Here is a 57,671-nt window from a genome sequence, read left to right on the forward strand (position 1 = left end):
ATCTTACTGCTGTTTTTCTGACATTTATGTCCCAGCATCTTTTTGTCTTACTACTAAGCTAATATTAATTTAAAAAATATGCTTCCACTTCTTTCCAACCATTTACACGTGTAAAGCGTGTTTCGTTTACATTATGCGCTGCAGTGTATATAATGGGTTCGCCTTCAAAAATAGCTAATTGACGTGGGTTATCATCAATTAAATAATCAGCTTTCACGATATTTTTTCGTCCACAAAACACAAAGTGTTGAGGATCTAAAAATGGAAAGTGTTGTAATAACCATTCATATTTATCATGAAATGATGTTGGAACATCCATCGCAGCCGTAGCAATATATACATCGTACTGTGCCGCTAATTTTTCGACAACTTCTTGTGCAGCTGGTAATACTGGTAACTGTCTAAAGAAGCCAGGCGCATTTAAAATCTCCCTAACTAAGCCATCATGTTCAGGTATCATGTGCTTTAATTTTTTCCCATTTAAGCCTTCCATCGTTATTCCCAAATTCGTTTGTTTATTCACCGCTTCAATAATAGCTCCCAAAGTATCGGCTAATACTTCATCCATATCTATCGCAATTTTTTGTCGGGTCATTCCTTTGATCGCTCCGTTTCTATTTGTTTGTGTAGTTATACAGTATGAGTATAGCAAAATTTTGTTATACTTTCAGACTGTAGCCAAATGCTTTTTCATTTCATTATCATGCGTTTGTCTTGCTCATTTGCACTTGGTACAAATCTGTTTATTTGTAAATTAAAAAGTCATACTCTTACTTAAAAAGTAAATAGCATGACTTTGCTTATATATTTATTATGTCTTATCGTTTCAATTTTAATAATCAAATTGTTGTAAGACTTCAATCATTTTATCGTTTTGTTCTGGAAAACCAATAGTGATACGCACACCTGTTGGGAATGGTCTTGTAATGCATCCTACCTGTAGTAATTGTTGATATAATTCCTGAACTTTATCTGTCACTACAAAAATAAAATTCGTTTGACTAGGTAAGAAGTGCTTACTTTGTGGAATCGCATAAAATTTTTGGCGCTCTTGTGCATTTTTTTGTGTAATATCATGTAAATAATCTTGATCTTCCAATGCTGCGATTGCTGCATATTCTGAAATACGCGTCACATTAAATGGCGGACGAATAATATTCCATTTATCAATTGCTTCATTCGTTGCAATAACATAACCAACACGTAAACCAGCCAAACCATATGCTTTAGAAAACGTACGCAGTAAAAATGCATTATCAAATTCTTCTTGTAACTTCAAAGTATCTGGATAATCTTCAGCTGTCACAAATTCAAAATACGCCTCATCAATTAATACTGGGACGTGACTTGGAACACGCGATAAAAAGTCATGCAATTTTTCATGTGTAAAATACGTCCCTGTTGGATTATTAGGATTACACAACCATACTAATGCCGTTTGTTCATCAACTTCATTTAAAATACCTTCTAAATCAAAGCCGCCATTTTTAAGTGGTACTTGAACCACATCTGCAGATTCAACGATCGCATTATGATAATATTGTCCAAAGGTTGCTTCACTTGTAACAATCTTATCGCCAGGCGTTAATACCGCCCTAGAAATCATTAAAATGACTTCATCAAGACCAGCACCAAATAAGATGCGTGACTCATCTATATGTAGGTGAGCACTAATCGCTTTTCTTAATGAAGGTGAACCAGTTTCTGGATAATAATACAATTCATCTAAATGATCTGTTATGGCTTGTTTGACTTTCGGAGAGGGCCCATACAAGTTTTCATTAGATGCTAACTTATATAGTTCTCCCTCAATACCAAACTGCTGTTTCAATGCTCTAGGGGATAATCCAGGTTGGTATGCAGATAATTGATCTAGTTGCTTTTTCAAAGTTAACCACTCCTCCGATAATTGTCTGAAATTTTAAAAAACTTAATACTAATTATAACGTGTTTCCTAGTTACATATCAAGTTCATTATATGACAATCAGCATCGAAAATCAGGCTTCCTATTAATGTACACCACGCATTGCTCGAATCACTATAGGTGAAATTAAAAATAATAATACACCAATAATTAAGGTAAACAACCCTGAATACATGAAGAATTGTTGTTCTGAAATGCGTTTGAAAAATACGACTGTTTGGCTATTAATACTTTGTGCTGTGGCATTGCTTAGCATCCATAGCGCCATCATTTGTGCAGATAAATGTTTAGGTGCTAATTTAGATGTTACGGATAAACCTACTGGAGAAATACAAAGTTCTCCGACAGTAATAAATAAAAAGCTAAGTGCTAACCACAACGGGTGTGTTAATTCTGTAGAACTCATCAAAGGAATCATCATCACTAAATAGGATAGTCCGGCAAAGATTGCACCAAGTGCAAATTTGTGCACTGTGCTTGGATTATGTTTACCCAGCCTTGTCCATAAGTTAGCAAATACCGGAGCCAACACAACAATAAATATTGGATTAAGTGATTGGGCCCAAGCTGCTGGTATTTGAAAATCAATCAGTCCATTTGTCAGCTTGCTCATACTGAGTTGAGTGTTTTGATCTGCAAAATTAGCTAACACGGTTGATCCTTGTTCTTGAATCATCCAAAATGCGACTGATGTTATAAATAAAGGAATATAACTATAAATGCGCTTACGTTCAACTTCATTTGTTTTTTTATTCGTAATCATATAAATAAAAATATATATAGGTAAAACGATACCAATAATAGTTACTATTAAGGTAAAACTTTCAAGACTAAGTAACCCGGTAAATTGTAAGACAATTAAGATAATTGCAAACATAATAATTGCACTACCCACCATTAAACTTAATCGTTTAATTTCTTCTTTTTTTAATGGATTGGGAACACTGAGTCCAGCTAACCCTAAAAATCTTTTATTGGTAACCACATAGACCACAAGACCAAGGAACATACCTACAGCTGCTGCCGCAAAACCAACATGGAAACCAAGACGTGTTTGTAAATATCCAGTTATAAATGGCGCAAGTAAGCTTCCAAGGTTAATACCCATATAAAATATTGTAAAGGCACCGTCCAAACGTACATCATCATGTGAATATAAATCGCCTACAGTGGTAGATATATTAGGCTTTAATAATCCGGTACCGGTAATTAATAATAATAATGCAATAAGCACTAATGTAAAGTTACCTGGTATTGCCAACAGGATATGCCCAAACATGATTAAAATACCACCATAAAACAGCGCGTGTCTTGTACCTATAATCCTGTCTGCAATCCAGCCACCTATAGATCCTGACATGTAGATTAACGCACCATATATTGAGACAATTTGTAAGCCTGTTGCTTGGCTTAACCCAAAACCGCCATCCGTTACAGCGTAATATAAATAATACGCTAAAATAGCTTTCATCCCGTAATAACTAAAACGTTCCCAAAATTCAGTAAAAAACAGTGTGCTTAATCCTTTTGGATGCCCAAAGAAACCTTTTTGTGGCACACTACTAACGATTTCTTGACGTGTATAATTCTTGTTATTCATTTCCCCACCTCATTCGTAATACCCTCAATTTTATACTTCATATGAATTAATCACAAGTAAAATCAAAAGAAACACAATTAAATTTAGTTACAATATGCTACTAAAGTTTTATTATTACAATTTATCATTTGAATATATTTCTTCTTATATTCCTTTATCATACGCCTATATATTCATGCTTCTCACGCTAAAAAAGACGCAGAGAACAACTTGATTTAATCGTTGTTTTCCGCGTCTTCAGTTCAATATGGAGGTATTTTATCTTATGAAGTATACAGTGCTATTTTATAAGCCCTTCTTTTTTGAGAAACGCTTTAGCAACTTGATATGGATCTTCATTTTTCACAGTCACTTTATAATTCATTTCTTGCATTTCTTCATCTGAAATTTTACCTGCTAATCGATTCAATGGTGCTTTAATTTCCTTATGTTCATTTAAGAATTTTTCTTTAAACATTGGCGCACCTTGATATGGTGGAAAGACATGTTTATTATCTTTGAGCACAACCATGTCATATTGTTTCAGTTCTGCGTCAGTTGAGTAGGCATCAATTAAGTTGATATCTCCCTTTTCTATAGCAGAATAACGCAATTTGGGTTCCATCGTTTTTACATTATTAATATTTAAGTTGTAAGACTTTTTGACTGCTTTAAAACCATCTGGACGATCGTTAAATTCTAATGTAAATCCTGGTTTCAATTGGTCAGTAACCTTGGCTAAATCATCAATTGTTTTAAGATGATGCTTTTGAGCAAAATCCCGTTTAACTGCTAAAGCATAAGTATTATTATACTTCATTGGCTTAAGCATCGTCATATCATATTTTGATTGTAAGCTATCTTTAGCTTGTTGATAAACTGCTGCCTCTTTTTTAGATTTTAAATCTTCTTTTGTCAATTCTCCTAACACTGTACCAGTAAATTCTAAATAGCCATCTATATCATCGGATTTTAAGGCGTTGAATAGAAATGCTGTCTTACCCATACCATCTTTCACTTCGACTGTATCATCCGTTTCTTCTTCTATTAAAATCTTATACATATTCGTAATAATAGATGGTTCTGATCCTAATTTCCCTGCAAGCGTAATCGTATCCCCTTTATGACTAAGCAATGGTGCAACAATCGCGATAATGATAACTAATAAGATGGCACCCGTTGCCAGCATTAATTTTTTATAAGATAATTTTGCCATTAATCTTAAAATAACATCAAAAATAATAGCCAGTAACGCAGCAGGAATGGCACCAATTAAGATAAGCGATGGATTGTTACGGTCAATACCCAAGAGAATCAGATCTCCTAAGCCACCTGCACCAATGAGCGCAGCAAGTGTAGCTGTACCAATAATTAGAACCATTGCTGTACGAATACCTGCCATAATCACCGGCATGGCAATCGGTAATTCAACTTTCGTTAAGCGACGAAATGGTTTCATCCCAATCCCTTTTGCTGCTTCAATTAACGATGGATCTACTTCTTTAATTCCGGTATATGTATTGCGTAATATTGGTAATAATGCATAGACCACTAAAGCAATAATGGCAGGCACACGGCCTATACCAAACAATGGAATCATTAAACCTAGTAATGCTAGAGATGGAATAGTTTGTAGGACAGCAGCGATATTCATCACGATTTCAGAAATACGTTTTGCTTTTGTTAATACAATGCCTAACGGTACAGCAATCAAAATAGCAATAAGTAACGCAATAAAAGAAATTTGGATATGCTCTATTAAAGTAGCCAATAATTCTTCTTTACGCGCGTTTAATGTAGTAATAAACTCATTCATGCTGTTTCACCTCTTTGCCCTTGTGCTAAATATTCAAAGACATCTTCTCTTGTAAGAAGTGACTGAACATGAGTGTCATGATTTTCTACTAACAATGCTTCATGTTTGCTTAACATATCAAATAAGTCATCAATATACTGGTCTGCGCTCACGACTGGGTAATCTGTTGACGCAGCCATTTCATTTAACGGTGTTGTGATATCTAATTCTTTCAACTTAATATGTTGTGATACAGATGTTTGTTGTAAATAATTACCCATAAATTCTTGGACAAACTTACTTTGTGGGTGTGTTTTAAATCCTAATGGTGTATCGATTTGTTCAATATGGCCTTGATTCATGACACAAATACGATCACCAAGTTTCATGGCTTCTTGAATATCATGTGTTACAAAGACAATTGTTTTGTTAATTTTAGTTTGGAGTGCAAGTAAATCGTCTTGCAACTTTTCTCGACTGATAGGGTCAAGTGCACTGAAAGGTTCATCCATTAAGATGACTGGAGGATCTGCTGCCAGTGCACGCACTACACCCACTCTTTGTCGCTGTCCACCAGATAGTTCATCAGGCTTGCGATTTTTATATTTATCTGGTTCTAAACCAACCATTTCTAATAGTTCGTCTACGCGCTGGTCAATCTCTTTCTCTTTCCATTTTTTCATTTGTGGAACTTGTGCAATGTTTTCTTTTATTGTCATATGGGGGAATAGCGCGATTTGCTGTAGTACATAGCCAATGTCCCATCTCATTTCATATACTGGAAAATCACTTACTGGTTTATCTTTAAAATAAATATAGCCTTCAGTTAATGGGATAAGTCGATTAATCATTTTTAACGTTGTCGTCTTCCCACAACCTGAAGGACCAATGAGCACAAAAAATTCGCCTTCATTGATTTTAAAACTAAGGTCATGAACTGCAATATTTTGGCCATAACGTTTCGTTACATTTTTAAATTCAATCACATTTACACCTCTATTACGCAAATTAATAATATTTTGTCTATTATTTATAAAAGATTGACATCAATACAACGCGTACATTTTTCTTTGTTATTCCCTTTTATCATAAAGTTAATGATAATACTAGAAAATTTTACTTTTATATATTAAAAAGATGAGTTTGAATGCCATTGCCATTCAAAAACTCATCTTACTTATTTTAAGTGTATGCTATTACTTTTATGATATGTTTGCTTTGTAAGATTGAATGCATTCTAAAAAGTTAGGACAATAATGTTTTAATTTATAACTACCTACACCTTCTATAGCAATCATTTCTTGTTTCGACGCTGGTTTACGTTTAGCAAATTCTTCTAACGTATAATCCGAAAAGATACTTACTGGTGCAATGCCTAACTTATTACTTAATTGTTTACGTACATCAACAAGTTCATTGTATAGCGCGCGATCAACGCCTTCGACAGTATTGATATAAACCTTTTCTTTAGATTTTTGTCTGAATGGCGTTGTAAATATCGTTACGTCTTCCTTTAATAAACTTTGCACACTTTGGTCACAAATCAATATTTCGTTATGTTCATTTAAAAATCCTTTGAATCTTAACTCATCAATAAGATGACTTAATTCTGACGTTGTATATGCTTTCATAATGCCATAAGTAGATAGCTGATCATAGTGATTGTATTTAATATAATCGCTTTGCTCTCCTCTTAATACTTGAATAATGACACTATAATTTTCTTGCTGTCGCATTCGCGCCACACAACTTACTATCATTTTGGCTTCTTTGGTCATATCATATGTTTTATTTTCTTGAACACAATTGCTACATTGTTGACATTCTTCTAACTTTTCATTGGGTTCAAAATAATGCACAATTGTGGCTTCGAGACATTTTTTAGTCTTGGTATATTGCAACATTTTAGTTAATTTTTCACCCATTTTATCTTTGTAGTCATCATCAGCTTGAGACACAGAAATAAAATATTCATGTAAATCTTTATCGCGCTCACTGTATAATAAAATACATTCACTTTTTAACCCATCTCGACCAGCACGTCCTGCCTCTTGATAGTATGATTCTAAATCACCAGGCATATTATAATGAATCACATATCTCACATTAGACTTATCAATACCCATACCAAATGCATTTGTTGCTACAACAACTTTAATACGATCATAAACAAAATCATTTTGTGCTTGTTCTCGTTCTTTGTTTGACAATCCTGCATGATATATCGCTGCTTCAAGATCAATGCTTTGAATGGCCTCTTGCAGTTCTTCAACTTGTTTGCGCGTCGAACAATATATGATACCTGCTTCATCTCGATGCGCTTGCACATAATCAAGGACAAATTTTTGACGCTGATACGTAGGATTAACTTTGAAGATAAGATTACGACGTTTAGTACTTGTCTTAACCCGATTATCTGCAGAAATATAAAGTTTATCCATAATATCTCGTTGCACTTCAGTTGTTGCGGTAGCGGTAAGCGCAATAACAACAAAATCTTGAGGTAGTGTCATTACTTTTTGAATGACATTCTGATAACTCGGTCTAAAATCATGTCCCCATTTAGAAATACAATGCGCCTCATCAAATGCAATTAAATGAATTTCCAGCTTACGCAATATACTTAAAAAATATTGGTTTTCAAAGCGCTCAGGTGCCACGTAAAGAAATTGAATTTTACCAGAAGCCAACTCCTGTTCAATCTGCTTTTGTTGCTTTTGACTTAGACTACTGTTTAAGTACGCTGCATGAATTCCCATTGCTTTAAGTTGATCTACTTGATCTTTCATCAATGAAATAAGCGGACTAATAACAACAGTTGTACCACCTAACTTCAGCCCGGGAATTTGATAACAAATCGATTTTCCCCCGCCTGTTGGTAATACACCTAATACATTATGATGAGCTAAAATTTTAGTTATAATTTCTTTTTGACCTGGTCGAAAAGATTGATAACCAAAATAATGCGATAATATTGCTTCCATTTCTGCATTCCCCTTATACCTCTTTTAATTCTTCTAACTCGCTCCATCTCGTTATATCTTCATCATATGTCTGTTCTAGTTGTTGTTGTTCAATAGTTAAATCTTTGATTTTAGCGTAATCCGCACTTGCCTCAATCATTTCTTGTTCAATTTCTGACAAGCGTATTTCGGTCTCTTCTATACGCGACATCAATGACTCGTATTCACGCTTTTCTTTATACGATAGTCCTGTTTTTTTACGTTCTTTTATCTGAGTTTTTGATGTGTTGGTTGCTTGCTTTTCTATTGCTAGCTGTTTATCCTTTTCTTTTTTATATGTTTCGTAGTCTTCAAAACTACCAACAATACGTTCCATCATGCCATCATGAATAAACCAATATTCCTGAGCAACCTTATTCAGAAAGTAACGGTCATGGCTAACTGTTATTACTGAACCGCCAAACGAAGCAATATAATCTTCAAGTATCGTCAATGTCTCAGTATCTAAATCATTTGTTGGCTCATCTAGTAATAACACGTTTGGCTGATGCACAAGCAAGCGCAATAAGTATAATCGCTTTTGCTCACCGCCAGATAACTTATAAATCTTTTTACCATGTGTTGAACTTGGAAATAGAAATCGCTCAAGTAGTTGAGTGATTGACACCGTCGTTCCATCTTTTTCTTTGGCAACTTCACTCTCTTCCCTTAAGTAATCAATCATGCGGATATCACGATTTAACGTTTCTTCAGTTTGTTTAAAATAAGCCACCTTAACAGTCTGACCTATCTTTAACGTTCCCTCAAATTGTTGATCTTCGCCGCTAAGTATATTGAGCATTGTTGTCTTTCCTGCACCATTAGGTCCAACGATACCAATACGTTGCCCACTCTGTATAATTTGAGTTATATCTTGAAATAGCGTTCTGCCATTAATTGTTTTTGTTAGACTATCAAGCTCATATACTTGTTTGCCTAAACGAGAATAAGCTAAATTTAACTCACCTTTATCTTGTGTCTGTTGCTGCTTTACATCTGCCTCTAAATCGTTGAAGCGATGAATACGTGCTTGTTGCTTCGTAGAACGTGCTTTTGCTCCTGCACGCATCCAAGCTAACTCTTGTTTATAAAGCGCACGTTGTTTATCATTTTGCTTTTGTTCAATTACTTCTTTTTCGGCACGCATCGCTATATAGTCTTCATAATTTCCAGGGTATGTCGTTAATTTTCCACGGTCAAGTTCAACAATGCGTGTTGACACTTCATTTAAAAAATATCTATCATGCGTTACAAATAATACGGTATAAGGATATTGTTTAACATAATTAATCAACCAATTAATCGATTCGAAATCCAAATGGTTCGTTGGTTCATCTAACAATAATAAATCAGGTTGTTCAATCAACGTTTTAGCTAACACGACGCGTTTTTGTTGTCCACCTGATAAAGAACTGACTTGTTTTGTCGTGTCATGAATACCTAATTTAGATAAAATCGTTTTTATCTCCGCATTATAATCCCATGCTTCATGTCGATCCATAGCTTCTTGTGCAGCCATCATTGCTTGAAAATTTCGGTCGGTCTGTTCAACTGTATATTGTTGTACCGCTTGTTCATAGTGTTTAATGATTTGTAATGTGCTTGTCTCTGAACTGAGCACGGCTTCAAACACCGATAAATTACCATCTAAATCTTGTTTTTGAGAAGAATACCGAATACGATATTGATTAGGATGTGTGATATCGCCAGTAAAATCATCATCTATACCACCCATCACTTTGAGTAGCGTGCTTTTACCTGTACCATTGATACCAACTAATCCAATTTTTTCATGATTTGAAATCGCTAAACTCAAGTCATCGAAAATAACTTTATCTGCATATGACTTATTAAGATGTTCTATTTTATATGCTTCCATGACGTGATTTCCTCTTTTACTATCGAAATTTCAAAATGATTTTGATAAGCTTAATTCAGTTCTATATATTATACACCTTTTTACAGGTAAATGATACAAGGAGTCACGTTTATGGAAGAATTATTTGGAAGCTTACCATCCTATTTCCAAGCACTAATCGCTGGAATAATTACCTGGCTTCTTACAGCATTAGGTGCAGCTGGTGTGTTTATTTTTAATAAAGTAAACGGGAAAGTTCTTGCTTCCATGCAAGGATTTGCAGCTGGTATCATGATTGCTGCCAGTTTCTGGTCATTATTACAACCTTCGATTGAGTTTAAAGAAGGTACTACATTACCTTGGTTACCTGCTGCAATTGGCTTTTTACTAGGTGGCTTATTTATTCGGTTGCTAGATGCTATTATTCCTCATATACATCAACGTATTGGTGATAAAAGTCATTATCGTGAAGGTGTAAAAACGTCATTAAATAAGAATACTTTGCTCGTTTTAGCAATCACATTGCACAACATCCCAGAAGGTCTATCAATTGGCGTTGCCTTCGGAGGTATTGCCTCTAGTAATGAACATGCGACCTTTCTAGGTGCACTGGGCTTAGCTATAGGCATTGGCATTCAAAACATTCCAGAAGGTGCTGCTTTATCAATGCCTATTCGTGCTGCTGGAGCTTCAAAATGGAAAGCCTTTAATTATGGGCAAGCATCTGCACTGGTTGAACCCATATTTGCTATACTTGGTGCTGCACTTATAGTAGTTATGACACCCGTTCTTCCCTATGCATTAGCATTTGCTGCTGGGGCAATGATATTCGTTGTCGTGGAAGAACTCATTCCAGACTCACAGTCAGGTAATAACACAGATTTAGCAACATTGAGTTTAATGATTGGCTTTACAATCATGATGATATTAGATGTTGCTTTGAGTTAATATTATATGAATTAAAATACAATAAAAAAGGCAGTCTGACTTCATTCGTTCAGACTGCCTTTTGTTTGGTCACTAATAAATATAGAGTTAATTGCGCTATTTTTATATTCAAAATTTAAAAATCGGACTAGTGATTTAAATCACCAGTCCGATTTATTATAGAACCAATTATTTTTGGTTGCCTTTTGGTCCCGTTTTATATTCATATTTAGCTGGATTGACTTTTTTGAAATCTGGATTGTTGTAAAATCTGAATAAATCACCATTCAGAATACTATCGCTCATTTCAAGGTCTTTTTCAACTTGTTGTTTATTCTTATCAAAGTCTTTTGGTTTCTTTTCTAATAGTTTGTTGTCTTTATTAGAATATATTTTACCATTAACATATTTATAATTTTGGGTAATGAAATCACCATTTCTAAATGGTATCACATCTTTATGCTCTTTTGATAACAAGTCGGTACCCATCATAATATAGTTCTTCGTATCAATACCAACTAAATGTAAAATCGTAGGCATAACGTCCATTTGGCCAGCGTATGTTTTGTCAACTGTACCTTCTTTGCCTGGTATTTTTAACCAGAATCCCGTACGGTTTAAGTCTGTAAACTTGGCTGGTGTAATTTGTTCACCTAATAATTTTTCCATTGCATTATTATGATTTTCAGAAATACCATAATGGTCACCATAAATCATAATAACAGAGTCGTCATATAAACCTTCTTTTTTCAAGTCATTAACATACTGTTCTAACGCTTGGTCTAAATAATGTGCCGTTTGAATATAGCCATCTACTGTAGAATCTCCCGTATTTGGTTTATCTATATCAGCATCTTTATCATCTAAAGTAAACGGATAGTGGTTCGTTAATGTGATTAGATGTGAATAGAATGGTTTTTTCATTTTCTTTTGATAACCTGCTGATTCTTTAAAGAACTCTTTATCTTTTAAACCTAAGTTCACGACATTATCTTCAGACATATCATAGTATGTTGCATCGTAAAATTTATCAATACCAAAGTGTCGATAGATTTGATCACGATTCCAGAATGTTTTATAATCACCGTGCATCACGTTAGACGTATATCCTTGCTTTTGATCTAAAATCGCTGGCAATGATTGATACGTATTGTCTCCTTTTAATGAAAAGGCTGAACCTTGTGGTAAACCATATAAACTGTTATCCATCATAAATTCAGAATCAGATGTTTTACCTTGTCCTGTTTGATGGAAAAAGTTTGGATAATATCTGAAATCCTGTTTACCTGAAGATAGTTTATTTAAAAATGGTGTTACTTCTTTACCATTTACCTTTTTATTGATTAAAAACGTTTGGAAACTTTCTAAATGAATTTTAATTATATTTTTCTTTTTTGCTACCCCGAAATACTCAGGATTTGCTTTAGTTCTTTTTTGCTTCGTATAGTTTAAAACTTTAGTTAAATCATCTTCGGATGCTAAAGCTTTCTGTTGATTATTTTGAATTGTTTTAACGCCGTCATAAACCGTAAAATTATATGGTCCTAAATATTTCACCAAATATTTATGGTCAAATGTACGCGTTAATAATTCAGGTCTGTCTGTTTCAGCAAATGCTAAGTTTAAGAAAAATAAAGCGACTGAAGCAGCCATCACAACAGGTACAAACTTCTTACTAAATACGCGTTTATCTAGCCAATTGTTTTTGAAAATCAAGATAAATAAATAGATGAAAGTATCAATAAAGTATACAAAATCATACCATTTAAACGATGCGGTTACTGCGCCCCCCATAGATTCCACATTACTAGCTTGATTCAACGTACTAAATGTTAAAAAGTCAGTAAAGAATCGGAAGTAAACCACATTGGCATAAAGTAAAAAAGTTAATAAAAAACCAGCGATAAAAATAAACCAATATGCTTTTTTTCCTTTAAAGAATAGGAAGACACTTAAAATAAGTGCTACTAAACTATATGGATTCATTAATAATATTAAATTCTGAACTAATCCCTTAACACCCAAGGAAAAATCAACATAGTATGAAAAATACGTTTTCAGGGTTACTGTTAACACAGTTAAGATAAAAAACGTAAAAAGACTTATTTTCTTTTTGCGTATGCTCATGTGTGTTTCCTCCGTTTATAATTATTCCAACTTTAAAAGACCTGTACATATTACTTGCGATAGGCGCTTTATCTTTCGTTCGCCTTCACTATCCCATGCTAAAAAAGTTAGGAAAAAGATGAAACGATGTGCTATCACAGACGCATCGTGCTTGTTTCAACTTTCAATATTTCTTTAAAATTGCGTTGTGTTCCTCTGGTTTCAGTGCCCACGTTAATCAATGATGCGTTTAACCCCATTATATGTAAAACGTATCATAACGATTGTAAATGGACCGTTCAAATCTATAGTAGTATCGCTGTTGTTTACTGTAGTTATGAATAAGCGAAAAATCCCCTACTTAAAACATTAACTTTGTTAATATTTTATTAAGAAATTTCATTCATTGTAATTGAATTGTAACAAAAGTGCATAGTTCAATATATAAATATATAGTATATTTGACCATCTTTCAAGTAAAAAGAAAATAATATCACTGCATAAACTACAAGACAATACCATATTATAACTTTTTTTCTTTTAATTTTAATCAGTCTAAAGGCTGACCTCTGTTATTTTAACATTTCTAATTTCATGCGATACTCAATCGCATGAAAGATTTGATTAACCCAATGACTATATTTGACAACATTCTTTTCTGCGGTTTCAACATCGATAAATTGAAATTTTAGTCTTGCGCCTTGTGGTTTTTGTGCTAATTTAGATAAATGATAACTTGCAATTGTGCCAATTTGAGGATAACTTCCTAGCGTATAATGATCATTAAGTAAAATAATAGGCGTACCGTCACGTTTAACTTGAATGGTTCCCCGCTTCACACTTTGATGTGCCGGCATGTCCTCGTAATAGGCTTTGATACTTTCTCCTTGTAAATACATTCCCATGCGATTAGCTTTACTAGTAACTTTATAATCTCCTAATGTAAAGCGCTGTACAGTAGCTTCATCAAAATCTTCTGTCCCTTTATTTTTAATTACATGAAAGACATCTGAAATATAGTTAAATGATAATGCGTATCCGTCTATTCCCCAATCGGTTTGATTGCTTTCGGCTAAATTTTCAAATAACTTGGTGTGTCGATGTGAGTAGTTATTTTTTAATTGTATCGTATCACCAGCTTGAAGTGTTCTTCCTTTAAAACCACCAATATGCGTATTAAAGTCGGTAGAACTAGAGCCCAACCATTCATCTAATTGAAAGCCTCCACCTACTGCAAGATACACACGAGAAGTACGGCTTGTTTCATTGAATGTTAATGTGTCGCCCGCTTGAATTAAATATAATTTATAAGGTGTGATGGTAAGGTGCTCTGTCTGTGCTTTAAAATTACTACCAGTTAATGCAATTAAAGTCGGTTCAGTAAACTGAAGTGTTGGCAATTTATGTGTCATTTCTAGTGTCGCTTCATTCTTATCATTAGCGACAAGTCGATTGGCAATTTCATGGGCAAGCTCATCTAAAGCACCGCCTGGAATAACGCCATCATGCTCGTATCCGCGACGTCCAAAATCTTGAAAACTACTAAATAGTCCTTCTTTTATAACTTTAATCGACATGGTTCATATGCTCCTAATTCTATCTCATCTTCAGCAATCGCTTTAAAGGTTACTGAATCTCCTAATTTGATTAATGTGAAATCGGCTTGGTCAGGATAAAATAATTGTAGAGGAGTATACCCTATCACCAACCAATCATTGTATGTGTCTGTAGTCACAATGCCACACTTTTTACCTTCTAAAATTACTGACCCAGCAGGTACTTTTTTCTTGTTTGCACTCGTATGATTTACATATAAGCTTTCATTTAATCCACTTAAATAAGGAAAACCTGGTGAATACCCCATCATTGATACAAAATACGCTTCAGATGTATGTAAATTCACAAACGTCTCAAAATCAAGCCCATATTCTTGTAATAATGGTTCTAAATCTGGACCATAAGTACCACCATACACAACAGGTATGTCACAAATTTGTTTCGTTTGTGTGGCAGCTGTTTGTTCTAAATCAGCTTGACTTATCTGTTCTATTAAATGTTTCATGTGCTGATAGGGGGATTCAATATGATGATGTTTAATCATATCGCGGGCATCATAAACAATCATCATATCAGATTCAGTTGGCACAATCTCAACAATAAATGGTAAGTCTTGCTTAACTAGATAATCTCTCAGTAATAACAATTGTTGTGTTACATCTTTAGACACATCTTTTTGGATAGCCACTATAATAGCTTGGTCTCCTTGGCTATATATTTTCATAAACACACCTCTAATATTTTTAGACTTGTAAATTTCGGACAATTATTGTGCAGGCACACTGACTACAAAACTATTTGATTAATGATAAAAAACATCCATAATGCGCACTACATATGGAATAAGCGACTGACAGAAATAGTATACACATACACATTGACAACAAATTGACACGGTCGCTATTACTTTTGCTCGTATCAAGCGTTCTGTTTTATAATAATGATTAAATATGAATTTACTTATTATCCCAATCACCACTATACTTATCAACCATACTACCAACATTGTTATCCCACTTTTTTAAAATATATTTTTAATACTTTATTCCTTTATATTTTATAGATAAATTGATACATCGGCAACCTCACGCAAGCTGTTTATTAAATATATTTTGATTTCTTGCTTTTGAAGACCTTCTTTTAACATATCCACGGTGTAGTCCTTTTCGAAAAGCTTCCCCTGATCAATCATCTCTTGTCTTTTACATCCTGGTAAAAAATCATGCTGATAGCTTGGCGTATAATATTTTCCTTGTTCTTCAATCATGATATTACCAATATCAAACTCTAATATTTTATATTCGTTATATAATAAGATTAAATCGGTCGTATGATTATGTGTTAGATGTTGTCGTTGTGATGTTTTATTAATAAGTAACGACGTCTCTGTCGCATTGTCAATCGACTGTAATTTAGCTGTGAAATAGGGTTTGTACATTAATGGTTCAACTTTAATTTCAAATGTGCCATCTTTACTTAGCTCTATTTTGAGTCTATAGATACCTTGATTATAAGTGGCTTGAATGCTGTTAAGTTTCGACTCCCATGCTGTTTCGTTAAATAAAAATCCTAAAGCTGCACTAGAAGAACGTATACGTTTTGTATGATAATAAACACGAGGGATTACGCCTTGCTCTATCCGCATAGTCTCAAATATTTTCATTTATAGCATCTCCAAAATTTTAGCTTTATCACGAAATTCTTGCACTTCATTTTCAGGATCAGAATCAATAGTAATACCCGCGCCGACACCATATATCGCTTTATTATCACGATATTCAATTGTGCGAATAGGCACATTAAAAATCATCTTGTCATCTGGCATCAATATGCCAAGCGTACCACAGTAAATATAACGCGGTTGGTCTTCTAATTTGTGAATATATGACATCGTGTTTAATTTAGGTGCACCTGTTATGGAACCACAAGGAAATAGCGCATGAAATAACGTTGCTAATGGTAATGTAGCATTTGAGAGTTGACCTGCAACCATACTTGTCATTTGATATACAGTGGCATAAGTTTCAATAAAAAACGAACGATACACATGTACCGTACCTTTTCGTGCAATTCTAGCAATATCATTTCTCAATAAATCAACAATCATGACATTTTCTGCTCTATCCTTTAATGATTGTTGTAAATATTTATAGTTATATTGATCTTGCTGTTTGACATCTGACCTTGGCATGGTGCCTTTCATAGGCTTACTCACAACTACATTATCTTGACCATCAAATGGCCCTTTCTGAAAGAATAATTCGGGTGAAATAGAAGCGACTTGTACGTCTTCAGTATCCATTAACATGGTGTAATTGCCATTTTTAGTTTGCGTTAATTTATCATACAGGTCTTTAATTGGCATTTGTACTGGCGAACTCACTCTTGTTGTATAGTTTACCTGGTAAGTTTCGCCATCAATAATTGCTGCTTGTACTGCTTTGATATGTTGAATCATAGTTGCCTCTTTTACTTGAAAGGCAAACTGGTGTTGTGGCTTATTATTATAATGCTTTATTGACGTCTCTTGTTGTATGGGCTGTGCCGATTGATAACTATAAGCCGCTGCTAATATTGCATCGTCTGCAGTTGGATGCACAGCCATGTCAGGATTAAAGTATTGTGCCGCTTCATACGTCATATAAAGCGCCACATATTTCCCTTCTTTCTGCTGTTGTTCTGCAAAATTGATAACGTCTCCCACATCTTTCATCTCATATGCTAGATATTGCCCTAACCTTTCTGTGAGTTTAAGTTGGTGCGTTTCGTAGCGTGAATCGTCTAAATAATATCTATAATTAAATTGTATTGTCACACTGATTCACCCCCAAAGTTTTAATAAACAGCTCAATTTGTGCATGACCATGTTCACTGAGAATTGATTCAGGATGATATTGCACCGCATAAATAGGCCATTGTCGATGCTGAACTGCCATAATAATACCTTCATCATTTTCAGCACTAATTTCAAGTTGTGCCGGCAGTGATTGACGCTCTGCAATCAAAGAATGGTAACGCATCACTTCAAAATGTTGTGGCAGTTGAGCAAAAATCCCCTTATTATTATGATTAAGCTTTGTTGTGTGGCCGTGTACAGGTCGTTTACCATGAATAATACGGCCCCCAAAATAATCGTAAATGCATTGAAATCCTAAGCAAACACCTAATATGGGAATACGCTTTTTAAATGCTGCAATAATCTGTGCGATTATCGGATAATCACTAGGCTTACCCGGGCCTGGGGAAATAACTAGCGCTGACGGATTAAGCTGTTGTAATGATTGTATTGTGACTTGATTAATACGATAAACAATGATTTCTATATCAGTAACTGTTTTAAAGTAATCTATCAAGTTATATGTAAATGAGTCGTTATTATCTATGACTAATATCATTTTATGCTTACCTTCTTTAGTTTCATTCGTAAAAATTACCACTTTATTATAATATATATGTAAGGGGTTACGTTTCTATTATCCCAAAATATTTCTTGATTTACATAGTTTCTGTATTATTCTAGCTAGCGTATTCAAAATAAATAATCAGAGGTTCCTAGCCGAAACCCTCTATAAAAAACTAGACACCGAATGTTTCAATCAATATTTAAAGTAACTTATCATCATATGCATTTACTTATTCTGTGGTCTATCTTTTTTATAGAGATAGCTTTTTTTATGTCTAAAAATAGGTTGCATTACCCTCAACGCACTTAAATTGGAGAGATGGACAATGACTGAAACAACTTTAAACAATAACAAAGCCATAGTCGTATTTAGCGGTGGTCAAGATAGTACTACATGCTTATTTTATGCTAAAAAGCACTTTGACGAAGTCGAACTTGTTACGTTCAATTATGGACAGCGTCATAATACTGAAATTGAAGTAGCCAAAAGCATAGCGCATGAACAAGGACTAGCACATCACATTCTTGATATGTCGCTATTATCACAATTAACGCCAAACGCATTAACGCAACACGATATGAAAATCGAAACCAACGATGACGGTATGCCTAATACATTCGTACCTGCACGTAATCTATTGTTTTTATCATTTGCAGGTGCCCTTGCTTACCAACTCAACGCCAAACATATTATCACTGGTGTATGTGAAACAGATTTCTCTGGCTACCCAGATTGCAGAGATAACTTTATTAAATCAATGAATGTGACACTAAGTTTAGCTATGGATAAAGATTTTGTTATTCATACACCTCTCATGTGGCTAAACAAAGCTCAAACATGGGCGCTAAGTGATGAACTTGGTGTCTTAGACTATATCCGTCATCAAACATTAACATGCTATAACGGCATCATTGGTGATGGCTGCGGAGAATGTCCAGCTTGTCACTTAAGAGCACGTGGTTTACAACAATATCTTAATTCTAAAGGAGCGAAATAATATGTTACAACAAATTTACCCGTCTGTCTCACATCCTTACCAATTCGAACTCAATAAAGACTTTAATTTTTCTGCAGCACATTTTATACCATGTAAAGATGCTGGAAAATGCGTACGCACTCATGGACATACGTATTTCGTAAATTTAACAATTGCGGGTGACACGCTTGATCATAATGGTTTCCTTATCAATTTCCAAGAGTTAAAAGCATTGATTCACGATCAATTTGATCATTATTTATTGAATGATTTGCCACACTTTAAAGATCAAAGTCCCTCTACTGAAATTGTGGCACAGACAATATATAACATGATTGAAAATCATCTGATGCAATATACAAATCGTCCACATTGTGTTCAAGTCTACTTAAGAGAAACACCAACAAGTTATGTTGTTTATCGTCCGAAGGTGCAACATTAATGGCTGCTAAAATACCTGTATTAGAAATTTTTGGCCCCACAATTCAAGGTGAAGGCCGTGTCATTGGACGTAAAACGATGTTTGTTCGAACTGCTGGATGTGATTATCGCTGTAGTTGGTGCGATTCCGCATTTACCTGGGATGGCAGTGCAAAAGATCAAATTCAATTAATGAGCGCAACAGAAATTTATGAAAAATTAATTGAAATTGGTGGCGATTGTTTTGATCATGTAACGATATCAGGAGGTAATCCTGCATTAATTAAAGGTATACAAGATCTTGTCGATTTATTTGAAACTGAGCATATCGCAACTGCTTTAGAAACACAAGGTAGTAAATTCCAACCTTGGATGACACAGATTAATGATTTGACGATAAGTCCTAAACCACCTAGCTCTTCAATGACACCTAATTTAGAAGTTTTAGATCAAGTCATTGCACAATGTGTGCCACAATCCTTAAATTTGAAAGTGGTTGTTTTTGATGATGAAGATTATGCTTTTGCCAAAATGATTCATCATCGTTATCCAGACATACCTTTCTATTTGCAAGTAGGCAACCCATACTTAGCAGATGACGTAGCAAATCACACTGAAAAACTATTGTCACGATATGAACAATTGGTTGAAAAAGTAATGCATAGCAATGATATGAATCGCGCTTATGTCTTACCACAACTTCATACATTATTATGGAGCAACAAAAAAGGTGTTTAAATTTATCGCTATAAAATGTTTTGTAAGTGTTATGAAATGATTAAGTTGTGTTAAATTGCTATAATATGGCAATGAAGTATTTGCGATAGGAGTTCATCATGATTATATACGTACTATTAAACATTGCTGTAGTTTTGGCTATCGTTGGGTTTGATTTATATAGGCAGCAATATAAACAACTTAAATTTAGTTCTCTACTATTAGCGATTGTCATTAACACAACAATAAATATGTTTATTATTCAAAAGTATAATTTTATTTCAACTTATACCACTGCATTACTAATCATATGGTTATTACTGCAACTGTATGTTAATTATAAGGTACATCCTTTTGTAATTAATAACCAAAAATTTCTTGCCAGCATATTTGCGATTATTTTAAGCTTATCAGCATTTATTATGGATATTTCGAGCGACCAATCTGTCTATATGTCCATTCCTTATCTGTCACCAGCTATTTTTCTAATTGGGGCAATCATTTTATTTACGGGTACATTTAAATCAACCGAACGCAATCGCTTGCCATTATTCAAACGAATACAAGCCCCTATCATGATAGGAACAATTATTATTGCATTATCATTTGTTGTTATGATGATGTTAACACCATTCTGGTACATATTTTTAGGAATCTATGTATTATTTATAGCATTTATTATTTGGCAAAAAGTATTTCAACATTATTAAAATAACCGGAACACACTTGTCGGCGTGTTTCGGTTATTTATTATATATGCTCTTTTTCTTTATCTTTCACGGTATGCTCATGGTTTATATTACATTGATATGCATTGGGACTATGACCATTTTCATAGGTTAAATTCGAAGCTTGTACAATGTACTTAGGTCTTTGCTTCACTTCATAATAAATCCGTCCGATATATTCTCCGACAACACCTATAGAGATAAGCTGAATACCACCAAGTAACAAAATAGCAGCTATCGTCGTGAAATAACCTGGATTACTAATGCCATTTACGATAATGCCTATAGACAAATAAATAATATAGATAAGGCTAATTGCAAAAATAAATAATCCAAAATAAATCATTGTCCGTAATGGCTTACTATTAAATGAAATTAAACCATCAATACCATAATTAAATAACTTTCTAAAATTCCACTTTGATTGTCCCGCTTCACGTTCTACATTTTTATATGAAAAGACTTTTGTATTATAACCAATCCAAGCAAATAATCCTTTTGAAAAACGATTGTTCTCTTGCAACTCAGCAATTGCACACACAGCTCGTTGACTCAACAATCTAAAATCTCCTACCCCATCGACAAACTGGACATCTTCAACAAATGCATTAATCAATTTATAATACATCTTTGTCACTATTTTACGTGATAGCTGTTCGCCTTCTCTATCACGTTGGGCAATGACTTGATCATAACCCTCTAGATAACCATCAATCATATTGGGTATAAATTCAGGAGGATGCTGTAAATCACCATCTATCATAATGACAGCGTCTACATCAACACTATGGTGAAAACCTGCAATCATCGCTGATTCTTTACCAAAATTCCTACTAAATGAAATAAACTTTACGTGTTTATCTTCTAACGACAATTGCTGTATGTGTTGAATCGTACTATCTTTGCTACCATCATCAATAAATAATAAATCATAGTCATAATTTTTTTCGTTACTGTCTTTCAACATAATTTCAGTCAATCGCTCATATGTTTTTAATACGACTTCTCCTTCGTTATAACAGGGTACAATGACTCTGATTTTCATCCGATTACTTCCTTTACTTATTTCTTAATACTATTTTATCAATTTATTCATAAAACGCGCTAGTATTGTTCTTTAATTTTACAAAAAATTAATAAAGTTGCAAGCGAACTAGTTTTTAAAGCTATTTTATTTTTTTAAGTAGGCTTATCATTTGTACTATTTTAAATCGCCAATGCTAACATCATCAGGATCTTTCCCTTGTCTTGCATTGCGATTCAAACTATCAATTTCTGCAATTTCAGCTAATTCCAAATTAAAATTAAATAAATCGAAATTTTCTTTAATTCGTGAAGGTGTCTGAGACTTAGGTATAATGATACGATTATGTGCTAAGTGCCAACGCAACACGATTTGAGCCGGTGTCTTGTCGTGTTGTTGGGCAATATGTTGAATTGTTGAATCATCTAATAATCCGCGATTGCGCATTAATGGCATCCATGCCGTTACAGTAATATCGTGTTTATCGCAAAAGTCTTGAACATCCTGTTGATTAAAGTAAGGATGCAATTCAATTTGGTTAATTTGTGGAACGATATTTGTTTCTTGCATTAATTTTTCCAAGTGATGCATTTTAAAATTACATACGCCAATCGCTTTTACTTTACCTTCATGATATAAATCCTCTAGTGCTTTATATGTTTCAATATATCGTCCATTCTGTTCACATGGCCAATGAATCAAGAATAAATCAAAATAATCAAGACCCATGTTATCTAAAGAACGTTGGAAATAGGCTTTCGTCTGTTCATAACCTTGATGATCATTCCATACCTTAGACGTGATAAACAATTCTTCACGTGGCACACCACTGTTCTTTAAAGCCTGTCCTAATGATGCCTCATTGCCATAAAAATATGCAGTATCAAATGCACGATAGCCGGTTTCTATAGCTTGTTGAATGACTTTCGGCATATCTTCATCAGTAATTTTATAAACACCAAAACCTACTTTGGGCATAGGATAGCCATTATTTAATAATTGCGTATCATTCATCTAAAGTCTCCCCTTTTAAGTTGCCTATTGTTGAGTTAAGCTTATCGTAAGTACAGATTATAATACAAATAAAACATACTCAATTTAACAGTGAAAAATTTTCTTAACATCGTTAACTTAACCATCATGCCATATAAAAAAGAGCAGGAATCAAAGTCAATTATGACTGTGCTTTCCCACTCCAATAAATAAGTCACCCCATATGCTATGCTTTAATCTTTTGCATGAGACTCATCTTCATCTTCTTCGCTAATGGTTGGTCTGTTTTCAAGATATTCATATTTTAAAATAACCCAAATAATTTGATGATTTTCAACTTCAGAAATATACCAACGATCATAAGTTGTATCAACATAATCATCTTTCTGAAGGTTAGTGTTTTGAGCTTGTAGCCAACCACCTATCGTATCAATATCTTCTGAGTCAGCAAATTGAATATCAAACTTTTCATTTAAATCATCTAATAATACTCGACCATTAATTTGATACGTATGGTCATCTAATTTAATAATATCGTTAACTTCATCATCATCAAATTCATCACGAATTTCTCCAACGATTTCTTCTAAGATATCTTCCATTGTTAAAATACCAGCTGTACCACCATATTCATCAATGATTAAACTGATATGCACATGCTCACGTTGCATGCGAATTAATGCATCACTAATTCTTGTTGTTTCAGAAATCATTGGCAATTCATGAATATAGTTTGCAATTTTAATAGGTTTACCAGAGGCATATTCAGTTAAGAATTCTTTAACGTTAATAAATCCTTTGATATGGTCTTTGTCACCATCTTCTGTTATAGGATAACGTGTGAATTGATATTCCTTTATGGTGTCCAAGAGTTCATCAACATTAAATGGTTCATTTAACGTTACCATTTGAGTTCGTGGAACCATGATATCTTTAGCATTTCGTTCGTCAAAAGAAAAAATATTCTGCATATAATTTAATTCTGTTTGATTAATTTCTCCACCATTATAACTATTGTTAATAATAATTTTAATTTCCTCTTCAGACATCGCATCGCTATGTGCATCAGGATCTACACCGAAAATGCGGATAATCACTCTAGCGGAGCCATTCATCAACCAAATCAATGGTTTCATGACGTTACCAAAGTAATATAACGGTCTAGAGTATACTAGCGCTAGTTTTTCGGTATGTTGAATAGCCAGCGATTTAGGTGCCAATTCACCTAAAACAACGTGTAAATAAGTAACAATGATAAACGCGATAACAAAGGAAATTGTTGTTGTTAAAGCATCAGGTAAATGTAACAACTCAAACAATGGATGTAACAATTTGTCAAAGGTAGGTTCTCCTAACCACCCTAAACCTAAAGATGTTACAGTTATACCTAATTGGCATGCTGATAAATAGTAATCTAAGTTGGCGATCATACGTTTAACAATTTTTGCGTTACCGTTACCTTCATCAGCAAGTTGTTCTATCCGAGTTGCACGCACCTTTACTAAGGCAAATTCTGAGCCAACGAATACAGTTGTTAATGCTATTAAAAGAAAAAATATAACTAAATTTATTATGGTCGCAGTTTCCAATTAATCTCCCTATATCTAGGGATTCACCTCCAAAATATATGTCCCATTGGGAAACAAGATTATGAATTCACTTGGTTTCATGACATTAATACTACAAGTTAAATCCTTCCCATTGTGACACCCCCATAAAAAATTGCATTACTCTTATTTTATCATAATATAATTGCGAATAGTGGCATTTCGTTCATTTTAATATCATGTTTAACAAAAACATCGAGGTACAATCTTCTATACATTATCATACGTTTCTATTTTACTAAATATTTTTGCGTTTTTGTGGTATATTTATTCGAACATGATTGGAAAATAGATCCTTTCTTTGGTTTATTAACGCAAAAATACTTTTATGTAAAGTATTTAACAGTCATTGGCAAAAGCAGTACATTATTATACAAATTTTAATAAAAATCCATTCATAATTAAAAGAGAGCGGCACTACGAATTCATAATAAATTCGTAGTCCCGCCCCGGCAATGATGTCCAGACACTTAATGCATATACTAAACAAAAATACCACCTTTGGGATTCAGTATAAATTCATTTATAGTTATTATCTTGATATTAACTTCTCCAACTTCATGAGAAGGTCACTTATTCATCCATTGCCTTAGATGCTTCGATTTCATGTTCTCTTAATTTAGGTTTGAGGAAACCATACATTAAAGCTGACACAATCGTACCAATAATTAAAGCGATAAATGTTTGCACAAGATGATGATAATCTGTTGCAAAAATAACGATAATACCACCATGCGGTGCACCAATGCTTGAACCTAATCCTAATGCAATGGCACTACCGACTCCTGACCCTACCATCATTGAAGGAATCACACGCAATGGGTCTGCAGCTGCAAACGGAATTGCACCTTCTGTAATGAAGGAGAGACCCATAACATAGTTTGGTATGATTGAACCACGTTGTTCTTTCGTAAATTTACGTTTAAAAATAATCATCGCAGTTGCAATTGCTAACGGTGGAATCATTCCACCAATCATTGCTGCAGTTATAGGTGCAGTGTTACCCTCAAATAATGCCGCAGTTGAAAAGACATAAGCTGCTTTGTTGAATGGACCACCCATGTCGATGGCCATCATAGCACCAATAACCAAGCCAAGTAACATAATATTCGCACCTGATAAACTGTTTAAACCATCAAGTAATAATTTATTCAACCAAGCTGCAGGTGGGTTAAATACGTATACCATAAGCAAGCCTGTAATTGTCACACTTATGAGCGGATAAATTAAAGTTGGTTTTAAACCTTCTAGTGCTTGTGGTAATTTACGCGTCATATATTTAATACCTTGAGTTAAGTAACCGGCTAAGAAACCAGCAATGATACCACCGATAAATCCTGAACTACCTGTAACTGCAAGCATACCACCGACTAAACCAGCAGCAAAGCCTGGTTTATCCGAAATACTACGTGCAATAAATCCAGATAATATCGGAATAATTAATTGAAAGGCACTTTTATTACCAATGTTCCAAAGTTGTTCAGCAAAAGCATTATATTCTGAGCTATCAGGTTTAAATGAGTTAGCACCAAATAGAAATACAATGGCCATTAAAATACCGCCCGCAATAACAAGTGGTAACATATTAGATACACCATTCATTAAGTGCTTATAGAATGCTTTCCCAAAACTTTGTTTTTCATTTTGTTCACTCGCATTTCCATGTTGACTATCGCCACGTGCAATAAAAGGTTTGCGACTCGTATCAAGTGCGGTGTTTATCAATTCTTCTGGGCGTTTAATGCCATCCGCAACCGGTACTTCTACCACATTTTTACCATCAAAACGGTCAGTTTCTACATGAACATCAGCTGCAACAATAATACCTGATGCACGGTCAATATCTTGTTGGGTTAATTTATTTTTAATACCACTTGAACCATTCGTTTCAACCTTTATTTTTATCCCCATTTGTTCTGCTTGTTTTTTCAAAGCATCTCGTGCCATGTAGGTATGTGCGATACCTGTTGGACAAGCTGTGACAGCCAAAACATATGGTTCAGTTGAATCAACTGATGAATTTGCCTCTGCTGCTTCTTGTTCTTGGGCTTCTTTTTCTTCTTCTTTTGTTGCTTCATCATCAGCAGCATCAATAATTTGGAGTACTTCTTCAGGTGAAGTTGCATCTAGCAAACGTGCTGTCACTTGCTCATCCATTAAGATTCCTGACAATTTAGCTAGTGCATCTAAATGTGTTTGAGCACCGCCTTCAGGAGCTGCAATCATAAAGAATAAGTGGGCTGGTTGCATATCTAAACTTTGGTAATCAACGCCTGCTTTAGATTTACCAAAAGCAATCGCTGGTGCATTAACTGCTGCTACTTTGGCATGTGGGATAGCAATACCTTCTCCTATACCTGTTGTACTTTGAGCTTCACGATTATGAATCGCTTCTTTAAAAGCTGTTACATTATTTAATTTTCCTGCAATATTTAATTGATTGACGAGTTCATCAATCACACCATTTTTATCAGTAGCAGTTAAATCCATAGCTATTGTTTCTTTAGTAAGTAGCTCTGTAATTCTCATCAATATCACTCCCCATCAAGTACTGTCATTGTAACTTGATCTTTAATTTTTTCTATATCGTCTCGTGTGGCTAAGTCATCATTAAATGCTGTAGCAGTTCCTGCTGCAACGGCTTGTTTAAATGCTTCTTGAATTGACAATCCTGAAGTTAAACCAGCTACCATACCAGCTACTGTACTATCTCCAGAACCTACCGTATTAATAACCTTACCTTGAGGGTTTTGTGCCTTAATACTTTGCTGTTGATCGATATATATAGCACCATCGCCACCCAATGTTATGATTACTGACTGAGCACCTTGTTCTAATATTTTACGACCATAATAAACGACATCCATATCATTTTGAATCGTGATATCAAACATCTCTTCAAGCTCATCTTTATTTGGTTTAATAAATAAAGGTTGAAATGGTAGTATCGTATTAACCAAATCCTTTTCAGCATCTACAACAAGCTGTGCACCTGTTTCTTGAGTAATTCGTGCAATTTGTGCATAGGCATCACTTGGAATACTTTGTGGCACACTACCAGCTATAACAACAACATCTTCTGACGTTGTTCGCTTAATTCGATTAAGCAATGCTTCGAATTGTTGTTTACTAATATTGGGACCTGGTGCATTTATTTCAGTTTCTTGACCAGATTTCAATTTAACGTTAATACGTGTATCTTCATCTACAGTAATAAAATCCGTATAAATCTCATTAGCTGCGAGCGTATCTTTTATAAATTCACCTGGAAATCCACCAGTAAAACCTAACGCCGTTGAAGGTATTTCTAATGTGCTTAGCACTCTAGAAACATTAATACCTTTACCCCCAGCAAATTTATGTGTTGTCGTCGCTCTATTTAGTCCACTTAATTCAAATCCATCAGTAAACATAATGTAATCTATAGAGGGATTAAAAGTAACCGTATAAATCATGACAAACCTCCTAAAATATGATAACGTTCTTGGAATTGTGCCAATGATGGTTCTGTTAACGCTTCTTTTGACGTTAAAATGGTCACATCTGCATCATCGTCATTAATCCTTGCAAAATAGACTTGTTTAAACTTCGAATGGTCTACCAAGACAAATGACTCATTTGAACGTTGAATTGCCATTTCTTTGATTAATGCTTCTTTTTCGTCTGGAGTTGTTAATCCATGCTTTAAATCAATACCATTCATGCCTAAAAATGCTTTATCAAAACAATAGCGTCTAACTATCTCTAATGCTGAGGCACCCACCGTAGCTAATGTTGTATCTTTAACTTCTCCACCAACCATAAGCGTTTTGATACCTTTTGCTAACAACTTTTCAACATGCGTTAAACCATTTGTAACTACAACAATGTCTTTCGCTGTAATGAATGGAATCATTTCTATCGTTGAAGATCCCGCATCTAAGAAAATGCATTCTCGATCTTGAATCAAAGCTGCAGCATACTGTGCAATTTCTTTTTTCTCTGTTAAATTCGTTGCAAGCTTATCTGACAATATTGGTTCCAACACCCTGTTATGTACAATGGTTGCACCACCATGAACCCGTTGAAGTTTGCCCATCTGTTGTAGTTTCGATAAATCACGTCTTATTGTCGAAGCACTACATCCAATACGATTTATTAGTTCTTGGAGTGATAAAAAGTCTTTCTTATTCAATTCTTGGAGGATTAAATCATATCGTTTTTCAGTTATCATTGCCTCACCTCATTTCACTTCACATTATAATGTTCGCGCTTACATTTTTCAATCAAAAGTTATCAAAAACTGTCAAAAACAATCACAATTCGCAGTTTTGTCACAAAAACCATTTTTTAATAATATGTTCACACATCAAAATAAAAACCGCCAAATGCTTTTGAAGCACTTAGCAGTTCGTAAGAAGTTTAATACTATTATTCATTTAAATTTATTTCGTAATCTTGGTCTAAGTGTCTTTTCACTAGGCTGTTGAAATTATCCATGCTGAATGATATTAGCGGTTTTGGCTTTCGTAAGGTTTATTAAATCTTTGACACCTACAATAATTTGAGCACCTCGATGCCCGCCACTAACGTATATTGATTCTTGTTGCAGTGCTGACTCATCTATAGTCGTTGGGAATAAATGTTTCATGCCTATAGGTGAACAACCACCACGAATATATCCTGTAACTTTTTTTAACTGTTCAAGTGGCATTAAGTTTAATTTCTTTTCTTGAACTACATGTGCTGCCTGTTTTAAGTCCAGTGTAGTATCAACCGGTATGACAAATACAAAATGATCGTGATTCGCATTTTCTAGGACCAGTGTTTTATATACTTGTTCAACGGGCGCATGAACAAGTTGTGCAATATGGACACCGTCAACATGTTCTTCACCAATTTCATACGTATTCACTTTATAATCTACACCTGCTTGATCCAACATACGCATTGCATTTGTTTTAGTTGCTTTTTTCTTCTTCATTAATTCGTGTCACCTCATTGTCTTCATTCAAATTTATTTTACGCTGAATAAGCACAATGATTCAAATACAAACAAAACAAAAACACCTTCGATTATCTCAATCATCCGGTGCTAATGTGTATTCTTATCGTTTTCTACTTTGCCATTTTTGTTAATTTTAATATTGTTATCGTGTTGTGTACCAGAATAAGTCACATCTCGACTTGTCTCTTCTATCTTCGTCATATGTGATTCAACTTGTTGCTTTTGTTGCGCATAGTTAGAAGCAATCACTTTGCATTCTTGATCTGTATATTTGTGTGGCTGGTTAGCTTCTATCGTTAAACTTTGTGTCTGTTGTTTATTAGTTCTTTCAGATGCATGTGCTGTAAGATGGTTCACTTTAACTACATTTTCAATAGCTGATACTTTATTTATCTTTGAAAATGTTGATATTGTTTGATGGACTTTAGCCAAAGCTTGTTCATTTGTAGCAATAAACAATAGAAATAACAAACATATCGTTAACAACACTGCGACAGCACTTAAAAAAAGATTCTTCAGTTTCATCTCCTTACCCACATTTCTTCACTTAATTTTTATTCATCTTAACATAAAAAACCGCAAAATATATTGTGTATAATACAATTTAAACCAACTGTAATCTTTGTAACATAATCATCATTCAAAGGATGCAAATGTTACAAAATCACTATGTATTGTAACCTAAATCTAATGTCTAACTTACTTTAATGATGAAACACTTAAAGCGCATGGTTCATTTAATCTAGTGAAGTCTACTATAATGATGCGAAAGTGCCTTATTTATTAAAAGAACTTCAATGTAAAATCACATGTTATTACGTATTGAAGATAAGACACTTTAGAGAACAAGATAAGCTGGGGCCCCAACAAAGAGAATTCCGACAAGAAATTCACCAAGTAATGCAAGTTGAGGCGGTCCCTGACTAAACCAGTTTTTCCTAACAAAGTGAGCTAGGATGACTAAAGCTATCCTCTAAGCAAGTGATCCAATCATACAAACTATTGTATATAAAAACAGTCTGGGAAATAATTATATTTTAGGCTCTGAGTTCTATATTGGCAGTAGTTGACTGGATTGAAAATAGGATGATAGCAAGCTTTTTTCAATCTTAGCCAACCTTGCCGGGGCGGAAATACGAATTCATTATGAATTCTGTCCCGCGCCCTATTGTTTTGGAATTTATGTTCCAGACTGTTAAACATTTTTTAATTCATCTATTAAGTTAAAGATTGTTTTTATTGAGCTTTTGATAAATGTTTGCGCAAGCCTTTTTCTATAAAAATTAGAACAATACCCAATACCATTACTGCAATAGCCATGTATAATGGATACTCAATATTTATATCAAACAATGCACCAGCAACAAGTGGTCCGACAAAATTACCCATACTTGTAAAAGTTGAATTTAATCCTCCAGCAAAACCTTGACGATTTCCTGCAATATTAGAAAAATAATTTGTAATAGCAGGACGAATTAAGTCAAAACCAATGAAAACAATAAAACTAATAATCATAATGGTCCAATAACCGTTTGCCAAGATTAATGTAAATAAGACAATTGCTGAATATAAAAGTGCCCAAACTATAAAAGTTAATTCAGACATATATGATATAAATTTATCAAAGAAAAAGATTTGGAAGATAGCGCCAAATATTCCTCCACCCACAATCGCAATAGAAATATCAGCTGGTGTGTAATGTGCTTTATATGATGTGTATAAAGAAAATAACGTTTCAAAAGATGATAAGCCAAACGCTAAAATCAACGTTAATAAAATAGGAGTTAAAAAGACTTTCCAATCAATTTTAGTAAATACTTCAGGTTGTAATGTATGATGGAACCCGTCTGTTGTTTGTTGTTTTGGACTATGAATTAAAATGAATGACATTATAAAAGCAATAATGCCTAAACTTCCGGCAAAATAAAATGGCAAGCGATGTGAAAATTCAGCTAGAAATCCACCTATTCCAGGCCCAAGAATAAAGCCAGAATTAATAATAGCCGACATATAGCCAAAGTTACGCGCTTTATCTTTTGAAGGTGAAATATCTGCAATTAAACCATTCACTCCTGGCATGACCATTCCAGCACTGAAACCACCAAGTATTCTTGAAATGATAAGCGTGACAAAAGTATGTCCAACAGCAAATAAAAACTCAGAAACTGCAAATAAAATAAGGCCAATACAGATTATTAATTTTTTTCCTAATTTATCAGCCATAGCGCCCCCAGCAGGAGATATAACCATTTGCGCAAGTGCAAAGGCAGCAACTAGAACTCCTAAATCACGTCCCTTTAAACCTAAATCTTCCAAATAAACAGGTAATACTGGGATGACAAGGCCAATACCAACAAAAATTAGAAAAATATTAAAATATAATATGAATAATTGCTTTTTCAATCACTTCACCTCTTTTGTACTAATTTAATTTTTACCCTACATTTTCATTTCCCTAAAAATTAAAAATTCAATATTATGACATTCTATACCAAATAAATGTTTTTTCGCAATAACGGTGTTTTAAAACTTATTACATACCGTTAATAATCGACATAAATATTTAATTTGAAAACTCCTTTTAATTTGATAAATTTAGCATGAAAGCTGTATGATTATTAACCTATACAATTATTTTAATGAACGATAAGTTTGATACGAAAGTAGTGTATATTATGCAGGGACGGTATATTGCCAGAATTTATTTTATAATCTTGATTGTAATTTCATTATTTGAATCACGTATATTTGAGTTTATGACACTCAATATATTTTTAGCATATATTCCTTTTGAATTATGTTTACTATTAAAGCTGTTCAAACCGAAAAAAGTAATTGAATGGCCATTATTTATTATTTTTAGCTTAATTTTCTTACTCATGGTACCAAATACCTTTTATATGGTGACTGATTTAATTCACCTTAATCAATTTACCTTTAACTTTTATTTAACATTAAATTTAATGGAATGGATTTTCTTCACCTATTTATTATTAGGTGTCTTCTTCGCACTCTATTGTATGACCTTAATTTATTTGGAATTGTATTACTTTACTTCTCACCAATGGATAAATATTATCCTTGTGGCTGTAGTCATGTTTCTGAGTGGATTAGGAATATATATCGGACGTTTCTTACGCTTTCATTCCGTTTTTCTGATTAACCAACCTTTTAAAATTATAGAAAATGTAGTGAGCTCACTTAGTGGTAAATCACTCATCTTCATCTTATTAATGGTTGTGTTACAAGCTACTTTATTTATATTTGCGAAAGGAGTGCGTCATACACAATGAGTTTTAATATCATTCTTTTAATAATTAGCATTATTATTTTGCAACTAATCGTTGGCCATTTCTTTCATTCAATCGGATTTAAACTGTCATTAAGTTTGCTGTTAACCTGCCTTCCATTTGGCATTGGTGTTTTCTTAATACAATTATGCTATTTTGAACGCCGATATCCACATTGGGAAGTCCCATACCGTACTAAATTACGGTTGAAATATCTATACATTGCCACATTTTTTGAATTTATAATGCTATATATATGTTTGTTTTTAATTGCTTAGAAATAGAAAAAGTGGACAATGTATCCTCCCATTAATGGTAATGTTTGGCGCATTCCTTTGTGCTGGTGCCCCGGTTTATATGGTTGTTATTTGTCTGCTTGTTTTTTAAACTGTTCCATCACGTGGGCTCTGGCTTGTTGATGATCAACGATAGGCCACGGATAGTTTGTTCCTAAATCTATGCCATAATCTTTTAGTGTTTGCGCATGTTTCCACGGTTCATGAACATAGCTGGCAGGTACATTAGCCCATTGGGGCAAGTATGTTTTAATGTATAAACCTTTTTTATCAAACCGCTCACTTTGACGAATCGGATTAAACATTCTAAAGTATGGCACGGCATCTGTACCAGTAGATGCTGACCATTGCCATCCATGCACATTAGAAGCAGCGTCATAATCTATCAATAAATTTTTAAAATAATTTTCTCCCCATGTCCAATCTATAAATAACTCTTTAGTTAGAAATTGAGCCGTTACCATACGCATTCGATTGTGCATAAAACCTGTTTGTTTTAACTCATGCATCGCAGCATCGATAATTGGATATCCTGTTCGTCCCTCTTTCCATGCATTAAAATCTGATTGATTTTCTGACCAAGTTATATGTTTATACTTATCATTAAATGATGTATGTGCCGTTTCTGGATAATAAACCATTAAAACATAATAAAATTCCCTGAATAATAGTTCACGAATAAAGGCCTCATAATTTTCCTCATTATCATGATAACGTTCAAGTAACTGGCGCATGATCTCATTAATATCTAGGAAGCCATATGCAAGTGCAATGCTCAACTGACTTGTCAGTGTTTCTGGTAAGTACTCTCTATAATATTGATAATGCTCAATATTATTATTTAAAAATGCTTGCCATTGTTGCTGACTTTTGGCCTCCCCAATATTTATATGCTCAGTCACTTTTTTAACTGATGTATTATCAGCATTGATGATTTGTTGCTTTAATTTATCAAGTTGATAAGGATAACGTCTTCGTTGTCTCAATTGAGGGCGATTTGCTTTGTAGAAGCTGGTGAATACCTTATATGGTTGTCCTTGCTGATTTAACGTGCGACTAGGTTGAAAATAATGATTTGCACGTACATTAACGATTGCTATTTTTTGCGCTTGTATCTCAGATTTAACATGTAAAATATCGCATTCACAATTGTGAAAACTCATAATATCGCTTGGAAATACTACCGTGTCGATTTCTTTCTGTTCACAAAATGAAGCAAACGCTGTATATGGAAACACAAAGGGCTTAATTCCTATCTCAATCAGTTGTTGTATAAACTGAGTAACTGCCTGATGGTAAAATGTCCGTTTTAATGGTGCTTCATCTTCAAATAATTCTAAGGGAATCACACAGTAACATCGTTCGATATCTGCTTGATTATGATTTAAGTACTCAAACATTGGATTTTGTTCTAATCTGAATACTCTATTTAATACTAAAGCGATATTCAAACTACATCACCTCACTTTAACTTTGATATTTTATTACCCCATCTCGTCTAACAACAAGCATGATAAAGATGGACGATTTCGGACACAAAATCCACTAGGTTTTGTGCCCGAAATCGTTCAATTGATTATTCTATTGATATATTTAACATTTTCCTATATTAGCCCTAACCAATTCCAGTAAGTCATACTAAAAATTACAATCAAAATATAACCTACAATAGTCAGCGGTACCCCAGTTTTCAAGAAATCCTTAACTGTAAATGTCCCTGTACCATATGCCAACATATTTTGAGGTGCACTTACCGGCAACAAGAAACCAAAGCTGATAACAAATTGTTGAATAAGTACAAATCCAATAGCTTGATCTCCTAAATGTAGCGTTGATGTCAATGAGATGAATACTGGAATCAGCGCAGAAGATAAGCTGGTCGCACTAGCAAAACCAAGATGAATTAAGATATTAAACAATGTTATCAAAGCAATCGTCGTAATCAATGGCATTGATTCAAGCCCAAGTAATCCAAATGTCTTATCACTTAACCACTGAGCTGCACCAGTCTTCAACAATACATTACCAAGTGATATACCAACTCCAAAGACAATAATCGTCCCCCATGGAATTGTTTTTACTACACCATCCCACTTTATAACACCAACTTTAGGCATAAGCATAACACCTAATGCGACAACTGTAATTGAAGCTGAGTCAATAGGATGTACCACTTTTTCTGTTGACCAGAATAATAACAATAAGATAGAAATAACGATTAATCGCCATTCACGTGCTGAAACAGGGCCTAAATCTGTTAACTGCTGTTTAATCAAGTCTTTACCACCCTCAATAGCATTATGTTCAGGTGGCATTACTTTCATCATAATGAAAAATAACGCTATCGACATAAGTATTGACCAAGGCGCTGCAAATAAAAACCATTCACCCCATGAAACATCGTGTCCCAAACTTTGGTTGATAAAATTGATGGCAACGATATTTTGTGCCGCAGCCGTTTTAATACCAATATTCCAAATGGAAACTGCCTGTACCGAAGTAATAATTAATAACGCTGCTAAACGACTGTCTTTAGAAACTTTAAATGCTGCAATCATACCTAATAAAATTGGCACAACCGCACCTGCACGTGCAGTTGCAGATGGTACAAAAAACGCCAATAAAATGGATACTAAAATAGCACCAATAACTATGTTACGCGTTTTATTTCCAACAATTGATAATACGAGTAAAGCGAGACGTTTATGCAAATTAGTTTCTTGCATAGCTGCAGCTAAAAAAAGTGCAGCAGCAACTAAAGCTACAGCTGAAGATGAAAACCCACTAAATGCTTGAGTTAAAGCATTACCAGTTCCTAACAAGTCATTACCAGTTAAGATAGCATCGCCTGCTTTAGGGTTTCCTAAATGCTTCGCTAAATCCTGTACTGGACTAAATCCCATTATTAAAATAATTAATCCTAAAATTAACGTTGCAGAAACTGGGTAAATCACTGCTTCTGTCACCCACATAATAACAGCAAAGGCTAAAATTGCTAAGGCACCTTTAGCCATTACTGGTAATCCTGTTGGTGTTGGTAATAACAAAATGACAATTAAAGCAATAAAGCTAATAACAATCCAAATAGGTTTGTATCCCTTTGTCTTTTCTTTTTGGCGTGTGTGTGGTATATCTTGACTCCCTTTCTCCATCATATTTCACCCTTTGCTTATTTTTCATTTTTAGTATAACAACTAAACAACAATAATGACGTGAAAATTTGCAAATAACACACAATTTTCACACTTTTTAGATTATTACAAATAAGCAATATTATTTAGCTTGTTTTAATGATTGTTTAACTTTCATAACTGCATCTGCAGATAAATCGAGTTGTTGTTGCTCTGATTCTGATAATTTAAGTTCTATAACTCGTTCGACGCCTTGTTTGCCAAGTACGGTTGGGACGCCAAGGCAAATATCACGATAGCCATACTCCCCATCTAAAAATGCAATAGTTGGAAGAACACGTTTTTGATCTTTTAAAATAGCTATAACCATTTCGTATAACGCAGCAGCCGGTGCATAATATGCTGAACCATTACCTAATAAATTTACAATTTCAGCACCACCATCTCTTGTACGTTGGATAATATATTCTAGTTCTGAAGGTGATAGTAGCTCGGTAATAGGTACACCGTTTACTTGAGTAGACGATACGATAGGAACCATAGTATTACCATGACCTCCAAGAACAAGGCCAGTAATATCCTGTACGGATAGATGTAATGCTTCGGCTATGAATGTTTTGTATCTTGCCGTATCTAAAATGCCTGACTGCCCCATCACTTTATTTTTTTCAAAACCAGTGGATTGCAGCACGGTATAAGTCATCGCATCAACCGGATTGGTTAAGACAATAACGAATGCTTGTGGACAATAGCGGACAATTTGTTGAGAAATATCTTCCATAATACTTTCATTAATTTGAACTAAATCGTCACGACTCATACCAGGTTTTCTTGGTACACCTGCAGTAATAATGACAATATCTGAATCTGAAATATCCTCATAATTTGACGTTCCAGTCACAACACTATTAAACCCTAATACTGGTCCACTTTCTTGAATATCTAGCGCTTTTCCTTTTGACATACCTTCGAATTTAGGCTGGTCAACAATAACGACATCTCCAACCTCTTTTTGTGCTAATAAGAAAGCTAGTGTTGCACCTGTATTTCCTGCACCAATGACTGATATTTTATTTCTGTTTATCATATGGTTTCGCTCCTTTTATATTATTTTATAAAAATTTTAATGCATATACGTATTTTGCATACAAAATCATTTGTAGAAACCGCTTACATAATTACTTATAAATACAATTAAAATACTTCTGTCTGGGTGCATCTATTAATACTATTTCATTAAGATTTTAGATACACACCAGATAGAATGTTTAAGCGCTTATTCATTATTATATGAAACTTTTATAATGTTTCAAGCATATATCATCTTTTATTTATCCAAATATCTGATGGTGCAAACCAAAAACATAAATAATTGTAAAGAAAGCTGCTCCAGACAATAAAGTCAGTATTGCTGTTAATATTAATGTACGTTTAAAGTGTCTAACAAACGCTACAAATAATAACCCTAAATTATAGGCAAAAAACAAACCAAAAAAAGTCATTGTAATAATAATTTGAGAGTAAAAAATATTTGATAATAAAATAATTACTGCAAATATGAGATAAGGAATCATAATAAATCTAAATTCAAAGTTAAGCTGCTTTTGTTTAAAATCTTCATTATTCATTAACTTTACCTCCTGCTTAAAACGAAAAAGTTTTCTTACATATAATTTTATGTCAAAATCCACACTACAACAACATAAATGAGTTACTTTAAATTCTGCTCGTAAATAGCAACACTTTATTTTGACTTAATTTATTTAGAAGCAATTATAATTTAATCATTACAAGAACGAAAAAGTAGTATTCATTTAAACAACACAAACTTCATCGAACAATTATTTTATGTCACAACGTTAATATGTGTCGTTCTAATATACGACATTGCATACTTTGCATTTTCCCAAGCCACAGTGTTATAATATGGTTAACAAGGATTTCCACATGGAAACACCAATCCCCTCACTACTTGCGATAGTGAGGGGATTTTTTAGGCGTTGGCTATGCGTCGCCTATTTTTTCTTATTGTTACGCGTACGTAGCCAATACGTAAATAACGCAACAATACAACCACTAATAACTGTGGTTGTGATGTGAACAAGGATTTCCATCATGGGCAACACCTCCTCCCTGCGTCGACATTTGACGCCTGAGAGGTAGGCGACTTTATTATTATATCATCTATGTATTTGTAAAGATATCTCACTTCTGATATGCCATGTCATGTAAATTGAAGCATATCGAGATTATTGCGCAAACGTTCAACATCAATATGTTCACCAATGATAACTATTGTAAGTGGTACCTCTTTGTCTACCTCACCATAACTAGGTAATCCATGTGCATATTGAAACTCATAAATCACATCAGCACAGTCTCTAAAACGGACAAAACCTTTCAAACGAAAAACATTTTGCGGTAACTTTAATATAAATTGATAAAATAATTGTCTATCTATTGGTCCACTAAATGTATACTGCATGCTCTTAATGCCATGATGATGTGCATGCTTAGCTGGTGACTTCATATTATCAACATGCTTAATATTATTAAATGTAGTGATATCTAATTGACCAAACGTAGTGTAGCATGTGGTTGCTTGCGGATTAATTTGGGTTAACTCAGCGCTCAGTTTTTTCTGCTCCTGATCATTAATTAAATCCATTTTATTGATAATAATCATTGAACTATAGGCCAATTGTTCTTCCATTAACTCTACCGTTGTCAATGAATAACGATGTCTATGAAGAAATCGAGAAGCATCTAAAATCCCTATCATCTTAACTTCACTAATTAAATGAATCACTTCAGGATCCTGACATGCCATCATGATTTCTAAAGGATGTGCAATTCCAGTTGCCTCAATAATGATGTGTGTTGTTTGACCATCCGCAATAATATTTTTTAACTGCGCTACTAAATCTGCTTTTAAATCACAACAAACACAACCATTAACTAAAGCATTTATGGCAACCTCATTATTGAATGTTAAACTGTCAACGTCAAAAGTACCAAATTCGTTCATAATAATTGTGATTTTCTCATCAGTTTTTAATAAATATTGCATATACTCTTGTAGAAAAGTGGTTTTACCACTACCTAAAAACCCGGAAACTATAGAAATATATGTGTTTCTGCAATTATGTTTTTTCAATTTTTATTCTCTTTTCTATTTAAAATTTCTAAGTAAATGATAATGAATATATAAAAATTTATGTTTATACTTGATTATACGTGTGTTTTCTTCTAAACTTTAGTCATACTTTAATTTTATCATGACATTGAAATGAAATGTGTCAATAAATATATTTTGCACAACACTAACGGGATTTAATCCGAAAAAGAGAAAACGGATAGAATGTCTGGAGGAGAACTTTAATGTCTGAACATCACAATTTAAAAGAGCAGCTATGTTTTAGTTTGTACAATGCTCAAAGACAAGTAAATCGCTACTACTCAAACAAAGTCTTTAAAAAGTACAACCTTACTTACCCACAATTTCTAGTATTAAGTATATTGTGGGATGAGTCACCAGTAAATGTTAAAAAAGTCGTTACTGAATTAGCATTAGATACTGGAACAGTTTCACCACTTCTTAAACGAATGGAACACGTTGATTTAATCAAACGTGAACGTTCTGAAGTTGATCAACGTGAGGTCTTTATACACTTGACAGAAAAAAGTGAAGGCATCAAACCTAATCTTAAAGATGCTTCTTCTAAAGTGGCAACCGCTTCATCGCTTAGTGCAGATGAAGCACAAGAACTGAACCGTCTTCTAGGTAAAGTTATTAACGCATTTACTGAAAACAAAGAATAATTATAGTATCAGCGTCATGTGAATTAAAGTTGTAACTGTTATTTTTTTAAACGAAATCTTTAAATAAAATGTCCCATCAATTGATATTAATTGATGGGTTTTTTATGTACACATTGAATTCTTCTACCTAGCTCCATAGAAATGACTACTTTTTCCCTTTCCACTTTAATTTACTACGTGAAGGTTAAACATATCCATTCAAAAATAAATCGTCATTTCATGACGTATTCATAAATATCGTTTAATATACAACTTTAGTCTAGTTTATAAGTTCTAAACTAATAATCAGTAGCTAGGAATGAATTTAATATGCTATGATAATGTAGTAATTTTTTAAGATTCATGAATATAAATAAGATATTTAAGAAGGTAGGTTAATCTATGTTTTTACTTGAGTTAATCAAAGGTATCATTCTAGGTATCGTTGAAGGACTTACTGAATTCGCTCCTGTATCATCAACAGGTCACATGATTTTAATGGATGATATGTGGTTGAAATCCACTGATTTTCTAGGAAGTGAATCTGCTTTTACATTTAAAGTAGTCATTCAATTAGGGTCTGTTTTTGCTGCATCTTGGGTCTTTAGAGAACGTTTTTTCGAATTATTACATATTGGAAAACAACATCAAGCACCGATAAGTGAAGAGTTTCGCTCTAAACCACGTCGTTTGAACTTGTTACACGTACTTGTCGGTATGATTCCAGCCGGTATTTTAGGTCTAATGTTTGATGATTTAATTGAAAAATATTTATTCAGTGTTCCTACTGTAATGATTGGGTTATTTTTAGGTGCCATTTATATGATTATTGCGGATAAATATAGTGAAAAAGTTAAGCACCCACAAAATGTAGATCAAATTAATTATTTCCAAGCATTTGTCATTGGTATTTCTCAAGCCATTGCAATGTGGCCTGGATTTAGTCGCTCGGGTTCTACAATTTCAACGGGTGTACTTATGAAAATGAATCACAAAGCGGCATCTGATTTTACATTTATTATGTCAGTACCAATTATGCTAGCAGCAAGTGGTTTATCTTTAATTAAACACTATGAATATATTCACTTAGCACACATACCATTTTATCTTTTAGGTTTCCTAGCAGCATTTATCGTTGGGTTAATCGCAATCAAAACTTTCTTACATTTAATCAATAAAATTAAATTAGTACCATTCGCTATATATCGTATTATCTTAGTAGTAATTATCGCTATTCTTTACTTTGGTTTCGGCATTGGTAAAGGGATTTATTAATTTAATACATTGTGTATAGCACTATTTACTGATGGTGTTATTCATGAAAAGATTATGGAAAATATAGATACGTCTCTAATCAAATAATAATGGCAATTTCTATTGGAATAATGTAGAAATTGCCATTTTTCTTATTCAAACTATATTTACCATGTTGTAGTTGTAGACCTACTATTTTTCTTAAGATCAGGAATTAGTTCCTGAGTCCCTTTTTATAATGATGTCATTACTATTTAAACGAATATTTAGACATATACCAATACAGTATATTTATCGTTTATACTAGAGTGTCATAGGGTAATGAATAAGATAAGCATATGAACTGGAGGCAATATCTATGGATCAAAAGAAAAGACATCTAATTAAGACACTAATAAACGTTTTACCTATTTTTATTGTGCCCTTAGTTACTGAACGTAAACATATCAAAAATCATTCTGAAGTCAAAAAAGTAACTGCTGCAACATCACGTGCATCTAAAACTGTAGCTAATAAAGCTACTGACGTTAAAGAATTTGTTATTGATAAAAAACAAGAACATGATAACAAACGAGAATTGAAAAAAATTGCAAAAGAAAATGATCCTGAATATATTGAGAAAAAAGGCGAAAAATTAGCGAAGAAAAATCGCAAAGAAGCCGATAAAATGGATAAAAAACTTCAAAAAAATATCGAACAACGTCATAAAGAAGAAGCAAAGGCACGTGAAAAAAATGAGAAACAGCGTATAAAAGATTTAAAGAAAACTCAAAAGTATCAAGAAAAAGTAGGCCTAACACCCGGCGCATTAGATGATGAAACAGAGAAAAAAGGCGAAAAATTAGCTAAAGATAACAAACATGATATTAAAAAACTGGCTAAAAAGTTACAAAAAAACATCGAACAACGTCATCATGATGAAGAAAAAAATCGTGACAAGAATAAAAAAGCACGTATTAAAGAAATAAAAAAATATGAAGAACATGATGCTCAAAGTGTAACTAAACAAAATAATAAAGAAACACATCATGAGTCTTAACAAGATGACATCGATTATCATTGATGGAGATGCTTGTCCTGTCATTCAATCTGTTATTGAATTAACCTCAGGGACAGGCATTTTTGTTATAATTGTACGTAGCTTCAGTCACTATACAACGCAGACTTATCCAGAACACGTTAACACGATATATGTCGATGATGGACCGGATGCAGTGGATTATAAAATCGTTCAATTAGCGCAAAGTAAAGATATCGTTATCACGCAAGATTATGGTTTGGCGTGTCTATTGTTAAACAAAGTTAAAACAGTACTACACCATAAAGGCTATATATACAATAGTACTAACATTGACATGTTGATACAACAGCGTTATAACCATGCTCAACTTAGAGCACAAGGTGGTCGGCACAAGGGACCGGCTCCTTTTTCTAACAAAGATCAGCAACACTTTGAACATATATTTCGACGTGTACTCTCTCAAATATAGGAGGCATTTATCATCATGAAAAAAATTGCAGTTTTCTGTGGCGCAAGTAAAGGCAGTAATCCAACCTATGTCAACGAAGCATATAACTTAGGAAAATATATGGCGCAACAAGGTTATGAACTCATTTTTGGCGCTGGTTCTGTAGGCATTATGGGTGCCATACAAAATGGTGTACTAGATCACAATGGCACTGTTATTGGCGTCATGCCTAAAGAATTAGATACTAAAGAAATTACGAGCCAACGGGTTTCTGAACTTATTCTAGTGGATTCGCTTCATCAAAGAAAAGAGAAAATGGCAGAATTAGCAGATGCTTTTATCCTCGCTCCAGGCGGTGCTGGTTCGCTTGAAGAATTTTTTGAAATCTATAGTTGGACACAAATTGGTATTTATCAAAAACCGATTGGTATTTATAATTTAAACGGTTTTTTTGAGCCATTACATCAACTTATTATTCACATGATTCAAGAAGGCTTTATTGACGATAAATATAAAGCTTTAGCACCTCTATATCACACAAAAGAAGACTTACTACATGGGCTTCAAAACGCTAAACCACTTGGCGAAAGAAGTTACGATTAAAAAAATAGTCGCCCACACGAGCGGCTATTTTTTTATTTGAGATTTTTATAATACCTAACTTGCATTTTAAGTGGATGATATTTATTCAATTCAGGAAATTCGAAACGATCAAAGACTTTCATCCCTATTTTCTCCATCACTTTTCGTGACGATAAATTTGTCTCTGCCGTTAGACTGTATATGTCATAAACTCCCTTTTCTTGTGCATATTTTAGCACAGCTTCAGCGCCTTCAGTTGCAATACCATTTCCCCATACCTCTGGAATTAAACGCCAACCTATTTCATAAAATGGTAAATTATTAAATGGATATTGGCTATCTTTTGGAATATAATTCAGACCAATAAACCCAATCCACTCATTAGTTTCTTTTAATTCTACTGCAAATAGACCTATCCCCGTTGCTGTAATATTTTTTTGCATTTGTTTCATATCTAACGCTGAACGGCGATAACTTAATAAACTAGGAAAATAACGTCTAACTTGTGGATTTGCATTCAATTTTTGAAATGGTAATAAATCATTTTCTTCCCAATCACGTAATTTCAATCTTTCCGTTTCTATATAAACAGTCATTCTGCTTTCACCTCATCGCTTCATTCTGTAACAGTGCTCTATAAAAAGAAGCGCGTTATGAACAGAAACTCTTCATACCGCGCAACCTACTATATGTTTGTTCTTTGTATCAACTAAGCTTTCGAAATATAACTAATTAATTCGATATGCACAGGAATCTCTTTTAAACGATTACGCTGAGCTTTCGGTGCTGTAAAAATAGCATCAATGAAATCATTTTGATGATTTAATTTATATGTAGCAACAAATGTATCAAAATCCGAATCAAAGTTTGGCAAGTGTGCCACTACTCGATTGATTTCACCTGTAGAATCTACAATTGTACGTCCAGTTAACGTTTCTAATTCACGCCCTAATTCTGGTAAAGTAATATCTTGGCCTTCTAAAATACGAAAATCTTGTTCATGCATTGTTGCTCGCTCCTTTTAAAGTCGATATGTAAACTTGTTCATATACACGTTCTGTATTTATGGTTATACATACCCGGTAACATCAGACATAAAACGGCACAAATTTTTTAACTTGTGACATTGAATCATTGTTGTTGTTTTGGTTGCTTTGATTGCTTCTGTGTATCATTCTTAGTAGATTGTGATGACTGTTGTTTATGCGTCTTATCTTTATCTGTCTGTGTGTTATCTGTATTGTTTGAATTTTGATGCTGATTTTGTTGATCTTTATTTTGGTGGTGCGTTGTTTGATGTTGTGATGACTTCTCTTTACTTTTGTCACTCGTTTTTTCTTTATTATCTTTGTCATCATCTGATGAAGTACTTTGCATCTCTTCTACTTCTTTTTCTAAAGTCTCACGTTGACTTTTATATTTCTCTTTATCGCTTTTAAGTTTCTCTTCTTGCTTTTCTAAATCTTTTTTCTCTTTTTCTAATTTTTGTATATCTTGTTCTAAAGATTGCTTTTCATCATTTCCCTTACCGCATGCTGTTAATAAAAAAATTGCTGCTAATAATAGCACAAGCCCCTTCTTCATGTTTGACTCCTTTGAATATAAGTGAATACTATTATTTTAACATGAAACCACTTTCTAATCATTTGTTATAACTAATCGTGCTTTAATAAATGTTTATCTAGCTACTTATAGTAATTACGATAATTAATTTATTTCAACTTCTATGATATGATTAATCATAATTGATATAATAACTATTATTACTATATCTAAAGGAGCTTAAAATAATGTATGAAATCTACGTCTCAACTCATGCGGGAAAATAATGTCAAATCACTACGACTAAATAATACGGATAGAGAAATATTCGAGAATTACATGACGTATGTACGAGCAGAACTCAGTGTCAATCCGTATGATTCAGAACTAATGCTCAATCGTATATTAAAGCAATTATTGAAGGCAGAAGATAATGGTACCCTTGCTTTGGAATTTTTCAATCACGACCCTAAAGCACACGCAAAACAGGAGATCCGCGCATTGCCAAACGAAACGATCAATAATATTTTTAACTATATTTATCAAAATTTTATGTTTTTAATAGGTGTTTTTTGTTTTTGTAAAGGATTTATTGGGTTCTTTATCGGCGGCAATAACAACCGCATATATCTATACACCTTTCCAATTATTGTCATCATTGGTTTATTTATCATTTTTTTATTTATATGGATGATTTTCAAAACGGTTCAACTTCAATGTTTTAATAATAAAAACTTAGTATGGATATTAACCTACATCGTCATAGGATTACTTATTTCAGCACTCGTCTATGTATTCTTTATCCCACAATCATTCCTTGCAATCGGACCCTATATCACAATTAGCAACTGGCACTTTATTATCGCATCACTCATCATTACACCCATCGCATTCTACACAAAACACCGACACACCAACAAAAACGCCAACACAAGACTATAGGGGCCCCAGCACAGAGAAATGCACCAAGCATTTCTACGGACAACGCAAGCTGGGGTGGGCCCATCATTATGAACTTCCTTAAGAGACTCAACAGATAATATAAATCGGGACAACAATATAAAACATCATAAATAAAGAAACCAGTAAATGAATTTATAAAAAACTCATTTACTGGCTTTTTTCGATGAACGATGCCCCGCCTGGTGCGCATTTGTAAAACTAATTGACATGAGTCTGGAACATAATTATGTTTTAAGTTATGAACTCTATATTAGCAGTAGTTGACTGAATTAAAAATACGCTTATACCAAGCTTTTTCAATCCTAGTCATCCTTTTCAAAAAGATTAATACTTGAGATTTCTATCCAGCATCTTCTAGTTTATATCACAAATGCATCTATAAAAAACCATACAATCATGATAAACATGATGAACGCTTTGGCAATGTTGCTGGTTAAGAAAGCTACGATTGAACCCAAGCTTGCTTTAAAAGCTTTGTTCACATCGAAATCTTGCATAAGTTCAACTGCAAAAACTGCTACAAAAGGAATAATGATAATGCCAAATGGTGGGAAGACAAAACAACCAACGAGCACACCTATAAGTGCAACATACTCACTTATCTTTGAACCACCATATTTATTAACAAAATATTTATTCATTGCAAAATCAGAGATAAACATGAGTACCGTTAACACTATCATTGACACATAAAATATCCATGATAATTCACCATTATTAAATGCGAATTGATAAATTAAAAAACCAACCCACAACATCAAAACAGAGGGTATCACAGGTTTAATAAGTCCAACAAATGCCAAAATAAATGCGAAAATAATTAATAACCACAATAAGACAGTCATATTAAGATATCACCTTTTCTTCAGTAAATTTTTGATCTTTCGTGAAAAAGATTAGCACCATACCAATAAATATTGAGCTTGCTGATACAAAAAAGACATTTTCTAAACCAACCCACTGACTCATGGCACCACCTAATAAATTCCCACATAGCTGCCCAATTACCATCGCATTAGCAAAAAGTGTAGAAGCGTAGCCGGGAAAATCAGGTAAAATATCCTGAAAATAACTGATGCCTAAGCCAAGTAAAATCGCTAAAAAGAAGGCCAGAAAAACTTGCCCAAGCATCATCATATATATGTTATTAAAGATACCAATGCTAAAATAAAACGCACCACCACTTAGTGCTCCAACAATCAATAATGTTCTAGTTTGCAACTTAGTCGCTAACATTCCTAAAATCACCATGAATGGAACTTCTAATCCTGCGCATAAGCTTGCTAATGTCCCCACATAATCTTCAGAAATATGCAACTGTTTTGTTACAAACAACGGCATATTCATGGTATACATCCATTGCCCAATATGTAGCAAAATAAATGCTACAAAAGGCAAAAACAAGGTAACATCTTTCAACATATTCGGCGCTGTGGTTTCAATATGTGCTGTTCCACCAACTTGTTGTTCTCCTGTTAACTTTAAATCTTGATAAAAGAAGACCTGCAATAATAACGTAAATAAAATAATAGTAACTGTTCCTCCGAAGAGTCCAGCGTACCCATTAAAATGGATAAGACGTGAACCTATCAACGGCCCGAAAAGGAAGCCAAAAGAAAACATTGATCGTAACACTGTATTGGCAAATTTAGCATTTTTTCTGGAAGACGATATATTGATAGATTCTCTAGCAGAAGCATATAATTGAGGCATTGCTGGTGCAAATAAACCTTGAAAAATCGCATATGTAATAATAAATAACCAAATATCATGAATATAAAAATATATAGAGAAACTAACTGCCCCCATAAATAAGGCAGTAATAATTAAAAACTTACGATTAATATTATGCGTGTCTGAAAAGCGCGCGACTATAGAATTTATTGTAAATTGACTAACCGCAGCAAGCGCTAATAAAATGCCGAACTGATTGGTTGTCATACCTAATTCATTCGTCGCAAATAATACAAAATAGGGTACCGTAATTGCGATACCCATACCGAGAAGCATCATATTTACCACAAATAATTTATAGTTTTTAATATGGAGTAATGCTTTAAACATAAACGTACCCTCTATCCTTAAAATTAATTAATCTAAATGCCGACAAGGTTAACATGATACATATTGCGGCACGATATCCTATAAATTAGCGTATAAAGTTATACATTAAATTAACAAATGAATCTACTTGTGGCAACTGCAACATATTCGCTTCGTAACTCATAAATGTAGAGCGTATCAGTGGCTGACCTTCAATTAATACTTTTTCACATTCAAATTGATTTTTATCAATGTATTTCATCATAACCTCAGGTAAAATAGTTACTCCTACACCACTCAATAACATCTCTTTACATGTTCCAACTTGATCAACAGTAATGGTTGCATGGAAATCTTGTCCTAAGTTATCATTGTACCATTCTTTAATTTGATTAATATAAATGGGATCTGCTTGAAACTCAATAAATGGAAGTTTATCTACTTCTGCACGCTTATCTTTAGGGTAAATAAAGTAATGTTCATCATTAAATAAATGGGTGTTTGTTAGGTTCATAACCTTATTTCCCCGCGTAATCATAACATGATAATCACGATGATGTGCTTTGATATGTTCAGTCGAACCTACTTGAACTTGTATTTCAACATTTGGAAACTGTGTATTATATAAACTTAAGACATCTGGAAGCAATGTTTGTCCTATCAAAGAAGAACAACCAATAGATATCGTACCATTGACCTCTCCAATATGCGCCTGCATTTTATCGTAAAATAAACGTTCTCGCTTTAACATATCGCGAGCATGCTCAATAATCATAGCCCCTTCTGTTGTAGTAATGAGTTGCTTTTTTGTACGAATAAAAATATCTACGCCAAAATTATTTTCAATTGCTTTTAATCGCTGTGTGACAGCAGGTTGCGAAATATATAATAATTCTGCAGCTTTGCGCAATGTTTTTGTCTCATCCAATGTTATAAGTAATCTATAGTCTTCAATTTTCATAGTTTCCCCCTACAATCCTCTTGCTTATCCATACATAATAAAGTCATAACTAAAACGTTTAGGATTTAAACAGCGCCCATCATAACAATACTTTATAAAGTAAAAGTACTATTAGTGCATAAGTCATTATTTTGGTAAAACATAAAATAATTAAGTAGATAAACCTACATTATAAAAATACTAATTGTCTAATGTAAAATGTATTTTTAAACTCTTGCTAATAATGACAAGCTTCTGTAGAAAGTCCCATCCCTAACTTGCTTTGCTTGTTGAAATATTAACTGCATTTCTTTGTGTTGGGTCCACCCCAACTTGCGTTGTCCGTTGTCTTTCGCTTCGAAAGTCTTTGTGTTGGGGCCCCACTCCAACTTGTGTTGTCCGTTGCTTTTTGTTTTGAAAGTCTCTATAACGGTTTCTCTTGGCTAATGTTAAACATACATGATTTAAATCTTAGTCTTCTGTAAAGCGTTTTTTTCTTTTATGACGTTGCTGTGGTTGAGGTGGTTGATGGTGATGTCGTTTCGCTTTATGTTTCTTTTGATTCATTTTGCGGTAACAATGCATGATTCGTCGTTCAAGTTCATCAAAATTATCATTTATCTCAATCATCAATTGATGTGCTATCATATAGGCTTCATGATACTGTCTTTTAGTGATTTGTTCATTAACTAACGCATTCATTAAGTCATCTTCATCAACAAGCTCATACTTACCAGTAGGCAATACTAAGACATCTAGAAATAAGTCTAATGTTCTAGCATTACCTTTTTGTGTAATGTTTTTGATATTTATATCGAAATAATATTCTAACGGTTGGCCTTTATCATCAAACATTGCTGTAATACTGTACCGTTTCTTTTCGGGTAAAATCTGCAGCCATTGATAATGGTCATCAGCCACAACCATATGCTTTCCAACTACCGTCACCTCAAGCGGTTCACGTACTTTATTCATCGTCACTAAACCGATAATGCCCTTGAATCTTTTATTATTCACCTTAACTTCTATATATTCCCTTTCTATAAGGCGACGCCAGTGACGTTTATCAATATATTTTACTTTCACAGCCACCAACTCCTTGTCATTATTATATTAGACTAACTATCGTCTGTCATCTTATCCGAAACTTTGTATTAATTACATGCATTTATTTGACTTCGATCATTTATATTCTACTATATATTTATGAATTTTGGTAAAATCGATAATATTACTATGAATTTTGAGATTTAAACTAGATTTTCAAAAATTAAAATTTAAACAAAAGCATATCACTTGGTCCATAATGTATATACTCACATCTAAGCTAAAAATCACCTTCACATATCATTATATAATACCGTTGAACCACAAGAAAAATTCTAAAAAAAAAGAACACCTTGTGCCGTTAATAAGCACATGGCATTCTTATTTAATATGAAATCACAATTGTGTTTCAAGTTATGCGTCTATTCTACTGCATAAGCTTTAATAATCTCTTGGTGTTGAGGATACTTTTCTAATAATATTGCTTGTGCCAATAATTCAAAGTGTTCAAATTCAAATGCAGGTTGACACATGCAACCAACAATACCGTATCCTTTAGAATGTTTTAAACTTGAGGCAAATATCGTGCCTTTAGGAACAACACATTGCAAGACATCACCATCAGCAACATTTTGTCCTAACTGTTCAACATAGTATTTACCCTCTGTTGTAATCATATGAATTAAAAGCGTTTCACCACTATGGTAATACCATACCTCATCCGCATCAATACGATGAAAATGAGACACATCTGCATCTTTTAATAGAAAATATATACTGCTATATGATGCACGCTTTTTATCATCCGGTCGTAGCGTTTCTTTATAATAGCCTCCCTCGGGATGAGGCATTAATTCAAGTCGATTAATCCATTCTTCTGCAGATATCATTATTTTAAATCCACGTTATGGAAAACGTTTTGAACGTCTTCCAACTCTTCAAGTGCATCAACTAATTTTTCAAATGTTTCTTGATCCTCAGCTGATAATTCTATATCCGTTTGAGGTAACATTTCAAATTCTGCTACTTTGAACTCTTCTACACCTATTGCACGTAATGCTTCTTGCACTTGCGCAAATTGATCTGGTTCTGCATAGACAACAGTTAAGCCATCTTCATCAATAACATCTCTCACATCAACATCTTGTTCCATTAATGCTTCTAATACATCATCCGCAGACTTTCCTTCAATAGCAAATGTAGCAGTATCATCAAACATATATGCAACAGAACCTGATACGCCCATGTTTCCTCCATTTTTACCAAAAGCAGCTCGAACGTCTGAGGCTGTACGATTTACATTATTCGTTAACGCATCGACAATTATCATAGAGCCGCTTGGACCAAAACCTTCGTATCTAAGATGGTCAAAGTTTTCTTCTCCTGCACCTTTAGCCTTATCGATTGCCTTGTCAATGATATGATTAGGTACTGAATATGTTTTAGCACGTTCTAACACTAAGCGTAATGCTTGGTTTGAATTTGGATCAGGCTCGCCTGATTTTGCTGCAACATATATTTCTTTACCAAATTTAGCATAAATTCTGCTAGTGTTTTTATCCTTTTGGGCTTTTTTCTCTTTAATATTATTCCATTTACGACCCATAATGTCATCTCACTTTCGTTCTTCTAAATTAACACTATTTATTATACATGATTTTCCAACGATTATATATAACATACAGCACGTAAACATGCCAATTTAGTAACAATTCTATTATATCAATATATGTCCGCCTATCATTAACTCATCTTATATCCGATTGTTTTTATATTGATGATTGAGCTTAAATAAAATTAAAAATACTGACAAAGTAAACTTTGCCAGTACAAACAAACTTAGATTTCTAATAATTCTTCGACATCTTTAAATAAGTCATTAAAACTTTCAATATTGTCATCATTCATATAAATGAAAATTTTACGCTCATCTTCTTCTGAACGTTGTTTACTTAATTTTTCTTTGTCGATAAGTCGACGGATAGAAACAAGTAACTTCGTTCTACTTAAATCTAATTCTTCAATCGCTAATTTTAAAAACGATTGCATCAATACTTTCTCTTCTGAAGTATAATCTTTAGCAAGTTTTAATACTGCTAAATCATTAAGCGTCAACTTATATTTTTTATCTATATATTCTGACAATAATTTATGCTTCTTATAAAGATTTAGTAATTGATTTAATTTATCTTTACTCAATACTATTGCACCTCCAAATATAAGCGGACAATATATTATAATTATCTACTATGTTTTAGAGGTTGTCGTTTTCATTTGTTTAATATTCATTGCCAAAATTACCAACACATTTGAATTGAATTGCACTACGCATTAATTGCACACTATTTGAATATTTTTATGATTCTTAATGAATCATAACCTAAATTAACTTTAAAATAGTCTTTCCTGAAGTCATGTTCAATAATTCTCATAGTCGTATGTAAATGATCTTCAATTTCTTTTAATAATTCCTGAGTCCAATTGTATTTTTCACGAATATGGCGATTAATGATGTGATTGATATTACCATTTTTCTCGTCAACTTTTTCCGACTTAATTAATCGAATCGATTGTTCAGCTGCTTCTTCAAAATGAATTAATACTTCTGTATCACCGAAATAGGTAATTGATGCTTCGCTTTCAAATACTCTCCAATCATATAAGAATAATGTATACTGTGCCTCATTTTCTACTACAATATAATTATCTTTAATTGTTCTGGACTGGTTCATCATCCATTTAATTTGACCAATGATGATGCCTAACACCGTTTTAAAACCATTTTCATCAAAGATATGAATTGCATTAAACGAATTTCTACTAAAATATAAGTTAACACCCATACCATCAAATAACTCTGCCGTTTTCAAAAAGGTTTCAATAATTAATGGGGCACTGTTACTCAAGTCGTTTTCATTATTTAAAAATTGGTGGTTCTCTATATTTAAAAATATAACTTTGCTATATGATAAATCAATTTGTGTTAATATTTTTTCGATATTCTGATACTCTAAAATATTTTTTAATAATAAATGTTGACTATCTTCTAGTAAATATGGTTGTTCAAGGTGAGCATTATCAATAAATAAATAATCAAAACCGATACGTTTTATTTGTGATTCTAATGTTTTAAACATGACTGTTTCGTTAAGCAAACAGCTAATGTCTAAACCAAATCTTAAACCAAATTGCTTATTTTGAATTTTTAAAATAAGCCGATAAATTTCTTTTAGTTCTATTACTTCCATATCAAATACAAGCATGATAATACCACGATCACCATTTGCTAATGATTTCTTATAGTTTAAACGTTCTACTACTTGTACATAAATGCGCTCGATATAATCCATAATTTCTAATGATTGAATTTTAAAGGCAATATGCAAATTATTTGCCGCAATTTTTTTAAACATATCTCCAATTTCAGCATCACTCAGATTATTAATTAATGTTCCAATACCAAAATTAACATAGATAATTAAATTTTCTGTATTAATATTAGCTTTTCCTTTGATTTTAATAAAGAATAACTCTTTAAACTCTTCAACAGTATTAATCTGAGTTACAAGTTCAAAATTTTGCTTTGTTTTTACTTTATTGTTGTCTATAAATATTTTACGTTCAATATTTTCTTGATAATAATTAATCTGTTGTCTGAGTACTGTTTTTAAATGTTGTTCATTATCCTCACTTAACACTTCATAATTCATTAATAAATATTTATCCTTTATATTTAAACTTCGATAATCATTAGGTGTAATACCAATATAACTTTTAAACATTTTCGTATAGCTAGCCGAATTACTAAACCCTAATTTATCGCTAATATGACTAATAGTTGAATTTTCAGTTAACAAGTATTCAATTGATTCAGCAATTTTTAGTGAATCAACGTATTGTTTAAAACCCATGTTTAAGTTTTGGTGAAACTGTGCGGAAATGTTGGATTTTGAGGTGAATAAATTTTGAGATAGCGCATTTAACGTTAGTTTTTCATGAGAGTGTTTATTAATATATTCTAGTATTTGGCTAAGTTCCCCATAAAATAAAAATTTATATTGATTTTCAGCCGTTTCTAAATCAACACTTCCTTCTGTTGCTATTACTTCCACCATTTGTTTAATGTAGTTTTCATTACTAGTTATGGGCATTTGATTAATATAGTTAATCGCAATTTTAAGCATCAGTTGTTTTAATTTATTGATTGATTTTATTAAGTTCACAGAATACTTATAATCAAAAAATACATAATCGTGATTTTTAAACCAATCGCTCGTAATGTAAAGCATTAATGATTTATGATTCTGTTTAATTGTAAAAATATCTTTATTATTTATGATATATATTTCATCACTAATCGTAGTAGAATTAGCAAAATGCTGAATCGTCAGATCCCCTTGTATAGGTAAAATGACAATAATACCATCGATACATCGTGTTGGTTGATATTCTTCTTTAGTGAGGATTCGAAAAAAAGTATTAGTCATATATCTTCCTCTTTCTAATCTTGCTAGCTCATAACCCTTATATTTTACTTAACATAAAGTCCGCTTTTCCTATAATAATAAGCATAAATTTAACACAATCTAAATATATTAGCAAAAATAAACTAACATATTTATTGTTATGTTTTTTCTATTTTATTAATAACTATAAAATTACATAAAAAAATATTGCGCTTTGGGTTAGTGTAATTCTTCCGCTGATTATTGGCATGCTGTTGCCAAAACTTTACTACACTAAACAAGTAAAACAAAGCGCAAACATCTTTTGATTTAAGATATTTATTTTTCGATTAATTTCGAAAACGGTTTGCTAAGCTTAAAATATCAAGAATAATATTAAGCAAATTAATAAACAGATTAAAACCCATTTCTCTCGGTGAAAATTGACCCCGTTTCATTCTATTAAAATCATATAAAGTATATAGAAGAAACAGAAACAAGCTGACTACCGTGATAACCGTATAAAATACTGGATTATGAATAAACAGTCCAATAAGAGATGCTACAATCAGTGCCAGTAATGTTACAAACAAATATCTTCCTATACTTGATGCATCTTTTATAAAGAAAAAACCTATCACTCCAAAAATAACAAATGCACCAATAGCTAAGACAATATTTTTATAAAATACATCCGCACCTAAATTTTGTAAGTATGTTGTAAACATCGCGTATGATAATAGTCCCACGATAATCGCATAGATATGAGAAATAATCAAACCATATTTACGCGCTCTTTTAAATATTAAGGTAGAAAAAATAAGAACTAACAATCCTATAGACAACGGCATTCGCCATTCATCAGGAAGGTATTGTCCAAAATAACAACCAATACCAAATATAAGCCAATAATACATAAAATATAACCATACTTGCGAATACGCCCATGACTTAGATTGACTGTGATCTGTCATATGTCTTTGTTTCTTTGAAAAATCATTCATGCTATTGCTCCTTCCTTCAATAGTTATTTATAACACTAAGACAATAAGATAAACATTGTTTTATTGAAAATGAATAATCCAGTTGGATAAATGCATTTACATTTCATTTTTTATTCTCGAAATATTACAAATTAAATTTTTATATTGAAAATAACTTTCATAATTTCCATTTCTAACCCTTATGCAGCAACGTTTATAAATATATTTACATTTCATCGTCATTTATTAATAATATTACAAGATAGTAACAATACCCACAAAGAAAACTATTTTTGATAATATGGGGGTGTAGTGATAAATCGGAAATTAAATATTTAAATTAAAGTGCATGACTTAATGTGCATTTAAATATAAGGAGGACATGAACGTGAAAAAATTAGCATTTGCTATTACAGCTGCATCAGGTGCTGCTGCAGCACTTACACACCAACATGCCGAAGCCGCAACACAACACACCGTTAAATCTGGTGAATCTTTATGGAGTATCGCTCAACAGCATAACACAACTGTTAACGATATTAAACAAAGTAATAATCTTTCAAATAACTTTGTATTCCCTGGTCAAGTCTTATCAGTTGGTGGAAATAATACCAACAGTAGCCAATATAGTGGTCAAAATTCTTCAGCAACATCTCATACAGTTCAAGCTGGAGAATCATTAAATCTTATTGCCAATCAATATGGTGTATCAGTTAATGACTTAATGCGCGCTAATAATTTAAATGGCTATTTAATCATGCCAAATCAAACATTAAATATCCCAAGTGGTTCTGGCAATGGTGCTGGTTCTGGTGGCACAACAGTAACACCTTCAAATACAAACACAACACCAACATTTAACCATTCTAATCTATATACTTCCGGTCAATGTACTTGGTATGTATTTGATCGTCGTTCTCAAGCCGGCAAACCAATAAGCACTTATTGGTCAGATGCAAAATATTGGGCTGGAAATGCTGCTAATGATGGTTACCGCGTAGATAACTCACCTGAAGTTGGCGCAATTATGCAAAGTACACCTGGCCCATATGGTCATGTTGCGTATGTTGAACGTGTTAATGGCGACGGTAGTATTTTAATTTCTGAAATGAATTATACTTATGGTCCATATAACACAAATACTAGAACTATCCCTGCTTCAGAAGTTTCTAGTTATGCATTTATCCATTAATATAACAATAATCAAAGCGTGAGACCTAGCTCTTACGCTTTTTTATTTTGTTAAAAATTATCTTTCAAGTCCGTTTCACTCAAAAGATATAAATAGATAGCTTTGAACTTATTTATAACGGATTAAAATCTAACCGCCTAAAGTTTCTATTGGTAGCGTTATTGCATCATCATTTTATACATAAGACATCACATTCACTTAGTTTAAAGAAAGCCAACGGACAACGCAAGCTGGGCTGGCTGAGACAGCCCGAGTTATACACTACGAAGCAATGAATAATATGAATAAGCCAGTAAATGCATTTACTAAAAACGCATTTACTGGCTTATTTTTCTAAAAATGATGTCCTAGCCTGTTTTAGCAATATTTTAATAATAACTTATTATGCTTTATAAGAAAATATGCATAATCAAATAGATAATAGCTGCCAATACAGCTGAAATAGGTAATGTAATTACCCATGTGATAACCATACGTTGCGCTGTACTCCATTTTACGCCTTTCACACGATTAGCTGCACCTACACCTAGAATAGATGAAGATACAACATGTGTAGTAGATAATGGGAAATGTAGTGATGAAGCCACGAAAATAGTTAATGCTGATGATAAATCAGCTGCTGCACCGTTAGCAGGTCTAATTTTCATGATATTACCACCTACAGTTTTGATGATTTTCCAACCACCAATTGCAGTACCTAAGCCCATTGCGGTAGCACAAGCTACTTTAACCCATAACTGAGGTTCTACTTGGTGTTGCACATCAGCTACGATTAAAGCTAAGGTAATAATCCCCATTGATTTTTGAGCATCGTTTGTCCCGTGTGAGAAGGATTGCAATGCTGCCGTAAAAATTTGGAAAAATCTAAAGTTACGGTTAGATCTTGTTAAATTCGCATTTTTAAAGACAATTTTCACAATGGAATACATGATATAACCTACACAAAATGCAATGATTGGTGAAATAATCAATACGATAATAATTTTGGTAAATCCTTGATAATGAATATCCATGAAAGAACCTGTTGATGCAATTGCTGCACCTGCAATTGAACCAATCAAAGCATGAGATGATGAACTAGGTATACC

55 protein-coding genes (1 of these 55 cut by a window edge) are annotated in these 57,671 nt (G+C 33.3%); 14 read left to right on the forward strand and 41 right to left on the reverse strand.

What is annotated here, in order from left to right; all coding sequences use genetic code 11:
• Window positions 1–64 precede the first annotated feature (64 nt).
• The 7 genes from HMPREF2864_RS06420 to HMPREF2864_RS06450 all read right to left on the reverse strand — a co-directional run bounded on the left by HMPREF2864_RS06420 (window position 65) and on the right by HMPREF2864_RS06450 (window position 10,180).
• Window positions 65–595: a 5' nucleotidase, NT5C type gene (locus tag HMPREF2864_RS06420; RefSeq protein WP_002459750.1), complete on the reverse strand. Its 531-nt coding sequence runs from the start codon at window positions 593–595 to the stop codon at window positions 65–67.
• Between the two features lie 237 nt (window positions 596–832).
• Window positions 833–1,888, reverse strand: coding sequence for a histidinol-phosphate transaminase (gene hisC / locus HMPREF2864_RS06425; RefSeq protein ID WP_002459751.1), 1,056 nt, complete (start codon window positions 1,886–1,888; stop codon window positions 833–835).
• Window positions 1,889–2,010: 122 nt separating this feature from the next.
• Window positions 2,011–3,525 carry a peptide MFS transporter gene (locus tag HMPREF2864_RS06430; protein WP_002459752.1) on the reverse strand — a complete coding sequence of 505 codons (1,515 nt, stop codon included), beginning with the start codon at window positions 3,523–3,525 and terminating at the stop codon, window positions 2,011–2,013.
• A 280-nt stretch (window positions 3,526–3,805) separates the two neighbouring features.
• Complete coding sequence (locus HMPREF2864_RS06435; RefSeq protein ID WP_002459753.1) at window positions 3,806–5,320, reverse strand: ABC transporter permease/substrate-binding protein; 1,515 nt, start codon at window positions 5,318–5,320, stop codon at window positions 3,806–3,808.
• Complete coding sequence (locus tag HMPREF2864_RS06440) at window positions 5,317–6,285, reverse strand: ABC transporter ATP-binding protein (RefSeq protein ID WP_002459754.1); 969 nt, start codon at window positions 6,283–6,285, stop codon at window positions 5,317–5,319. Before HMPREF2864_RS06440 ends, HMPREF2864_RS06435 begins: the two co-directional genes overlap by 4 nt.
• Before the next feature lie 216 nt (window positions 6,286–6,501).
• Window positions 6,502–8,283 carry a DNA helicase RecQ gene (gene recQ / locus HMPREF2864_RS06445; protein WP_070545051.1) on the reverse strand — a complete coding sequence of 594 codons (1,782 nt, stop codon included), beginning with the start codon at window positions 8,281–8,283 and terminating at the stop codon, window positions 6,502–6,504.
• 13 nt (window positions 8,284–8,296) lie between these two features.
• Window positions 8,297–10,180: an ABC-F family ATP-binding cassette domain-containing protein gene (locus HMPREF2864_RS06450; RefSeq protein ID WP_070545052.1), complete on the reverse strand. Its 1,884-nt coding sequence runs from the start codon at window positions 10,178–10,180 to the stop codon at window positions 8,297–8,299.
• A gap of 111 nt (window positions 10,181–10,291) precedes the next feature.
• Here HMPREF2864_RS06450 and HMPREF2864_RS06455 point away from each other — a divergent pair, with 111 nt between their 5' ends.
• Entirely contained in the window at window positions 10,292–11,107 is an 816-nt protein-coding gene (locus tag HMPREF2864_RS06455; RefSeq protein WP_002479362.1) for a ZIP family metal transporter, read from the forward strand.
• 168 nt (window positions 11,108–11,275) lie between these two features.
• Here HMPREF2864_RS06455 and ltaS read toward each other — a convergent pair whose 3' ends face one another.
• The 6 genes from ltaS to HMPREF2864_RS06485 form a co-directional block, all read right to left on the reverse strand.
• Window positions 11,276–13,213 carry a polyglycerol-phosphate lipoteichoic acid synthase LtaS gene (ltaS, locus tag HMPREF2864_RS06460; RefSeq protein ID WP_002479363.1) on the reverse strand — a complete coding sequence of 646 codons (1,938 nt, stop codon included), beginning with the start codon at window positions 13,211–13,213 and terminating at the stop codon, window positions 11,276–11,278.
• A 551-nt stretch (window positions 13,214–13,764) separates the two neighbouring features.
• On the reverse strand, window positions 13,765–14,769 hold the full coding sequence (locus HMPREF2864_RS06465) for a 5-oxoprolinase subunit C family protein (RefSeq protein ID WP_002479364.1): 1,005 nt from the start codon (window positions 14,767–14,769) through the stop codon (window positions 13,765–13,767).
• Window positions 14,751–15,473: a 5-oxoprolinase subunit B family protein gene (locus HMPREF2864_RS06470; protein WP_002459760.1), complete on the reverse strand. Its 723-nt coding sequence runs from the start codon at window positions 15,471–15,473 to the stop codon at window positions 14,751–14,753. Before HMPREF2864_RS06470 ends, HMPREF2864_RS06465 begins: the two co-directional genes overlap by 19 nt.
• Before the next feature lie 333 nt (window positions 15,474–15,806).
• On the reverse strand, window positions 15,807–16,412 hold the full coding sequence (locus tag HMPREF2864_RS06475; protein ID WP_002459761.1) for an aminotransferase class IV: 606 nt from the start codon (window positions 16,410–16,412) through the stop codon (window positions 15,807–15,809).
• Window positions 16,413–17,564, reverse strand: a complete 1,152-nt coding sequence (locus HMPREF2864_RS06480; RefSeq protein ID WP_070545053.1) for a chorismate-binding protein — start codon at window positions 17,562–17,564, stop codon at window positions 16,413–16,415. It lies immediately after the preceding gene.
• Window positions 17,548–18,144 (reverse strand): anthranilate synthase component II, encoded by a 597-nt coding sequence (locus HMPREF2864_RS06485; RefSeq protein ID WP_002479366.1) that lies wholly within the window; start codon window positions 18,142–18,144, stop codon window positions 17,548–17,550. Before HMPREF2864_RS06485 ends, HMPREF2864_RS06480 begins: the two co-directional genes overlap by 17 nt.
• 334 nt (window positions 18,145–18,478) lie before the next feature.
• Here HMPREF2864_RS06485 and queC point away from each other — a divergent pair, with 334 nt between their 5' ends.
• The 4 genes from queC (at window position 18,479) to HMPREF2864_RS06505 (ending at window position 20,976) form a co-directional block, all read left to right on the forward strand.
• The gene (queC, locus tag HMPREF2864_RS06490) at window positions 18,479–19,150 is read left to right on the forward strand and encodes a 7-cyano-7-deazaguanine synthase QueC (RefSeq protein ID WP_002459764.1); all 672 of its coding nucleotides are present in this window, start codon (window positions 18,479–18,481) and stop codon (window positions 19,148–19,150) included.
• 1 nt (window position 19,151) lies between these two features.
• On the forward strand, window positions 19,152–19,571 hold the full coding sequence (gene queD, locus HMPREF2864_RS06495; RefSeq protein WP_002459765.1) for a 6-carboxytetrahydropterin synthase QueD: 420 nt from the start codon (window positions 19,152–19,154) through the stop codon (window positions 19,569–19,571).
• Entirely contained in the window at window positions 19,571–20,287 is a 717-nt protein-coding gene (queE, locus tag HMPREF2864_RS06500) for a 7-carboxy-7-deazaguanine synthase QueE (RefSeq protein ID WP_002459766.1), read from the forward strand. Before queD ends, queE begins: the two co-directional genes overlap by 1 nt.
• 98 nt (window positions 20,288–20,385) lie before the next feature.
• Window positions 20,386–20,976 (forward strand): hypothetical protein, encoded by a 591-nt coding sequence (locus HMPREF2864_RS06505; protein WP_002459767.1) that lies wholly within the window; start codon window positions 20,386–20,388, stop codon window positions 20,974–20,976.
• A gap of 40 nt (window positions 20,977–21,016) precedes the next feature.
• On the opposite strand, the gene HMPREF2864_RS06510 is transcribed toward HMPREF2864_RS06505, so the two are convergent.
• The 9 genes from HMPREF2864_RS06510 to norA all read right to left on the reverse strand — a co-directional run bounded on the left by HMPREF2864_RS06510 (window position 21,017) and on the right by norA (window position 32,008).
• Window positions 21,017–22,039 carry a glycosyltransferase family 2 protein gene (locus HMPREF2864_RS06510; protein ID WP_002459768.1) on the reverse strand — a complete coding sequence of 341 codons (1,023 nt, stop codon included), beginning with the start codon at window positions 22,037–22,039 and terminating at the stop codon, window positions 21,017–21,019.
• A gap of 156 nt (window positions 22,040–22,195) precedes the next feature.
• Window positions 22,196–23,032 carry an aldo/keto reductase gene (locus HMPREF2864_RS06515; RefSeq protein WP_070545054.1) on the reverse strand — a complete coding sequence of 279 codons (837 nt, stop codon included), beginning with the start codon at window positions 23,030–23,032 and terminating at the stop codon, window positions 22,196–22,198.
• A 212-nt stretch (window positions 23,033–23,244) separates the two neighbouring features.
• Entirely contained in the window at window positions 23,245–24,600 is a 1,356-nt protein-coding gene (locus tag HMPREF2864_RS06520; protein ID WP_002459770.1) for a hemolysin family protein, read from the reverse strand.
• Window positions 24,601–25,191: 591 nt separating this feature from the next.
• A complete protein-coding gene (locus HMPREF2864_RS06525; protein ID WP_070572147.1) occupies window positions 25,192–27,147 on the reverse strand; it encodes a PTS fructose transporter subunit IIABC in 1,956 nt (651 codons plus the stop codon).
• A gap of 5 nt (window positions 27,148–27,152) precedes the next feature.
• Window positions 27,153–28,073, reverse strand: a complete 921-nt coding sequence (gene pfkB, locus HMPREF2864_RS06530; RefSeq protein ID WP_002459772.1) for a 1-phosphofructokinase — start codon at window positions 28,071–28,073, stop codon at window positions 27,153–27,155.
• The gene (locus HMPREF2864_RS06535) at window positions 28,070–28,831 is read right to left on the reverse strand and encodes a DeoR/GlpR family DNA-binding transcription regulator (RefSeq protein ID WP_002459773.1); all 762 of its coding nucleotides are present in this window, start codon (window positions 28,829–28,831) and stop codon (window positions 28,070–28,072) included. The genes pfkB and HMPREF2864_RS06535 overlap by 4 nt, the downstream gene beginning before the upstream one ends.
• A gap of 258 nt (window positions 28,832–29,089) precedes the next feature.
• Window positions 29,090–29,581: a Cys-tRNA(Pro) deacylase gene (ybaK, locus tag HMPREF2864_RS06540; protein WP_002459774.1), complete on the reverse strand. Its 492-nt coding sequence runs from the start codon at window positions 29,579–29,581 to the stop codon at window positions 29,090–29,092.
• A 111-nt stretch (window positions 29,582–29,692) separates the two neighbouring features.
• Window positions 29,693–30,130 (reverse strand): hypothetical protein, encoded by a 438-nt coding sequence (locus tag HMPREF2864_RS06545; protein ID WP_002493002.1) that lies wholly within the window; start codon window positions 30,128–30,130, stop codon window positions 29,693–29,695.
• 711 nt (window positions 30,131–30,841) lie between these two features.
• Window positions 30,842–32,008: a multidrug efflux MFS transporter NorA gene (norA, locus tag HMPREF2864_RS06550; RefSeq protein WP_002459776.1), complete on the reverse strand. Its 1,167-nt coding sequence runs from the start codon at window positions 32,006–32,008 to the stop codon at window positions 30,842–30,844.
• A 272-nt stretch (window positions 32,009–32,280) separates the two neighbouring features.
• Between norA and HMPREF2864_RS06555 the strand changes: the two genes are divergently transcribed.
• Both HMPREF2864_RS06555 and HMPREF2864_RS12310 read left to right on the forward strand, forming a co-directional pair.
• A complete protein-coding gene (locus tag HMPREF2864_RS06555; protein WP_002493005.1) occupies window positions 32,281–32,898 on the forward strand; it encodes a DUF1361 domain-containing protein in 618 nt (205 codons plus the stop codon).
• A complete protein-coding gene (locus tag HMPREF2864_RS12310; RefSeq protein WP_002459778.1) occupies window positions 32,895–33,173 on the forward strand; it encodes a hypothetical protein in 279 nt (92 codons plus the stop codon). The genes HMPREF2864_RS06555 and HMPREF2864_RS12310 overlap by 4 nt, the downstream gene beginning before the upstream one ends.
• 86 nt (window positions 33,174–33,259) lie before the next feature.
• Here HMPREF2864_RS12310 and HMPREF2864_RS06560 read toward each other — a convergent pair whose 3' ends face one another.
• From HMPREF2864_RS06560 to HMPREF2864_RS06580, 6 genes are all read right to left on the reverse strand, one after another.
• A complete protein-coding gene (locus tag HMPREF2864_RS06560; protein WP_002459779.1) occupies window positions 33,260–34,642 on the reverse strand; it encodes a cryptochrome/photolyase family protein in 1,383 nt (460 codons plus the stop codon).
• A 153-nt stretch (window positions 34,643–34,795) separates the two neighbouring features.
• On the reverse strand, window positions 34,796–36,343 hold the full coding sequence (locus HMPREF2864_RS06565) for an SLC13 family permease (protein WP_070545058.1): 1,548 nt from the start codon (window positions 36,341–36,343) through the stop codon (window positions 34,796–34,798).
• A 121-nt stretch (window positions 36,344–36,464) separates the two neighbouring features.
• Window positions 36,465–37,406, reverse strand: a complete 942-nt coding sequence (gene mdh / locus HMPREF2864_RS06570) for a malate dehydrogenase (RefSeq protein ID WP_172452328.1) — start codon at window positions 37,404–37,406, stop codon at window positions 36,465–36,467.
• A gap of 247 nt (window positions 37,407–37,653) precedes the next feature.
• The gene (locus tag HMPREF2864_RS06575) at window positions 37,654–37,950 is read right to left on the reverse strand and encodes a hypothetical protein (protein ID WP_002479378.1); all 297 of its coding nucleotides are present in this window, start codon (window positions 37,948–37,950) and stop codon (window positions 37,654–37,656) included.
• 387 nt (window positions 37,951–38,337) lie between these two features.
• Window positions 38,338–38,439 (reverse strand): type I toxin-antitoxin system Fst family toxin, encoded by a 102-nt coding sequence (locus HMPREF2864_RS12065; protein WP_014533356.1) that lies wholly within the window; start codon window positions 38,437–38,439, stop codon window positions 38,338–38,340.
• Between the two features lie 107 nt (window positions 38,440–38,546).
• Window positions 38,547–39,479 carry a CobW family GTP-binding protein gene (locus tag HMPREF2864_RS06580; protein ID WP_037543081.1) on the reverse strand — a complete coding sequence of 311 codons (933 nt, stop codon included), beginning with the start codon at window positions 39,477–39,479 and terminating at the stop codon, window positions 38,547–38,549.
• Between the two features lie 224 nt (window positions 39,480–39,703).
• Here HMPREF2864_RS06580 and HMPREF2864_RS06585 point away from each other — a divergent pair, with 224 nt between their 5' ends.
• The 5 genes from HMPREF2864_RS06585 (at window position 39,704) to HMPREF2864_RS06605 (ending at window position 43,449) form a co-directional block, all read left to right on the forward strand.
• A complete protein-coding gene (locus HMPREF2864_RS06585; RefSeq protein WP_070545062.1) occupies window positions 39,704–40,144 on the forward strand; it encodes a global transcriptional regulator MgrA in 441 nt (146 codons plus the stop codon).
• 381 nt (window positions 40,145–40,525) lie between these two features.
• Window positions 40,526–41,398, forward strand: a complete 873-nt coding sequence (locus tag HMPREF2864_RS06590; protein ID WP_070545064.1) for an undecaprenyl-diphosphate phosphatase — start codon at window positions 40,526–40,528, stop codon at window positions 41,396–41,398.
• Window positions 41,399–41,735: 337 nt separating this feature from the next.
• Entirely contained in the window at window positions 41,736–42,416 is a 681-nt protein-coding gene (locus HMPREF2864_RS12150; RefSeq protein WP_002459786.1) for a hypothetical protein, read from the forward strand.
• A gap of 4 nt (window positions 42,417–42,420) precedes the next feature.
• Window positions 42,421–42,867, forward strand: coding sequence for a YaiI/YqxD family protein (locus tag HMPREF2864_RS06600; protein WP_070545066.1), 447 nt, complete (start codon window positions 42,421–42,423; stop codon window positions 42,865–42,867).
• A gap of 15 nt (window positions 42,868–42,882) precedes the next feature.
• Window positions 42,883–43,449 carry an LOG family protein gene (locus HMPREF2864_RS06605; RefSeq protein ID WP_002459788.1) on the forward strand — a complete coding sequence of 189 codons (567 nt, stop codon included), beginning with the start codon at window positions 42,883–42,885 and terminating at the stop codon, window positions 43,447–43,449.
• Window positions 43,450–43,481: 32 nt separating this feature from the next.
• Here HMPREF2864_RS06605 and HMPREF2864_RS06610 read toward each other — a convergent pair whose 3' ends face one another.
• The 3 genes from HMPREF2864_RS06610 to HMPREF2864_RS06620 form a co-directional block, all read right to left on the reverse strand.
• Window positions 43,482–44,024 carry a GNAT family N-acetyltransferase gene (locus tag HMPREF2864_RS06610; protein ID WP_070545068.1) on the reverse strand — a complete coding sequence of 181 codons (543 nt, stop codon included), beginning with the start codon at window positions 44,022–44,024 and terminating at the stop codon, window positions 43,482–43,484.
• A 113-nt stretch (window positions 44,025–44,137) separates the two neighbouring features.
• Window positions 44,138–44,434: a hypothetical protein gene (locus HMPREF2864_RS06615; protein WP_002459790.1), complete on the reverse strand. Its 297-nt coding sequence runs from the start codon at window positions 44,432–44,434 to the stop codon at window positions 44,138–44,140.
• Window positions 44,435–44,559: 125 nt separating this feature from the next.
• Window positions 44,560–45,012: an SA0632 family lipoprotein gene (locus HMPREF2864_RS06620; protein ID WP_002459791.1), complete on the reverse strand. Its 453-nt coding sequence runs from the start codon at window positions 45,010–45,012 to the stop codon at window positions 44,560–44,562.
• Window positions 45,013–45,222: 210 nt separating this feature from the next.
• Here HMPREF2864_RS06620 and HMPREF2864_RS06625 point away from each other — a divergent pair, with 210 nt between their 5' ends.
• Window positions 45,223–45,912: a DUF1129 family protein gene (locus tag HMPREF2864_RS06625; protein ID WP_002459792.1), complete on the forward strand. Its 690-nt coding sequence runs from the start codon at window positions 45,223–45,225 to the stop codon at window positions 45,910–45,912.
• Window positions 45,913–46,292: 380 nt separating this feature from the next.
• Here HMPREF2864_RS06625 and HMPREF2864_RS06630 read toward each other — a convergent pair whose 3' ends face one another.
• The 9 genes from HMPREF2864_RS06630 to HMPREF2864_RS06670 all read right to left on the reverse strand — a co-directional run bounded on the left by HMPREF2864_RS06630 (window position 46,293) and on the right by HMPREF2864_RS06670 (window position 55,382).
• Entirely contained in the window at window positions 46,293–46,778 is a 486-nt protein-coding gene (locus tag HMPREF2864_RS06630) for a DUF456 domain-containing protein (protein ID WP_070572149.1), read from the reverse strand.
• A gap of 1 nt (window position 46,779) precedes the next feature.
• Window positions 46,780–47,997 carry a sugar efflux transporter gene (locus HMPREF2864_RS06635; RefSeq protein ID WP_070572151.1) on the reverse strand — a complete coding sequence of 406 codons (1,218 nt, stop codon included), beginning with the start codon at window positions 47,995–47,997 and terminating at the stop codon, window positions 46,780–46,782.
• A gap of 85 nt (window positions 47,998–48,082) precedes the next feature.
• Window positions 48,083–48,937 carry a LysR family transcriptional regulator gene (locus HMPREF2864_RS06640; protein ID WP_002459796.1) on the reverse strand — a complete coding sequence of 285 codons (855 nt, stop codon included), beginning with the start codon at window positions 48,935–48,937 and terminating at the stop codon, window positions 48,083–48,085.
• 450 nt (window positions 48,938–49,387) lie between these two features.
• Window positions 49,388–50,002 carry a ribonuclease FAU-1 family protein gene (locus tag HMPREF2864_RS06645; RefSeq protein ID WP_070545070.1) on the reverse strand — a complete coding sequence of 205 codons (615 nt, stop codon included), beginning with the start codon at window positions 50,000–50,002 and terminating at the stop codon, window positions 49,388–49,390.
• Between the two features lie 383 nt (window positions 50,003–50,385).
• Window positions 50,386–50,853 carry a cupin domain-containing protein gene (locus tag HMPREF2864_RS06650; protein WP_070545072.1) on the reverse strand — a complete coding sequence of 156 codons (468 nt, stop codon included), beginning with the start codon at window positions 50,851–50,853 and terminating at the stop codon, window positions 50,386–50,388.
• Complete coding sequence (locus tag HMPREF2864_RS06655) at window positions 50,853–51,569, reverse strand: YebC/PmpR family DNA-binding transcriptional regulator (protein ID WP_002459799.1); 717 nt, start codon at window positions 51,567–51,569, stop codon at window positions 50,853–50,855. Before HMPREF2864_RS06655 ends, HMPREF2864_RS06650 begins: the two co-directional genes overlap by 1 nt.
• Window positions 51,570–51,802: 233 nt before the next feature.
• Complete coding sequence (locus tag HMPREF2864_RS06660) at window positions 51,803–52,162, reverse strand: transcriptional regulator, SarA/Rot family (RefSeq protein WP_002459800.1); 360 nt, start codon at window positions 52,160–52,162, stop codon at window positions 51,803–51,805.
• 143 nt (window positions 52,163–52,305) lie between these two features.
• Window positions 52,306–54,450, reverse strand: a complete 2,145-nt coding sequence (locus tag HMPREF2864_RS06665; RefSeq protein ID WP_060795728.1) for a helix-turn-helix domain-containing protein — start codon at window positions 54,448–54,450, stop codon at window positions 52,306–52,308.
• A 308-nt stretch (window positions 54,451–54,758) separates the two neighbouring features.
• The gene (locus HMPREF2864_RS06670) at window positions 54,759–55,382 is read right to left on the reverse strand and encodes a Bax inhibitor-1/YccA family protein (protein WP_371089515.1); all 624 of its coding nucleotides are present in this window, start codon (window positions 55,380–55,382) and stop codon (window positions 54,759–54,761) included.
• A 397-nt stretch (window positions 55,383–55,779) separates the two neighbouring features.
• Here HMPREF2864_RS06670 and HMPREF2864_RS06675 point away from each other — a divergent pair, with 397 nt between their 5' ends.
• Window positions 55,780–56,583 (forward strand): CHAP domain-containing protein, encoded by an 804-nt coding sequence (locus HMPREF2864_RS06675; RefSeq protein WP_002479388.1) that lies wholly within the window; start codon window positions 55,780–55,782, stop codon window positions 56,581–56,583.
• A gap of 389 nt (window positions 56,584–56,972) precedes the next feature.
• On the opposite strand, the gene HMPREF2864_RS06680 is transcribed toward HMPREF2864_RS06675, so the two are convergent.
• Window positions 56,973–57,671: the 3' portion of an inorganic phosphate transporter gene (locus HMPREF2864_RS06680; protein ID WP_002459804.1), read on the reverse strand. It continues 303 nt past the right edge of the window; the window shows 699 of its 1,002 coding nt (coding positions 304–1,002); the start codon falls outside the window, past its right edge — the gene reads right to left on this strand; the stop codon is at window positions 56,973–56,975.

Origin of the sequence: Staphylococcus sp. HMSC059F04 (assembly GCF_001812565.1) — a bacterium.
Taxonomy (GTDB): domain Bacteria; phylum Bacillota; class Bacilli; order Staphylococcales; family Staphylococcaceae; genus Staphylococcus; species Staphylococcus lugdunensis.

Bases quoted from the DNA above. Each gene is read 5' to 3' on its own strand.
- HMPREF2864_RS06420 (WP_002459750.1), bottom strand. From the start codon at position 595: ATGACCCGACAAAAAATTGCGATAGATATGGATGAAGTATTAGCCGAT.
- HMPREF2864_RS06430 (WP_002459752.1), bottom strand. From the start codon at position 3,525: ATGAATAACAAGAATTATACACGTCAAGAAATCGTTAGTAGTGTGCCA.
- HMPREF2864_RS06435 (WP_002459753.1), bottom strand. From the start codon at position 5,320: ATGAATGAGTTTATTACTACATTAAACGCGCGTAAAGAAGAATTATTG.
- recQ (WP_070545051.1), bottom strand. From the start codon at position 8,283: ATGGAAGCAATATTATCGCATTATTTTGGTTATCAATCTTTTCGACCA.
- HMPREF2864_RS06450 (WP_070545052.1), bottom strand. From the start codon at position 10,180: ATGGAAGCATATAAAATAGAACATCTTAATAAGTCATATGCAGATAAA.
- HMPREF2864_RS06455 (WP_002479362.1), top strand. From the start codon at position 10,292: ATGGAAGAATTATTTGGAAGCTTACCATCCTATTTCCAAGCACTAATC.
- ltaS (WP_002479363.1), bottom strand. From the start codon at position 13,213: ATGAGCATACGCAAAAAGAAAATAAGTCTTTTTACGTTTTTTATCTTA.
- HMPREF2864_RS06465 (WP_002479364.1), bottom strand. From the start codon at position 14,769: ATGTCGATTAAAGTTATAAAAGAAGGACTATTTAGTAGTTTTCAAGAT.
- HMPREF2864_RS06470 (WP_002459760.1), bottom strand. From the start codon at position 15,473: ATGAAAATATATAGCCAAGGAGACCAAGCTATTATAGTGGCTATCCAA.
- HMPREF2864_RS06475 (WP_002459761.1), bottom strand. From the start codon at position 16,412: ATGAAAATATTTGAGACTATGCGGATAGAGCAAGGCGTAATCCCTCGT.
- HMPREF2864_RS06485 (WP_002479366.1), bottom strand. From the start codon at position 18,144: ATGATATTAGTCATAGATAATAACGACTCATTTACATATAACTTGATA.
- queC (WP_002459764.1), top strand. From the start codon at position 18,479: ATGACTGAAACAACTTTAAACAATAACAAAGCCATAGTCGTATTTAGC.
- queD (WP_002459765.1), top strand. From the start codon at position 19,152: ATGTTACAACAAATTTACCCGTCTGTCTCACATCCTTACCAATTCGAA.
- queE (WP_002459766.1), top strand. From the start codon at position 19,571: ATGGCTGCTAAAATACCTGTATTAGAAATTTTTGGCCCCACAATTCAA.
- HMPREF2864_RS06505 (WP_002459767.1), top strand. From the start codon at position 20,386: ATGATTATATACGTACTATTAAACATTGCTGTAGTTTTGGCTATCGTT.
- HMPREF2864_RS06510 (WP_002459768.1), bottom strand. From the start codon at position 22,039: ATGAAAATCAGAGTCATTGTACCCTGTTATAACGAAGGAGAAGTCGTA.
- HMPREF2864_RS06515 (WP_070545054.1), bottom strand. From the start codon at position 23,032: ATGAATGATACGCAATTATTAAATAATGGCTATCCTATGCCCAAAGTA.
- HMPREF2864_RS06525 (WP_070572147.1), bottom strand. From the start codon at position 27,147: ATGAGAATTACAGAGCTACTTACTAAAGAAACAATAGCTATGGATTTA.
- pfkB (WP_002459772.1), bottom strand. From the start codon at position 28,073: ATGATTTATACGGTTACTTTTAATCCCTCTATAGATTACATTATGTTT.
- HMPREF2864_RS06535 (WP_002459773.1), bottom strand. From the start codon at position 28,831: ATGATAACTGAAAAACGATATGATTTAATCCTCCAAGAATTGAATAAG.
- ybaK (WP_002459774.1), bottom strand. From the start codon at position 29,581: ATGAAGAAGAAAAAAGCAACTAAAACAAATGCAATGCGTATGTTGGAT.
- HMPREF2864_RS06545 (WP_002493002.1), bottom strand. From the start codon at position 30,130: ATGAAACTGAAGAATCTTTTTTTAAGTGCTGTCGCAGTGTTGTTAACG.
- HMPREF2864_RS06555 (WP_002493005.1), top strand. From the start codon at position 32,281: ATGCAGGGACGGTATATTGCCAGAATTTATTTTATAATCTTGATTGTA.
- HMPREF2864_RS12310 (WP_002459778.1), top strand. From the start codon at position 32,895: ATGAGTTTTAATATCATTCTTTTAATAATTAGCATTATTATTTTGCAA.
- HMPREF2864_RS06565 (WP_070545058.1), bottom strand. From the start codon at position 36,343: ATGGAGAAAGGGAGTCAAGATATACCACACACACGCCAAAAAGAAAAG.
- HMPREF2864_RS06575 (WP_002479378.1), bottom strand. From the start codon at position 37,950: ATGAATAATGAAGATTTTAAACAAAAGCAGCTTAACTTTGAATTTAGA.
- HMPREF2864_RS12065 (WP_014533356.1), bottom strand. From the start codon at position 38,439: ATGATGGAAATCCTTGTTCACATCACAACCACAGTTATTAGTGGTTGT.
- HMPREF2864_RS06585 (WP_070545062.1), top strand. From the start codon at position 39,704: ATGTCTGAACATCACAATTTAAAAGAGCAGCTATGTTTTAGTTTGTAC.
- HMPREF2864_RS06590 (WP_070545064.1), top strand. From the start codon at position 40,526: ATGTTTTTACTTGAGTTAATCAAAGGTATCATTCTAGGTATCGTTGAA.
- HMPREF2864_RS12150 (WP_002459786.1), top strand. From the start codon at position 41,736: ATGGATCAAAAGAAAAGACATCTAATTAAGACACTAATAAACGTTTTA.
- HMPREF2864_RS06600 (WP_070545066.1), top strand. From the start codon at position 42,421: ATGACATCGATTATCATTGATGGAGATGCTTGTCCTGTCATTCAATCT.
- HMPREF2864_RS06605 (WP_002459788.1), top strand. From the start codon at position 42,883: ATGAAAAAAATTGCAGTTTTCTGTGGCGCAAGTAAAGGCAGTAATCCA.
- HMPREF2864_RS06610 (WP_070545068.1), bottom strand. From the start codon at position 44,024: ATGACTGTTTATATAGAAACGGAAAGATTGAAATTACGTGATTGGGAA.
- HMPREF2864_RS06615 (WP_002459790.1), bottom strand. From the start codon at position 44,434: ATGCATGAACAAGATTTTCGTATTTTAGAAGGCCAAGATATTACTTTA.
- HMPREF2864_RS06620 (WP_002459791.1), bottom strand. From the start codon at position 45,012: ATGAAGAAGGGGCTTGTGCTATTATTAGCAGCAATTTTTTTATTAACA.
- HMPREF2864_RS06625 (WP_002459792.1), top strand. From the start codon at position 45,223: ATGAAATCTACGTCTCAACTCATGCGGGAAAATAATGTCAAATCACTA.
- HMPREF2864_RS06630 (WP_070572149.1), bottom strand. From the start codon at position 46,778: ATGACTGTCTTATTGTGGTTATTAATTATTTTCGCATTTATTTTGGCA.
- HMPREF2864_RS06635 (WP_070572151.1), bottom strand. From the start codon at position 47,997: ATGTTTAAAGCATTACTCCATATTAAAAACTATAAATTATTTGTGGTA.
- HMPREF2864_RS06640 (WP_002459796.1), bottom strand. From the start codon at position 48,937: ATGAAAATTGAAGACTATAGATTACTTATAACATTGGATGAGACAAAA.
- HMPREF2864_RS06650 (WP_070545072.1), bottom strand. From the start codon at position 50,853: ATGATATCTGCAGAAGAATGGATTAATCGACTTGAATTAATGCCTCAT.
- HMPREF2864_RS06655 (WP_002459799.1), bottom strand. From the start codon at position 51,569: ATGGGTCGTAAATGGAATAATATTAAAGAGAAAAAAGCCCAAAAGGAT.
- HMPREF2864_RS06665 (WP_060795728.1), bottom strand. From the start codon at position 54,450: ATGACTAATACTTTTTTTCGAATCCTCACTAAAGAAGAATATCAACCA.
- HMPREF2864_RS06670 (WP_371089515.1), bottom strand. From the start codon at position 55,382: ATGACAGATCACAGTCAATCTAAGTCATGGGCGTATTCGCAAGTATGG.